General features: G+C 72.8%; 45 protein-coding genes and 3 pseudogenes (1 of these 48 running past the window's edge). 18 read left to right on the top strand and 30 right to left on the bottom strand.

The annotated features are described in order from the left end of the window. From ACWGH0_RS18615 to ACWGH0_RS18575, 9 genes are all read right to left on the bottom strand, one after another. Nucleotides 1–505, bottom strand: the 5' portion of a protein-coding gene (locus ACWGH0_RS18615) for a glutamate ABC transporter substrate-binding protein (protein WP_453405242.1). Its footprint begins 335 nt before the window's first position; only the first 505 of its 840 coding nucleotides appear in the window; it begins with the start codon at nt 503–505; the stop codon falls past the left edge of the window. 58 nt (nt 506–563) lie between these two features. Then, nucleotides 564–1346, bottom strand: coding sequence for an amino acid ABC transporter ATP-binding protein (locus ACWGH0_RS18610; protein ID WP_453405241.1), 783 nt, complete (start codon nt 1344–1346; stop codon nt 564–566). A gap of 101 nt (nt 1347–1447) precedes the next feature. Continuing rightward, entirely contained in the window at nt 1448–2053 is a 606-nt protein-coding gene (locus ACWGH0_RS18605; RefSeq protein ID WP_453405240.1) for a GTP-binding protein, read from the bottom strand. Further along, on the bottom strand, nt 2040–2405 hold the full coding sequence (locus tag ACWGH0_RS18600) for a DUF742 domain-containing protein (protein WP_453405239.1): 366 nt from the start codon (nt 2403–2405) through the stop codon (nt 2040–2042). The genes ACWGH0_RS18605 and ACWGH0_RS18600 overlap by 14 nt, the downstream gene beginning before the upstream one ends. Then, on the bottom strand, nt 2405–2809 hold the full coding sequence (locus ACWGH0_RS18595) for a roadblock/LC7 domain-containing protein (protein WP_453405238.1): 405 nt from the start codon (nt 2807–2809) through the stop codon (nt 2405–2407). The genes ACWGH0_RS18600 and ACWGH0_RS18595 overlap by 1 nt, the downstream gene beginning before the upstream one ends. Then, a complete protein-coding gene (locus ACWGH0_RS18590; protein WP_453405237.1) occupies nt 2806–5205 on the bottom strand; it encodes a sensor histidine kinase in 2400 nt (799 codons plus the stop codon). The genes ACWGH0_RS18595 and ACWGH0_RS18590 overlap by 4 nt, the downstream gene beginning before the upstream one ends. A 241-nt stretch (nt 5206–5446) precedes the next feature. Next, on the bottom strand, nt 5447–8248 hold the full coding sequence (locus tag ACWGH0_RS18585) for a LuxR C-terminal-related transcriptional regulator (protein ID WP_453405236.1): 2802 nt from the start codon (nt 8246–8248) through the stop codon (nt 5447–5449). A gap of 247 nt (nt 8249–8495) precedes the next feature. Further along, complete coding sequence (bdeA, locus tag ACWGH0_RS18580; protein WP_453405272.1) at nt 8496–9422, bottom strand: bis(hydroxyethyl) terephthalate hydrolase; 927 nt, start codon at nt 9420–9422, stop codon at nt 8496–8498. Between the two features lie 261 nt (nt 9423–9683). After that, nucleotides 9684–10913 (bottom strand): cytochrome P450 family protein, encoded by a 1230-nt coding sequence (locus tag ACWGH0_RS18575; protein WP_453405235.1) that lies wholly within the window; start codon nt 10911–10913, stop codon nt 9684–9686. A gap of 229 nt (nt 10914–11142) precedes the next feature. Between ACWGH0_RS18575 and ACWGH0_RS18570 the strand changes: the two genes are divergently transcribed. Together ACWGH0_RS18570 and ACWGH0_RS18565 are read left to right on the top strand one after the other, a co-directional pair. Then, nucleotides 11143–13872, top strand: coding sequence for a BTAD domain-containing putative transcriptional regulator (locus tag ACWGH0_RS18570; RefSeq protein WP_453405234.1), 2730 nt, complete (start codon nt 11143–11145; stop codon nt 13870–13872). 103 nt (nt 13873–13975) lie between these two features. After that, complete coding sequence (locus ACWGH0_RS18565; RefSeq protein WP_453405233.1) at nt 13976–14170, top strand: hypothetical protein; 195 nt, start codon at nt 13976–13978, stop codon at nt 14168–14170. Nucleotides 14171–14214: 44 nt separating this feature from the next. Here ACWGH0_RS18565 and ACWGH0_RS18560 read toward each other — a convergent pair whose 3' ends face one another. The 4 genes from ACWGH0_RS18560 to ACWGH0_RS18545 all read right to left on the bottom strand — a co-directional run bounded on the left by ACWGH0_RS18560 (nt 14215) and on the right by ACWGH0_RS18545 (nt 16821). Then, on the bottom strand, nt 14215–14628 hold the full coding sequence (locus ACWGH0_RS18560) for a response regulator (RefSeq protein ID WP_453405232.1): 414 nt from the start codon (nt 14626–14628) through the stop codon (nt 14215–14217). Then, complete coding sequence (locus tag ACWGH0_RS18555; protein ID WP_453405231.1) at nt 14625–15725, bottom strand: PAS domain-containing sensor histidine kinase; 1101 nt, start codon at nt 15723–15725, stop codon at nt 14625–14627. Before ACWGH0_RS18555 ends, ACWGH0_RS18560 begins: the two co-directional genes overlap by 4 nt. Continuing rightward, entirely contained in the window at nt 15722–16378 is a 657-nt protein-coding gene (locus ACWGH0_RS18550) for a response regulator transcription factor (protein WP_453405230.1), read from the bottom strand. The genes ACWGH0_RS18555 and ACWGH0_RS18550 overlap by 4 nt, the downstream gene beginning before the upstream one ends. Nucleotides 16379–16449: 71 nt before the next feature. Further along, a complete protein-coding gene (locus ACWGH0_RS18545) occupies nt 16450–16821 on the bottom strand; it encodes an STAS domain-containing protein (protein WP_453405229.1) in 372 nt (123 codons plus the stop codon). 309 nt (nt 16822–17130) lie between these two features. Between ACWGH0_RS18545 and ACWGH0_RS18540 the strand changes: the two are divergent. The 3 genes and pseudogenes from ACWGH0_RS18540 to ACWGH0_RS18530 form a co-directional block, all read left to right on the top strand. After that, a pseudogene (locus ACWGH0_RS18540) lies at nt 17131–17582 on the top strand (discoidin domain-containing protein); the annotation flags it as partial. Between the two features lie 30 nt (nt 17583–17612). Beyond that, nucleotides 17613–17866, top strand: a pseudogene (locus ACWGH0_RS18535) (sugar kinase); the annotation flags it as partial. Nucleotides 17867–18095: 229 nt separating this feature from the next. After that, entirely contained in the window at nt 18096–19115 is a 1020-nt protein-coding gene (locus tag ACWGH0_RS18530; protein WP_453405228.1) for a LacI family DNA-binding transcriptional regulator, read from the top strand. A gap of 33 nt (nt 19116–19148) precedes the next feature. Here ACWGH0_RS18530 and ACWGH0_RS18525 read toward each other — a convergent pair whose 3' ends face one another. From ACWGH0_RS18525 to ACWGH0_RS18515, 3 genes are all read right to left on the bottom strand, one after another. Then, nucleotides 19149–20030: a carbohydrate ABC transporter permease gene (locus tag ACWGH0_RS18525; protein ID WP_453405227.1), complete on the bottom strand. Its 882-nt coding sequence runs from the start codon at nt 20028–20030 to the stop codon at nt 19149–19151. Then, nucleotides 20027–21028, bottom strand: a complete 1002-nt coding sequence (locus ACWGH0_RS18520; protein WP_453405226.1) for a carbohydrate ABC transporter permease — start codon at nt 21026–21028, stop codon at nt 20027–20029. The genes ACWGH0_RS18525 and ACWGH0_RS18520 overlap by 4 nt, the downstream gene beginning before the upstream one ends. A gap of 81 nt (nt 21029–21109) precedes the next feature. After that, nucleotides 21110–22429 carry an ABC transporter substrate-binding protein gene (locus tag ACWGH0_RS18515; protein WP_453405225.1) on the bottom strand — a complete coding sequence of 440 codons (1320 nt, stop codon included), beginning with the start codon at nt 22427–22429 and terminating at the stop codon, nt 21110–21112. A 281-nt stretch (nt 22430–22710) separates the two neighbouring features. Between ACWGH0_RS18515 and ACWGH0_RS18510 the strand changes: the two genes are divergently transcribed. Together ACWGH0_RS18510 and ACWGH0_RS18505 are read left to right on the top strand one after the other, a co-directional pair. Continuing rightward, on the top strand, nt 22711–25113 hold the full coding sequence (locus ACWGH0_RS18510; protein ID WP_453405224.1) for a glycoside hydrolase family 2 protein: 2403 nt from the start codon (nt 22711–22713) through the stop codon (nt 25111–25113). Further along, nucleotides 25110–26138: a LacI family DNA-binding transcriptional regulator gene (locus ACWGH0_RS18505; RefSeq protein ID WP_453405223.1), complete on the top strand. Its 1029-nt coding sequence runs from the start codon at nt 25110–25112 to the stop codon at nt 26136–26138. The genes ACWGH0_RS18510 and ACWGH0_RS18505 overlap by 4 nt, the downstream gene beginning before the upstream one ends. 64 nt (nt 26139–26202) lie before the next feature. Here ACWGH0_RS18505 and ACWGH0_RS18500 read toward each other — a convergent pair whose 3' ends face one another. The 5 genes and pseudogenes from ACWGH0_RS18500 to ACWGH0_RS18480 form a co-directional block, all read right to left on the bottom strand. Then, nucleotides 26203–27183, bottom strand: coding sequence for an acetylxylan esterase (locus ACWGH0_RS18500; RefSeq protein WP_453405222.1), 981 nt, complete (start codon nt 27181–27183; stop codon nt 26203–26205). A 133-nt stretch (nt 27184–27316) separates the two neighbouring features. Next, nucleotides 27317–28945 carry a cellulase family glycosylhydrolase gene (locus ACWGH0_RS18495; RefSeq protein WP_453405221.1) on the bottom strand — a complete coding sequence of 543 codons (1629 nt, stop codon included), beginning with the start codon at nt 28943–28945 and terminating at the stop codon, nt 27317–27319. A 356-nt stretch (nt 28946–29301) separates the two neighbouring features. Further along, a complete protein-coding gene (gene manA / locus ACWGH0_RS18490; protein WP_453405220.1) occupies nt 29302–30522 on the bottom strand; it encodes a mannose-6-phosphate isomerase, class I in 1221 nt (406 codons plus the stop codon). Between the two features lie 446 nt (nt 30523–30968). Continuing rightward, nucleotides 30969–31920: pseudogene (locus tag ACWGH0_RS18485) on the bottom strand (ROK family protein). A gap of 354 nt (nt 31921–32274) precedes the next feature. Further along, nucleotides 32275–33363 (bottom strand): endonuclease/exonuclease/phosphatase family protein, encoded by a 1089-nt coding sequence (locus ACWGH0_RS18480; protein WP_453405219.1) that lies wholly within the window; start codon nt 33361–33363, stop codon nt 32275–32277. Between the two features lie 320 nt (nt 33364–33683). On the opposite strand from ACWGH0_RS18480, the gene ACWGH0_RS18475 reads away from it, so the two are divergent. After that, on the top strand, nt 33684–35072 hold the full coding sequence (locus tag ACWGH0_RS18475) for an MFS transporter (protein ID WP_453405218.1): 1389 nt from the start codon (nt 33684–33686) through the stop codon (nt 35070–35072). A 65-nt stretch (nt 35073–35137) separates the two neighbouring features. Here the strand turns inward: ACWGH0_RS18475 and ACWGH0_RS18470 are convergent, their stop codons facing one another. The 4 genes from ACWGH0_RS18470 to lnt are packed head-to-tail and all read right to left on the bottom strand — an operon-like array spanning nt 35138 to nt 40071. Beyond that, complete coding sequence (locus ACWGH0_RS18470) at nt 35138–37048, bottom strand: helix-turn-helix domain-containing protein (protein ID WP_453405217.1); 1911 nt, start codon at nt 37046–37048, stop codon at nt 35138–35140. Nucleotides 37049–37064: 16 nt separating this feature from the next. Next, a complete protein-coding gene (locus ACWGH0_RS18465; protein WP_453405216.1) occupies nt 37065–37862 on the bottom strand; it encodes a 3-hydroxybutyrate dehydrogenase in 798 nt (265 codons plus the stop codon). A 55-nt stretch (nt 37863–37917) separates the two neighbouring features. Next, complete coding sequence (locus ACWGH0_RS18460) at nt 37918–38397, bottom strand: NUDIX hydrolase (RefSeq protein ID WP_453405215.1); 480 nt, start codon at nt 38395–38397, stop codon at nt 37918–37920. A 57-nt stretch (nt 38398–38454) separates the two neighbouring features. Continuing rightward, nucleotides 38455–40071, bottom strand: coding sequence for an apolipoprotein N-acyltransferase (lnt, locus tag ACWGH0_RS18455; RefSeq protein WP_453405214.1), 1617 nt, complete (start codon nt 40069–40071; stop codon nt 38455–38457). Nucleotides 40072–40254: 183 nt separating this feature from the next. Between lnt and ACWGH0_RS18450 the strand changes: the two genes are divergently transcribed. Then, nucleotides 40255–41325: an O-antigen ligase family protein gene (locus ACWGH0_RS18450; protein WP_453405213.1), complete on the top strand. Its 1071-nt coding sequence runs from the start codon at nt 40255–40257 to the stop codon at nt 41323–41325. A gap of 248 nt (nt 41326–41573) precedes the next feature. Here ACWGH0_RS18450 and ACWGH0_RS18445 read toward each other — a convergent pair whose 3' ends face one another. Together ACWGH0_RS18445 and ACWGH0_RS18440 are read right to left on the bottom strand one after the other, a co-directional pair. Further along, nucleotides 41574–42143, bottom strand: a complete 570-nt coding sequence (locus tag ACWGH0_RS18445; RefSeq protein ID WP_453405212.1) for a hypothetical protein — start codon at nt 42141–42143, stop codon at nt 41574–41576. 69 nt (nt 42144–42212) lie between these two features. Beyond that, the gene (locus tag ACWGH0_RS18440) at nt 42213–42998 is read right to left on the bottom strand and encodes a glutamate racemase (RefSeq protein WP_453405211.1); all 786 of its coding nucleotides are present in this window, start codon (nt 42996–42998) and stop codon (nt 42213–42215) included. Between the two features lie 58 nt (nt 42999–43056). Here ACWGH0_RS18440 and ACWGH0_RS18435 point away from each other — a divergent pair, with 58 nt between their 5' ends. Then, complete coding sequence (locus tag ACWGH0_RS18435; RefSeq protein WP_453405210.1) at nt 43057–44250, top strand: glycosyltransferase; 1194 nt, start codon at nt 43057–43059, stop codon at nt 44248–44250. Between the two features lie 15 nt (nt 44251–44265). Here ACWGH0_RS18435 and ACWGH0_RS18430 read toward each other — a convergent pair whose 3' ends face one another. After that, on the bottom strand, nt 44266–45564 hold the full coding sequence (locus tag ACWGH0_RS18430) for a TerD family protein (protein ID WP_453405209.1): 1299 nt from the start codon (nt 45562–45564) through the stop codon (nt 44266–44268). 257 nt (nt 45565–45821) lie between these two features. Between ACWGH0_RS18430 and ACWGH0_RS18425 the strand changes: the two genes are divergently transcribed. From ACWGH0_RS18425 to ACWGH0_RS18410, 4 genes are all read left to right on the top strand, one after another. Next, entirely contained in the window at nt 45822–46286 is a 465-nt protein-coding gene (locus ACWGH0_RS18425; protein WP_453405208.1) for a DUF6643 family protein, read from the top strand. A gap of 42 nt (nt 46287–46328) precedes the next feature. Continuing rightward, nucleotides 46329–47159: an MOSC domain-containing protein gene (locus ACWGH0_RS18420; protein WP_453405207.1), complete on the top strand. Its 831-nt coding sequence runs from the start codon at nt 46329–46331 to the stop codon at nt 47157–47159. 119 nt (nt 47160–47278) lie between these two features. Continuing rightward, the gene (locus ACWGH0_RS18415; protein ID WP_453405206.1) at nt 47279–47884 is read left to right on the top strand and encodes an Rv1733c family protein; all 606 of its coding nucleotides are present in this window, start codon (nt 47279–47281) and stop codon (nt 47882–47884) included. A gap of 131 nt (nt 47885–48015) precedes the next feature. Further along, nucleotides 48016–50421, top strand: coding sequence for a right-handed parallel beta-helix repeat-containing protein (locus ACWGH0_RS18410; RefSeq protein ID WP_453405205.1), 2406 nt, complete (start codon nt 48016–48018; stop codon nt 50419–50421). On the opposite strand, the gene ACWGH0_RS18405 is transcribed toward ACWGH0_RS18410, so the two are convergent. Further along, nucleotides 50391–52775, bottom strand: coding sequence for a hypothetical protein (locus ACWGH0_RS18405; RefSeq protein WP_453405204.1), 2385 nt, complete (start codon nt 52773–52775; stop codon nt 50391–50393). The genes ACWGH0_RS18410 and ACWGH0_RS18405 overlap by 31 nt on opposite strands. A 208-nt stretch (nt 52776–52983) precedes the next feature. On the opposite strand from ACWGH0_RS18405, the gene ACWGH0_RS18400 reads away from it, so the two are divergent. Both ACWGH0_RS18400 and ACWGH0_RS18395 read left to right on the top strand, forming a co-directional pair. Further along, the gene (locus tag ACWGH0_RS18400; protein WP_453405203.1) at nt 52984–53931 is read left to right on the top strand and encodes a DeoR/GlpR family DNA-binding transcription regulator; all 948 of its coding nucleotides are present in this window, start codon (nt 52984–52986) and stop codon (nt 53929–53931) included. A 112-nt stretch (nt 53932–54043) separates the two neighbouring features. After that, nucleotides 54044–54523: an SRPBCC family protein gene (locus ACWGH0_RS18395; protein WP_453405202.1), complete on the top strand. Its 480-nt coding sequence runs from the start codon at nt 54044–54046 to the stop codon at nt 54521–54523. A gap of 27 nt (nt 54524–54550) precedes the next feature. On the opposite strand, the gene ACWGH0_RS18390 is transcribed toward ACWGH0_RS18395, so the two are convergent. Beyond that, a complete protein-coding gene (locus tag ACWGH0_RS18390; RefSeq protein WP_453405201.1) occupies nt 54551–55687 on the bottom strand; it encodes a PLP-dependent cysteine synthase family protein in 1137 nt (378 codons plus the stop codon). Between the two features lie 316 nt (nt 55688–56003). Between ACWGH0_RS18390 and ACWGH0_RS18385 the strand changes: the two genes are divergently transcribed. Further along, nucleotides 56004–56348: a hypothetical protein gene (locus ACWGH0_RS18385; protein WP_453405200.1), complete on the top strand. Its 345-nt coding sequence runs from the start codon at nt 56004–56006 to the stop codon at nt 56346–56348. 166 nt (nt 56349–56514) lie between these two features. Then, nucleotides 56515–57045 (top strand): ATP-binding protein, encoded by a 531-nt coding sequence (locus tag ACWGH0_RS18380; protein WP_453405199.1) that lies wholly within the window; start codon nt 56515–56517, stop codon nt 57043–57045. Nucleotides 57046–57101 lie beyond the last annotated feature (56 nt).

Genomic DNA, 57101 nt, shown 5'->3' with positions numbered 1-57101 from the left:
GCGCGAGCTTGGTCTTGACGTTCTGCGCGGAGGTGGACCCGGTGACCGAGCAGAGCTTCTTGTTGTTCAGGTCCTCGGGCTTCTTGATGGAGTCGTCGTCGGCGCGTACGAGGACGTCCTGGTGGGCCAGGAGGTAGGGACCGGCGAAGTCGACCTTCTTCTGCCGCTCCTCGTTGATCGAGTAGGTGGCCGCGATGAAGTCGACGTCGCCGCGCTCCAGGAGCGTCTCGCGGTCGGCGCTCTTGGCTTCCTTCCACTCGATGTCGCCGGGCTCGTGGCCCAGTTCCTTCGCGACGTAGGTCGCGACGTCGACGTCGAAGCCGGTGTACTTGCCGTCCGGGGTCTTCAGGCCGAGACCCGGCTGGTCGTACTTGATGCCGACGGTGATCTTGTCGCCGCCGCTGCCCGAGCCGCTCTCGTCGCCGTCGTCGGAACCGCAGCCCGCGGCGGTCAGGGACAGCGCGAGCGCCGTGGCGGCCGCGGCAGTGACCTTGAGCATCTTCATGGTGATCATCCCTGGGGATTCGGTGTGGGGGGAGTTCGTGGGATCCCGTGGGGCGGCCTCAGTGGTGAAGGATCTTCGACAGGAAGTCCTTGGCCCGGTCGCTGCGGGGGTTGGTGAAGAACTGGTCGGGGGTCGTCTCCTCGACGATCCGGCCGTCCGCCATGAAGACCACACGGTTGGCGGCCGACCGGGCGAAGCCCATCTCGTGGGTGACGACGACCATCGTCATGCCGTCGCGGGCGAGCTGCTGCATCACCTCCAGCACCTCGTTGATCATCTCGGGGTCGAGGGCCGAGGTCGGCTCGTCGAAGAGCATGACCTTCGGTTCCATGGCCAGCGCCCGCGCGATCGCCACCCGCTGCTGCTGGCCGCCGGAGAGCTGGGCGGGGTACTTGTCCGCCTGGGTGGTGACACCCACCCGTTCGAGGAGCGCGCGCGCCCGGTCCTCGGCTTCCTTCTTGTCCTTCTTGCGCACCTTGATCTGCCCCAGCGTCACGTTCTGGAGCACCGTCTTGTGGGCGAAGAGGTTGAACGACTGGAAGACCATGCCCACGTCGGCCCGCAGCGCGGCGAGCTCGCGTCCCTCGGCCGGCAGCGGTTTGCCGTCGACGGCGATCTCGCCGGAGTCGATGGCCTCCAGCCGGTTGATGGCACGGCACAGGGTGGACTTGCCCGACCCGGACGGCCCGATGACGACGACGACCTCGCCGCGGCGGATGGTCAGGTCGATGTCCTGGAGCACGTGCAACGCGCCGAAGTGCTTGTTGACGTTCTTCAGTACGACGAGGGCATCGTCCGTGCCCGGCGCCGTGTTTCCCTTGGTCACAGCTACTCCGCTCATCGGCTTCATCGTCCGTCCGTCCCGGGCCGGACGCACGCCGGGAGGGCCAAGCGGGAAGGGAGGCCCGCGCGGCCGGAGGAACGGAGCCGCCGATCGGCGCTCTAGAGCGCCGCGGCCTCCCGCGCCTTGGCGATGAGCAGGTCGAGGAGCGAGAGCAGCGCGTCGCGGACGTCGTCGCGGGAGCGGGCGTCGAGCATGAGGACGGGCGTGTCCGGGTCGCGCAGGTGCAGCGCCGCCCTGATCTCGTCGGCGGTGTACGGCTGCTCGCCGTGGAAACAGTTCGCGCCGACCACGAAAGGCAGCCCCCGGCTCTCGAAGAAGTCGACGGCGGGGAAGCTGCGGTCCAGACGCCGGGTGTCGACCAGGACGACGGCACCGAACGCCCCGTTCAGCAGGTCGTCCCACATGAACCAGAAACGTTCCTGACCCGGGGTGCCGAAGAGGTAGAGGACGACGCCGGCGTCGGTGAGGGTGATGCGCCCGAAGTCCATCGCCACGGTGGTGACCGTCTTGGACTCGATGCCGTCGAGGTCGTCGACGCCGACGCCCGCGGCCGTGAGGCGCTCCTCCGTACGCAGCGGTTCGATCTCGGAGACCGTCTCGACGAGCGTCGTCTTCCCCACGCCGAAGCCGCCCGCGACGAGGATCTTGACGGGGGCCGGCTCGGTCGCGGCCGCTTCCCGGGCAGGGGTGTCATAGGTGGGCAAGGCTGTCCCTGATTCTCATGAGCAGGTGGACGTTGCTGGTCTCGGCGCCCGCCAGGGGCGGCCGGTGGTGGATCAGACCGCGCTCCACCAGTTCCCCGAGCAGGACCGTCATGGGGGTGAGGCGCATGTGCATCCGGGCCGCGATCTCGGCGACGGCCCGGCCGTCGGGGGACGGGCACATGGTGAGGATGGCCTGCCATTCGGTGGGCAGGCCGCCGAGCGCGTCCCCGGCCACGGCCGCCGTGATCATCGTGTCCATGGTCAGGGCGGTGCGCGGAGCGGCTGTACGGCCGTCGGTCAGGGCGTACAGCCGCGTCCGGCGAGGGCCGCGCGGCTGTGGGTCGTCCGGCATTACGACGGCAGTGCCTGGGTGCGCTCGGGTGTGCCCAGCCATTCACCGAGGGCCTGTGCGGTGCGTACCGCCTCGCCGCCCAGCTCGCCCAGCCGCGCCTTGCGGGAGGTCACCACGATCAGCGTGCTGCCCTCGCCGCAGCCCACGATGCACAGGTAGCGGTCGTCCATCTCGACGAGCTGGCGGATCACCCCGCCGCCGCCGATCTCGCGGGATATCGCCTTCATCGTGGCCGCGATGCCCGAGGCGGCGGCGGCGATGCGCTCCGCCCGGTCGCGTTCCAGGAGGTAGGCGCTGAGCCTGATCCCGTCGTTGGACAGGAGTACGGCCCCCTCGATGCCCGCGATCCTGCTCAGGTTGTTGTCGAGGATGCTGTAGATCATGTCGTTCGGTGTGGTGGTCATGCCTGATCCTGTCCGAGCTCTGCTTCCACTTTCCGGGTCCCTTGTTCGTAGTCGGCCCAGGCGTCGGCCACCTCTTCGGGTGTCGCCGTGTCCTGTCCGGCCGGTGCCTGTGCCGTGTGCGGCTCACGGAGCTGCTCGGCGATGTGGGTGTGGGGTACGCGCTCGGGCAGGGCGGGGCGGGAGCCGTCGGCCTGCGCCAGGAGCGGGGTGACGGGCGCGCGTTCGGGGGCGGTCCCCGGCGCGCGCTCGGGCCGCTGCCGGTTCGGCAGCTCGGGCCTTCTCTCCGGCAGGGCCCGGGGCCCCTGACCGGCGGCGCGGGCGGACGCGGCGGGCGGCTCGGTGTCAGGGGCGGGCGGCTCGGCAGCCGGGGCGGGAACGGCCGCCGCGCCGGCGGGCGGCGCCGTCTCGCGCGCCGGTTCCCGCTCCGTCGGTACGAGCAGCTCACCGGGGATGATCACGACCGCCGACGTGCCGCCGTAGACCGAGCGGCGCAGCGTGACCGTGGCCGGGAGCTGGTCCGCGAGGTGGCCGACGACGAAGAGGCCGAGCCGGTGCGCGTTCTGCGCCAGGACGGCGTACGGCGGCGCCGAGTGCAGGCGCCGGTTCATCTCCTCGTAGCTGGCGGGCGTCACCCGGGGGCCCCGGTCCTCGATCTCGACCGACAGGCCGTCGGCGACCAGTTCGGCCCGGATGACCACCTTGGACCTCGGCGGGGAGAACCGGGTCGCGTTGTCCAGCAGTTCCGCAAGGAGGTGGCTGATCTGGCTGATCACGCGGGGTTCCACGCTGATCTCGTCCAGGGCCTGGCGTTCGATGCGCCGGAAGTCCTCCACCTCGGCGGCGGCCTCGCGCAGCAGGTCGGCGACGCGCATGGGCTCGGTGTGCGGGTCGGGGATCTCGCCGCCGGCCAGGATGAGCAGGTTCTCGATCTGCCGTCGCATACCCACCGTCAACTGGTCGGAGCGCATCAACTGGGCCAGCAGCGCCTCGTCGTGGCCGAACGTGTCCTGGAGGTCCTCGGTCAGGCTCAGCTGGCGGCTGACCAGGTTCCCGGTGCGCGAGGCGATGCCCGCGGCGAACATGCCGAAGCCGTGGCGCTCGTCCGAGAGCCGGCGGTGCCCGTCCACGGACACGGCGACCACACGGGCGAACGCGTCGCCGATGCGTCCCACTTCGTCCTGGGCGCCGGTGGGTCGGGGCAGTGCGTCGGCGTCGACGGGCTGGCCGCGCTGGAGCCGTGCCACGACGTCCGGCAGCGTCTCCTCGGCGACCGCCACCGTGCGTTCGTGCAGGCCGCGCAGGCGGCGCAGGACCGAGCGCGTGGTGAACACGACGACGCCCGCGACGATCAGCAGCGCCCCCGCGCTGCCACCGACCAGTCGGGCGACCTCGGTCTCCAGCTCGGCCGCCTTGGCGTCGGCGCGCGCCAGCACGCCGCGCGAGCGGGCGGAGTTGAGCGAGGCCAGCCGATCGCCCAGGGTGTCGTGCGCGGTCCGCCAGCCGGCGGCCTGAAGCGGCAGCTTCACGCCGGACGCGATGTCCTCGTGGTCGGACACCACGGCGTTCTCGACCCGGGTCTTCGCCTGCCACGCGCCGGAGCCGGTGATCTCCTCGTACGCCGCGCGGTCGGCGGCGGGCAGATAAGGGACGATCGACGAGTCGTACAGGTACCGGTGGGCGCCGACGGCGTTGACGTACGCGGCGAACCGCGAGGCCGTCAGTTCACCGGCCGGACCGGCCGACGCGAGGATCGTCTCCTCCAGCGCTACCAGCTCCGACGCGGCGAACATGGTGGCGACCAGTCGGCTCTCCTGGGTGAGCTCGGCGTCCTCGGTGTGGCTGAACTCCCGCTGGTACACGTCGATCGTCCGGCCGATCACGTCGGTGTAGTAGCCGATCGTGCGGTCGGCGCCGCCGCTGCGGGCGTCCGCGCGCTCGCGGTGCGCGTCCAGGTCCTCGAGGCTGTCGCTCACCCCGGCGAGATGGTGGTCCCGCTCTCCGGAGGTTCCGGGACCGGTGTTCGTCGCCCTGCGGAACGCCTCGGCGGCCCGGTCCGTCGCCGCGCGACGGGCGCGCAGGTCTTTTCCGGACACTTCGGAGCCCGCCCACCGCGCGGCCGTCAGCGTCCGCTCGTCCTGGAGCCCGACCATGAGCGCGTACGCGGGTGCGCCGATGCGCTCACCGGCCGCCACATCGCCGCGCAGGTGCCGCGACTGGTCCAGCAGCCGTTCGGCCGTCACGGCGACCTGGGCGCCCATCGCGACGGTGGGGACGACCGCCAGGCAGATGAGCAGGGTGCGCAGCCGGACGGTACGCCGGCGACGGCTCCGCGGCGCGCCGGACTCGGGCGGCGCGGGCGGTATACCGGATGCGTCTTCGGGTTCGGTGGGAGACATCGGTCCTCGGGGACGGAGGGGGAAGCGGGCAGACCGGGCGGCCGGTCCGGCGCGGGGAGGGGAGCGGAACACGGGGAGGCCGGAACGACGGGGTGAGACGTGGGGGATGCAGATCATAACCAGCCACACCGGCATATGGAGGGGTTGCTTCCATGATCACTACGTGGTAATCGCGGCGGGCCGCGTTGCGGGCCGGAAGCCATATCGGAGTTGAACCGATACGCGCCGCACACCGCCGTCCCTAGGACTGCGCCTTCCCGGCCCCGGCCCGGTCCACCAGCCGGGACAGTTCCAGCCGGGAGCGCACGCCCAGCTGCGCGAAGACGTTGCGCAGGTGGTGGTCCACGGTGCGGTGGCTCACGGACAGGCGCTGCGCCACCTCGCGGTTGGTCGCCCCCTCCGCCACGCAGTGCGCGATCCGCAGCTGCTGCGGCGTCAGGCAGGACAGTGCCCCGGCCGGTTCGCCGCCGGCCGTGTCCCCGGTGGCCCGCAGCTCCGCGCGCGTCTGGTCCACCCAGGCGAGGGCCTCGGAACGTTCGAAGGCCACCAGGGCGTCCCTCAGCCGCCCCCTCGCCTCACTGGGACGGCGCCGGCGCCGCAGCCACTTCCCGTACAGCAACTGGGTGCGGGCCCACTCGAAGTCGCCGTCGGCCATTTCGTGCAGGGCCAGCGCGTGGGCGTACAGGGCGTCGGCCCCGTCGGGGTCCGCAAGCAGCGCCCGGCAGCGGGCGAGCAGCGCGGGTGCCTGCGGATCGCCGCCGTGGGCGGCCCAGGCGGCGAACTCCTCGACCACGTCGCGCGCTTCGCAGGGCCGCCCGGCCAGCACGGCGGCCTCGACGAAGCAGGGGACGGCCAGCATGCGCAGGGCGAAGTGCCCCCGGCGGGGTCCCGCCCCGACCAGGGGGCCGAGCCGCGCGGCGGCGTCGGCGGCCCGGCCGCGTCCCAGGTCGGCGCGTGCCGAGGCCCATTCGGCCAGGGTGGCGGCCTGGACCAGGCCGTGCGGGCCGGCGGTCGCCATCGCGGCCCCCACGTGTCCGGCGACGGTCGCGGCGTCGCTCTCGACCGAGGCGACGAGGGCGAGGATCGCGTGCAGATGGGCGGCGGCGTTGCGCTGCCCGGCGCGGTGGGCGGCGCGCAGCCCCTCGCGGGCGTGCGCTCCGGCCCTGGCGTGCCTTCCGGCCCTCAACTCGGCGTACGCGAGGTGCTCCAGGAGCCGGGGCACGAGGGCGACGACGTCCCGGGCCCGGCCGAGGGCCAGGCCCCGCGCGTTGACGCGGCAGGCCGCCGCGATGTCGCCGAGGACGAGCGCGGCGGCCCCGGCCCGCAGCAGCCGCTGGGGTTCGTCGTCGTCCGCGGCCCGTTCCACCACCCGCCGCAGCGGGCCCCGTGCGTCGCCGGGGCGTGCGCGCAGGGCGGCGAGCATGCCGGCCCGGTAGTCCTCGTCGGCTCCTCCGCTGCCGCCGGTGGCGTCCGGCGCCGCGTGCGGGCACGCGGTCTGCCCGGCGGGGTGCGCCGGGGCCGCGGCCGGCGCCGGATCGTCGGCGCCGAGCGCGGCCAGGCATCCCGCCGCGTCACCGGCGGCCCAGGCCGCGTCCATGGCGGCGAGGCGGGCGGCGCCGGCGTGCCGTGCGTCGTACGGGGCGAGCAGGCCGGCGGCCACCAGCAGCGCCCCGTGGGCGTCGGCGGCGGGGCCGTCGCCCGTCGTCAGGAGGCCGGAGACAAGTTCGGCCCGGCCGCGTACGGCGTCGTGGACCCGGCCCGTGCGGGCGGCGGTCAGCAGTTCCCGCGCCCGGTGCGGGTGGCCCGCCAGCCTGGCCAGTTCGGCGGCTGCGGTCAGGCGCGCGGAACGCTCGCCGTCGTCCGCCGCGGCCAGTTCGGCGGCTGCGGCCAGGGCCGAGGAGCGCTGGAGGCCCGGCACCCTCGGGTCGGCCGCGGCCGCCGCCAGGCCGGCGGCGAGTCCCGGATCCGGGCCGTCGGCGGCCAGGGCGCGGTGCAGGAGGCGGGGCAGGGGTCGCCGGTCACCGGCGAGTGCGGTCGCGAGCAGGTGGTGGGCGGCCCGCCGCCGGGCCGCCGGGGCGCCGGCGTGGACGGCGCGGCGCAGCAGCGGGCTCTCGAAGCGGATCAGGTCGCCGTCGTCGCGCGCCACTCCCGCCCAGGCGTCGGCGTCCAGCGCCCGCCCGCCGATGCCGGCGGCGCCGGCCGCGCGCGCCACCAGCCCCGCGTCCGCTCCCCCGGCCCCGGGCGTCTGCTCCTGCGCGGCGGCGGCGAGCAGCAGGACGAACGCGGCGTCCGGTGCCAGCGCGGCCGGCCGGTCACCGGCCGTGCGCAGCAGGGTCTCGCCGTCGGCGAGCGGCCGGGGCAGCGGCGCGTGCCCGGAGAGCTGGGCCGGTGACAGACGGCCGGTCAGTGCCTTCAGCAGGGCCGGGTTGCCCTCCGACTCGTGCAGCAGCGCCTGCCGTACGGCCGGGTCCGTCCCCTCCCCCGCCAGTTCGTCCAGCAGCTGCGACGCGGCCTGTTCGGCGAGCGGGCCGAGGCGGACGACGGGCAGTCCCGCGAAGTCGGGGTCGTACGCCCGGTGCGCGGCCGTGGTCAGCAGCAGGCCGACGCCGCGCAGGGCCTCGGGGCGGCGGGCTGCGAAGCCGAGGGCGGCCCGCGACCGGTCGTCCCACAGGTGCGCGTCGTCGACGCAGACGAGCAGGGGCCGCCCGTCGGCGCGTGCGCGCAGCGCCTCCAGCAGGCCGCCCGGCGGCAGACCGGACCGCAGGATGCGGGAGGGCGCGGGGTCGTCCGGCCGGTCGCCGGCGGCGCACAGCAGCGCGTGCGCCCCGCTGTGGGGCAGTCGGCTCTCGGCGGGTACGGCCCGGGTGTGCAGCACCGGTCCTTCGAAGTCGGCCGCCGCGCGGCACAGCAGCGCGGTGCGGCCGAGTCCCGGCTCGGCGGCGAGCAGCACAGCGCCCCCGCGCCCCGAGCGCGCCCGGTCGGACAGGGCTGCCACGGCTGCCAGTTCGGTGCGCCGGCCGTACAGCCGGACGGCGGCGCTCACGGTCGTCCTCCGCTCACACCGTCACGTTACTTCCGCGTAAGCGCTTACGGAAGCCTCGCGTCCAGTACCGGACGGCCGCCCGCGCCACCCATCTGACCTGCAAAGACCATGAGTTGCGAGGCCGACACTGGGCACGCGCCCAGTGTCGGCGGGTGAAGTCTGTGCCCGCGCACACCCCCGGGGACAGCGGCGTGCCGGTGCCGGGCCGCGGGCAGGCGGTCGGCACCGGCACCGGTGCGGGTGAACGTCAGGAGGTGTGCGGGCAGTTGCCCCGGTACTCCTCGATGGTCAGGCTCGGGCGGGGCAGCGGGCACAGGAACTGCTCGTAGCGGGTGTCGTTGTCGATGAACCGCTTGAGCCAGGAGAGGCTGTATTTCGCAATGGTGGTGTTGGAGGTGTTGGGCGTGAAGTGCGACGCGCCGTTGAGTTCCAGGTACGCCTTGTCGAGCGTGGACGGCAGGCTCTCGTAGAAGGGCTCGGAGTGCGAGCCGACCGGCGCGACGGTGTCACCGTCGGCTCCCACGACCAGCGTCGGCGTCCGCAGCTCCGGCCACGTCTTGTCGGTGTTCCATCCGGTCAACGGGATGGCGGCCTGGAGGGAGGGCCGGCTCTTGGCCGCTTCCAGCGAGCCGCCGCCGCCCATGGAGTGGCCCATCACGCCGAGTCTGCTGCTGTCGATCCGGCCGCGCACGGTGCTGCGCTCAGTCAGGTAGTCCAGGGCGGACAGCAGTTGGCGGCCCCGGCTGTCGGGCTGGTCGTACCGCGTGAGGGTGTCGATGGTGAAGACGACGAAGCCCTGCGAGGCGAGCCTCGGCCCGAGCCAGGCGATGGACGACTGGTCGGCGGTGAAGCCGGGCGAGACGGCGATCGCGCCGAAGGTGCCGTCGCTGGTGGACGTCGGGTAGTAGACGGTTCCGCCGCCGAAGCCGGTGACGGCCAGGGAGGAGACGGTGGTCCGCGAGACCGCGTAGGGGCCGGTGGCCGCTTCGATGCTCGCGGTGGTGGGTGCCGGGCCGCGCTCGTACGGATTGTCCGCCGCCTGGGCGGTGGGGGTCATGGCGGTGCCGAGGCCGCCGACGGCCAGGAGCGCCGCGAGGCCGGCCACGAGCGACCGCACGCGGCCGCCCCGACGGCGGGCCGGGGCCACGAGGTGCGCACCGGCGTTGTTGTCCATGTGGTTCTGCTGCACGACTGAGTCGTCCTCTCGGTCGTGACGGGGCCGACGGGCTGTCCGGCCGCCGCACTCGTCGCCGAGGGCCGCGGCCGGCCGTACGCCCGGCGGACACCGCCGTTCGCTGGGAGGTGTCACTGTCGCGGTGCGCCCCGCGCGGGGGCATCGGTCAAATCACCTGTCTCCCCCTCCGCCGCCCGGCGTGCGGGCAGTCGGGGGCGGGAGGGAGGGCGCTCGGCCTCCTGCGGGCCGTGGGAGCCGGGCTCAGCCGGTGAGGCGGGCGGGGAGGCTGCGGTGGCCGTTGGAGATGAACGACTCCACCGGCAGCAGGTCCTCCGGCGGCACGGCGGGGGCCAGGGCGGGGAACCGCTCGAAGAGCGCGGGAAGCGCGATCTGCGCTTCGAGCCGGGCCAGGGGCGCGCCCAGGCAGAAGTGGACGCCGTGGCCGAACGCGAGGTGCTCCTTGTTCGGCCGGGTGACGTCGAACCGGCCGGCGTCCTCGCCGTGGTGGGCGGGGTCGCGCCCGGCGGCGGCGTAGGCGGCGAGGATCGCGTCGCCCCGTCCGATGGTCACGCCGCCGGCCTCGATGTCCTCCACCGCGTAACGCAGCGGCAGGCTCGCCACCGGCGCCTGGACGCGCAGCGTCTCCTCGATCACGTCGTTCCAGGTGGCCCCGCCGGTCCGGACGAGTTCGAGCTGCCCGGGGTCGGTCAGCAGGGCGTGGATCGCGTTGTCCAGCAGGTTGACCGTGGTCTCGTGCCCGGCGCTGATCACCAGCAGCAGGGTGTCGACCAGTTCGGCCTCGGTGAGCCGCTCGCCGTCCTCCTCGCGGGCGGCGATCAGGACGCTGGTCATGTCGTCGCCCGGGGTCTCGCGCTTGCGGGCGACGAGGTCGCACAGCACCCGGTGCATGCCCTGGAAGGTGGCCGCCGCCTCCTCGGGCGTGATGGCGGTGTTGAAGATGCTGTCCACCAGGCGGCGCAGTTCCTGGCGCGTACCTTCGTCGTCGACGCCGAACAGCTCGCAGATCACCTGGATGGGGATCGGGTAGCAGTACTCCTCACGCAGGTCCACCGCCTGCCCCGGCGGGGTGGCCGCCAGGTGGTCGAGGAGGTCGGCGGTGATGCGCTCGACACGGGGCCGCAGGGCCTCGGTGGCGCGCGGTGTGAACGCCGTGGAGACCAGTTTCCGCAGGCGCCTGTGGTCGCTTCCGTACGCGGTGAACATGTTGGTCACGGCGACCCAGGTGAACAGCGGCCAGTCCGACGTGATGTCCCCGTTGATCCACGCGGGCCAGTGCCGGCGGGGGTCCTTGGACACGCGGGGGTCGGTGAGCAGCTCCTTGAGTAACGCGTGGTCGCTCACCGCCCACGCTCCGACCCGGCCGGGGAGCTCCACCGGTGCCACCGGCCCCCGTTCCCGTATCCGGGCTCCCTCTCCGTGGATGTCGGCGCCGGCCGGGTCGATGACGACGGGACAGGTCTCGTGTTTCATCTGCTTGCTCCAGAAGGTTCGTTCACGGCGGCCGGCCGGTGGCCGGCGGGAAGTGCGGGCGGCCGAAGCCCGGTGGAATGGACCCTTCCACCCTGGTCGGGCCTACCCCGACGGCCAGTCCGATATCCGGATGGCGGCCGGGCAGTTCGCGCCGGCGTGCCGCGGCAGGCAGGCGGCGGGACGAAACTGTCCGGTAACCTGGCTCCTTCGCCCAAAAGGAGTTGTGCCAGTGGAGTTCCGGCTGCTCGGAGCGGTTTCCGTCGCCACCGAGGCCGGCGAACTGCCCCTCGGTCCCGCCAAGCGGCGCAGCCTCCTCGCCGCACTCCTGCTGCGGCCCAACTGCCCTGTACCGGTCGAGCAGTTGACCGACACCCTGTGGGACCACGAACCGCCGCCGCGCGCCCGCAGCGTCATCCAGGGCCATGTGTCGCGCCTGCGCGTACTGCTCTCCGGCGCGGACGCCGGCATGTACGGCGTCGAGCTGGTCACGCAGGGCACGGCGTACGTCCTGCGCATGCCGGAGACGCTGCTGGACGCCCACCGCTTCGAAGAGCTGGTGACACTGGCCCGGGGACAGCGCGCCCCGGGCGACGCCGCGGCGATGTACCAGGAGGCCCTGTCGCTGTGGCAGGGGCCCGCGCTGACCGGCGCGTATCCGAGCCCGCCGCTCCAGGCCGCCGCCCACGCGCTGGAGGAACTGCGGCTGGCCTCCGTCGAGTCGCTGGCGGCGGCGTACTCCCGGCTCGGCGAGCACGCGCGCGCCGCCGCGGTGCTGCGCGCCGAGGCCGGGAACCATCCGCTGCGCGAATCACTGTCCGCCGCGCTCATGCGGGCGCTGCGGCGCGCGGGCCGCCGCTCGGAGGCGCTCGACTGGTTCCACCGCACCCGGCGTCTGCTGGCGGACGAGCTGGGCGTCGACCCGGGCCGGGAGCTCGCCGACGCCTACGCGGTGGCGCTGCGCGGGGAGGACGACGAAGCGGAGGAGGCCGCGGCTCCGCCTTCCGCTCCCGCCGTGGTCCACGGGCCGGCCGCCGCCGCGCCCGCGCACACGGTCGACCTGCTGCCGCGCATGCCGCGCGGGTTCCACGGACGCGCCGCCGAACTCACCGCGCTGTCCCGGGCCGCGGCCGGCGAAGCGCCCGTCTGCCTGGTCACCGGTCCCGCCGGTGTGGGGAAGACGGCCCTCGTGGTGCACTGGGCCCACCGCAACCGCGCCGCGTTCGCCGGTGGCCTGCTCTACGCCGACCTGCGCGGCTTCAGCGACACGGGCGAACCGTCCCACCTCGAGGTGCTGCGCGAGTTCCTCCTGGCCCTCGGCATCGCGCCGCGCCGGGTGCCCGAGTCGACGACCGGGGCCGCCGCGCTGTTCCGGTCCCTCGCCGCCGACCGCCAGCTGCTCGTCGTGCTCGACAACGCCCGCGGCTCCGACCAGGTCAGAGAACTGCTGCCGGGCGGTGCGCGGTGCGTCACCGTGGTCACCAGCCGGTACCGGCTGCGCGGCCTGATCGCCTCCGACGCCGCCCGGCCGGTACCGGTGGACGTACTGGAACCGGAGGACGGCACGGCGCTGCTGGCCGCCGTGCTCGGCAAGGAGCGGGTGCTGGCGGAGACCGTGGCCGCCCGGCGCCTGGCCCAGCTGTGCGGGGGGCTCCCCCTGGCGCTGCGGGTGGCCGCCGCCCGGCTGGCGGACCAGCCCGACTGGTCGCTGAGCGCGATGTGCGGCGAACTGTCCGACGAGTCCCGCCGCCTGAGCCTGCTGGACGTGGAGGACACCGGCGTACGGGCGGCCCTCAGGCTCACCGTGCGCCGGCTGCCCGAGGAGGTCGCGCGGCACTTCGCGCACCTGGGGCGCCACCCGGGCACGCACGTCGACCGGTACACGGCGGCGGCCCTGGCGGGCACGGACCCGGTCGCCGCCGAGGCCGCGCTGGACAAGCTGACCGCCGCGCACCTCGTCACCAGGACCGCGCCGGACCGCTGGATCCTGCACGATCTCGTACGGCTGTACGCGCGCGGCCTGGAGGCCGGGCCCGAGGCCCTCGTCCGGGTGCTCGACCACAGTGTGGCGACCGCGCTCGCCGCGGCGGGCGCGGCCGAGCCCGGCGACGAGTCGTGCTTCGAGCTTCCCGCCGACTTCCGGCAGCCGAGCGCCGTCCGGCCGTTCGCGGACCGGGACGACGCCATGGCCTGGTACGCGGCCGAACGCGACGACCTGGCCCTCGCGGCGGCCGCCGCCGACGCCGCCGGACTGCACGGAAGGACCTGGCGCATCGTCCTCGCGCAGTGGCCGCAGGTGGTGTGGCGCGTCCTGGACGACTGGACGCCGCTGCTGGGGACGGCACTCGACGCGGCGCTGGCGGAGGCCGACGAGCGGGCCGAGTCGCGGGTGCGGGCGCTGCTGGGCTGGGTGCTGACCGAGGAGGGCCGCACCGACGAGGCGCTGGTGCACCTGGAGGCCGCGCCGGTGCTCGCCGCCCGTGCCGGTGACCGGCGCGGCGAGGCGACCGCGCTGGTCAACCTCTCGCTGGCCCAGGCGTCGCTCGGCTCCCCCGAGGAGGCGGCCGAAGGGTGCGTGCGGGCCGCCCGGCTGGCGCGCGAGGCCGGTTCCCCGCACACCGAGCGCCTCGCCCTGTACCACCTGGCGCGGCACCGGCTGGAGGCGCGGCAGTGGCAGTCGGCGCTCGACACCTCCGTCGCCGCGCTCGCCCTGGACGGCGGCTGCGACGCGTCGGCGGCGTCGCGGGTGCTGCTGCTCACGGTGGCCGGGGAGGCGCTGCTCGGGGCGGGCCGGGAATCCGAGGGCATCCGCCGCCTGGAGGTCGCGGCGCGCGAGGCGGAGTCGTCCGGCTACGACGAGGGGACGGTACGGGCGCTGGGCGCGCTGCTGCGGGTCTCGGCGGACGTGGGGCTGCGGGCCCGGTACGACACGGCGATGCTGCGCCTCATGGCCCGGACGTGAGCGGCGCTCCCCCGCCTGCGGCGCACGGCCCGGGCGGCACGGCGACGTACGTTCGAACGGTCCGTCGTCGTGACGTCCTGGCGGGCCGGCAGTTGAGCAGGGCATGAAGAAGCGCAGCATGCTCGCCGTCGCGTCCCTCGCCGTCGGAGCGGCCATCGCCGCCCTCAGCCCCGCGCCGCCGTCCGCCGACGGGTCGGCGGCCACGGACGGCGCGCTCAGCAGCGTCGACGTCGTCGACTCCACGGAGAACGGGGACGGCGGCGAAGACCGGGACAAGGGCGCTCCCGCGCGGGCGTAGTCCCGTTCGTACGGGTGCGTTCGCGTCAGTACGGGCGTCCGGGATCAGGAGTCTTCCGCCGAGGCCCTGCCCACCCGGCGCAGGGCCGCGAGGAACTCCCGGTTGGTGACGCCTTTGAGCACGTAGGCGCGGGCGCCCGCACGACGCATCTCCTCGACGGAGCCCTTGTCGTCGTACGCGGAGAACGCCACGACGCGGCTGCCCGGTGAGCATCGCGCGATCTCCCGGGCGACGTGGCAGCCGCCCCCGGGGAAGCGGACGTCCAGTACGACGACGTCCGGTTCGTGCCGGCGGGCCAGCCGGATCGCCGGCTCGGCGCTGACCGCCGTGCCCACGACCTCCAGGTCGGGCTGCGCCTGGACGACCTCGCCCAGGGCGTCGAGAAGCATCGCGTTGTCGTCGCACAGGAGCACGCGCAACGGCGCTCCCGCGGTGTCGTCGGACGCCGTCGCGGTCACGAAGGACCGCCCTTCGGCGTCGGGACCGGTTCGGGGTTCGGCACCCAGAACTCGACCGTCGTCCCCGCCCCTCGTTCGCTGTGCATGGACCACCAGCCTCCCGCCGTCTCGGCTCTCTCGCGCATCTCAATGACGCCGAAGTGCTCGTGCACGCCGTCCGTGGACATCGGCGCCCCTGTGCCGTCGTCCTCGACCCGGGTCAGGATGCCCGAGTCGGCCGACACCACGCGGAGCGCGACCGTGCTCGCCTGCGCGTGCTTGCGCACGTTCAGCAGCGCCTCCTGCACGATGCGGAACACCGTGATGGCCGTCTCGGGCGTGGGCTCGCGGTCCAGCCGGTGGTCGAACGACCAGCCGAGCCCCCAGGCGCCCACCACTTCCTCCAGGTGGTTGGAGAGCGCCTCGACGAGGCCGTGCCGGTCGATGCCCGGCGGATGCAGGCGGAACGTCAGGTTGCGCAGGCGGCTGATCGCCCCGCGCACCGACAGGTCGAGCCGCTCCAGTTCCCCGGCGCACGACTCCGGCACCCGCTCCGCGAGCAACTGGAGCCGCATGCCGACGGCCACCATGGCCTGGAGGGTGTCGTCGTGGACGTCCCACGCGATGCGGCGGCGTTCCGTCTCCTGTGCCTGGACCAGGTGGTCGAACAGGCGGCGGCGCTCGCTGAGGGCGTGCTGCGCTGCCCGCCGTTCGGACATGTCACGGGTGACCTTGCCGAACCCGCGCAGTTGCCCCTGGTCGTCCCACAGGGCGGTGATGACGACGTTCGCCCAGAACCGGGAGCCGTCCTTGCGGATGCGCCAGCCCTCGTCCTCCAGCCGGCCGTCGGCGACGGCGGTCTCCAGTTCCCACTGCGGCTTGCCCGCCGACTTGTCCTCGGTCGGGTAGAAGACCGAGAAGTGCCGGCCCAGGATCTCGTCGGCGCTGTAGCCCTTGATCCGCTCGGCCCCCGCGTTCCAGCTGATGATGTAGCCCTGCGGGTCGAGCATGAAGATGCCGTAGTCCAGCACCCCCTGGACCAGCAGGGTGAAGGCGGCCTCCGACAACGGCTCCGCCTGCTTGCGCGCGTACTCCTGCGGTTGCGGTTCGGGCCTCACTTCAAAAGCCCCTCACGGCGTGCGATCGTCACTGCCTCCAGCTGGGACCGCGCCCCCAGCTTCTCCAGCACCCGCTGCACATGGTTGCGTCCCGTGTTGAGGGCGACCCCCAGCCGGCCGCTGATCTCCGCCGTGGTGAAGCCCTCCCCCAGCAGGTCGAGCGTCTCGCGTTCCCGTGGGGTCAGCTTGGCGCCGGGGCCCGGTGTCCGGCCGGTGAGCCGCCCCAGCACGTCGCCCATCAGGTCCTTGCTGAACACCACCTCGCCCGCAGCGACACGGCGTACGGCGTCCTCCAGCTCGCTCAGGGCGCTGGCCTTGAGGATCAGCCCGGAGCCGCCCGCCTCCGCCACGCGGGCCGCCACCGAGGCGCCGCCCTCGCCCGCCAGGACCAGGACGCGCACATGCGGCACGAGCGCAGACAGACGGGGGATGGCGGCGACACCGTCACCGTCGGGCAGCCGCCGGTCCAGCACGACGACGTCCGGTGCGTACCGGCCGGCGTCGTCCAGGGCGGACGCCACCGTCGCCGACCGTCCCACGATCTCCAGACCCGGTGAACGTTCGAGGGCCAGGCATATCGCCTCGGCCACCATGTCGTGGTCCTCGACCAGCAGAATCCGAACCGGTCTGCTGCGCGGGAGCGTTGAAGACATCGAAGCATCCTTGGTGGTGGCGGACGGCACGATCATGCCAGAGGAGTCGCAGCGCGGGACGCTGCCGCCCGTCATTCCCGGCAGGCCGGAACCGTGCCCGCCCCTTCGGTGCCGCCGGTGCCGCCGGTGCCGCCGGTCAGGACCTCACCGGCCCCGATCATGGCGAGCAGCCGGGCCGGCTGGGCCCCGACGCCTTCCACCGCCAGGGCGACGCCCGCCACGAGGACGGAGAGCCGCGCGCGCAGCAGGGCGTTGGCGCCGGCGCAGTCGCAGAACGAGATGCCGGTCAGATCGAGGCACAGGCTTTTCGGCCGCTCCGCGAGACAGGCCGCCACCGCCTTGTGCAGGTACGGGGCGGTGTCCAGATCGAGTTCGCCGACGAGCGTCACCCGGGCGTCTCCCGGCCCGGAGACGGCGTACGACTCGAACGCGCGCAGGGTCACGGCGCCGCGCACCTCCCCGCGCCCGCAGGCCGCACCGCACACCACGGATTTCCGCCACGAGCCCCTCCCGCGGACGGGCACCCTGTGACCAGCTGTCGCATCCCAACCTCAAGATAGTGCGAGGACACCAGTGTTCATCTAGTGAATCTGCACTAGTTGGGCAAGTCAACGCGCACGTTGTCACTTTCGGCCGTGCTGGGGGGCGCCCGGCCGTGGCCCGGACGGCGGACACGAGGGCGGCGCTCCGCAGCGACGACGCCGGGAGGGCGCACCGCACTCACCGGGCCCGCGACCTCCGCCCTCGCGGACATGGCTCGATCGTGTTCATCCTTCGGCGTGAAACCCCCGGTCGCGTACGCCGGCCCACTGGTGCGGGCACGGCCTCGGCCACCCGTAGCGGTTCGGCACCAGGTTCAGTCCGCCCTGGACGTGCATGCGGCGGACGGAAGCGGCCTGGGACGCCAGGAGCACTACGGAACGCCCGCCACCGCCGCCGTCGACGGCGACACCGGCACCCGCTGGTCCAGCACCGCCTCCGACCCGCAGTGGATACGGATCGACCTCGGCGCGTCCGCGGCCGTCAGCCAGGTCGTGCTGCGCTGGGAGGCCGCGTACGCGAAGGCGTACCGCATCGGGCTCTCCGGCGACGGCACCACCTGGTCCACCGCGCGCACGACCACCGCGGGCAGCGGCGGCACGAGAGGCTGAACCTCTCCGGCACCGCCCTCCACGTGCGCGTGTACGGGACGGCCCGAGGCAGCGACCGCCACGCCTTCTTCTTCAAGCCGGACGGCTGGGCGGGACTCCAGCTCGGCAACCGGTTCCTGGAGTCGGTCCGCGCGCACGCCACCTCGTACGCGCCGGCCCGTCCGGCCGCCCGGGTCGGGATCCGTCTCGGCACCCTGGGCCCGGACGCCGTCACGGTGGAGCGGGCATCCTCCCGCTCGCCGAGTTCTTCGAGCGCGGCGGGCGCGGCCCGCGACCGGACCCGCAGGAGCCGCCGCCCGCCTGGCAGACGGCCCTTCAGGACCGCGCCGTGCAGTGAGCCGGGAGCGGCGGGCGAGGACGCGCGCTCGCGAAGTCGCCGCGCCCGCGGGCCCGGTGGAGCCTGCGGCAGCGGCCGCGCATCGGGCCCGCTCCCCGTGGGAGGGGAACCCGCCGTCGCGCCCGGCCCGCGGTACGGGTGACGCCCGGCGCCCGGCGGCCCGGCCGTCCGCCGGCCGGTAGAGTCACCCGCGAAAGGCGAGGACCTGAGCGGGCTGGAGGCGTGGCGAGTGAAGCGGCCGACGATGGCGGACATCGCGCGGCGCGCGGGCGTCTCCAAAGTGGCCGTCTCCTACGCCCTCAACGACCAGCCCGGTGTGTCCGACGCGACCAGGGCGAGCATCAAGGCCATCGCGGAAGAGCTCGGCTGGCGGCCCAACAGCGCGGCCAGGGTCCTCAGCGGGGCGCGGGCGCAGGCCGTCGGTCTGGTCGTGCGCCGGCCGGCCCGGACGCTGAGTGTCGAGCCGTTCTTCATGGAGTTCGTCAGCGGCATCGAGGGCGTGCTCTCCGCCCGGTCGTACGCGCTGATGCTTCAGATGGTCGAGACCCACGAGCAGGAGATCGCGGTGCACCGGCGCTGGTGGGGCGAGGGCCGGGTGGACGGGGTGTTCCTGGTCGACCTGCACTCGTCGGACACGCGCGTACCCGCCGTCGAGGAGATGGGACTGCCGGCCGTGGTCGTCGGCCCGCCGGAGACCTCGGGCTCCTCGCCCTCCGTGTGGTCCGACGACGGCGAGAGCGTGCGGGAGATCGTGCGCTACCTGGCCACGCTCGGCCATCGGCGCATCGCCCGGGTGGCCGGACCCGCCGAGCTGGCCCACACCGCCGCACGCGACGCCGTGATGCTCGACGCCTGCCGCGAGGCGGACCTGCCGGAGCCCGTCGTCGTCCACACCGACTACACCGGCGACGAGGGGGCGCGGGCGGCGCGCCGCCTGCTCATCGGCCCGCAGCGCCCCACCGCGATGGTCTTCGACAACGACATCATGGCGGTCGCGGCGCTCTCGGTGGCCCAGGAGCTCGGTCTCGGTATCCCGGGCGACCTGTCCCTGGTGGCCTGGGACGAGTCGCCGCTCACGCGGGTCGTACGCCCCGCCCTGTCCGCGGTGTCCCGCGACATCAGTGCCTACGGAGCCCGCGCGGCCGAGGCGCTGCTCTCCCTCGTCGCCGGTGAGCGCGTCACCGACGTGCTGGAGGGGTACGCCCGGCTCGTGCCCCGGGGCAGCACCGCACCGCCGCGTACCGCCTGACCCGTTCCCGCCGGAACGTCCGCCGGCCGCCGGCTACTTGGTAGCGCCTTGTGCGAACCCGTTGTAGATCCACCGCTGGAGGAGCAGGAAGACGATCAGGGTGGGGAGGATCACGAGGATCGCGCCGGCCGATATGGCCTCCCAGTGCGCTCCGAAGGGCCCCTTGAAGCGGAAGAGCGCGGTGGAGACGGTACTGAGCTCCTCCGAGTGCAGGTAGAGGAACGGGATGTAGAAGTCGTTGTAGGTGGTGATCCCCTTGATGATCACCACGGTGGCGACGGCCGGCTTGAGCAGCGGAAAGATGATCTTGCGGTAGATGGTGAAGGCGTTCGCGCCGTCGAGCCGGGCCGCCTCGTCCAGCGACGTCGGGATGGAGCGGATGAACTGCAGGAAGACGTAGACGGAGACGATGTCCGTCCCCATGTAGAGCAGGATCGGCGCCCAGCGGGTGTCCACGAGGCCGAAGCCGTTGATCAGTTGGAAGGTCGCGACCTGCGTGGTCACACCCGGCACGAGCGTCGCCACCAGGAACAGCACCATGACGAGTTTCTTGGCGCGGAACGCGAACCGGTCGATCGCGTAGGCCGTCATGGAGCCGATGATCACCGTGCCGCCGATCGAGAAGACCAGGATGAACGCGGTGTTGCCGAAGGCGGCAGGCAGGTGGCCGTCGGTGAAGGCGGTGACGTAGTTGTCGACGTTCAGCCAGTTGCCGGGCAGGGAGAGCGCGCTCCCGTCGGAGACCTCCTCGGACGTCTTGAGCGAGGTGAGGAGGACGACCGCCAGCGGCAGCAGGACCACCAGTGAGGCGCAGATCAGGGTCAGATAGGTCAGGGCGGTCCCGAGGGGGAGGCGGCGGCTCCGGACGGCGGGCGTGAAGCGGGCGGCCGGGGCGGCGTTCAGGTCCGGTGTCATACGAGGTCCACCTTGTCGTCGGGCACGAGGCGGCGCTGGATCCAGGTGATCAGCAGGATGATCGCGAGCAGCACCACGGCGGCGGCCGAGGCCAGGCCCGTCTTGTTGAACTGGAAGGCGAGCTTGACCGTCTGGATGACGAAGGTCGACGTGCCGGTCGCGCCGCCGGTCATGATGTAGGGGATCTCGAACACCGAGAGGGAGCCGGAGATCGCCAGGATGATGCTGAGACTGAGCACCGGTTTGATGCTCGGGGCGATGATGTGCCGGAACTGCTGCCACTTCCCGGCGCCGTCCAGTTGGGCCGCTTCGTAGAGTTCGCCGGGGATGGACTGGATCGCGCCGAGGAAGAGCACGAAGTTCAGTCCGGTGAAACGCCATACGGAGACGCCGGCGAGCGAGACGTTGGCCGAGGCGGGGTCACCGAGCCAGGCGTGGTCCGTCCGTACGCCGAGCCAGGACAGCACGGAGTCGAGCGTGCCGCCGTCCTGGAAGAAGTACAGGAACACGAAACCGATCGCGACGCCGTTGACCAGATAGGGGAAGAAGAGGATCCCCTTGAAGAAGTTGCGGAAGCGCAGGTTGAAGCTGAGAACGGCCGCGAAGTACAGCGCGACGGCTGTCTGGACGACGGAGGCGGCCAGGTAGTAGCCGCTGACGAGGAACACCCGGAAGAGCTCCGGACGGGTGAAGATCTGCACGTAGTTGTCGACGCCCGTGAAGTTCCGGTCGGGGCTGACGCCGTCCCAGTCGGTGAAGCTGTACGAGATCATGCTCGCCACCGGCACGTACGTGAACGTGATCAGCAGGGTCAGAGGCGCCGCGAGGAAGAGCCACGGTGTGGCCCGCCGCAGCGGGGAGTGACGCCAGGAGCGCCCCTGGGGCGTCCGGGCACCCGGATGCCGCGCCGCCCGGCGTCGCCTCCCGCGGACTTCTCGGAGTGGGCGCCGCGTGCCCGCGAAGGCGGCCCGGGGCGCGGTGTCGGTCGTCTCGGTCATGTCGGCCTTTCGTGTCCGCGGTTGCGGGAGGGCGTGGGGCCCCGGTCGGGTCGTACGCCGCCGGGGCCCGTGTCCGCGGGGTCAGGAGCCGGCGGTCTTCGCTGCCTCGTCCCACTTCTTGTCGAGTTCCGCGAAGTAGTCCTGGAGGCTGCCCTTCTGGGCTCCGCGCGCGATGTCGATCAGCTTCTGCCGGTAGTCGTGCTTGTTGAGGCCGATCTCCGCGGCGTTGTCGATCGCGTTGACCGGGCCGGTCGCGGCCTCGGACCGCTCCACGAAGGTGACATCGTTGTCAACGAAGTCCTTGAGCGTGGCCGGCATGGGCGCCGACTTCAGCGCCGGGACCGCCCCCTCCTTCTCCGAGTAGCCGGACTCCCCCGTGAACCAGTCGATCCAGGCGCGGGCCGCCGGCTTGTGCGCGGAGTGGATGCTGACGGCCTGCTGGTAGTCGGAGACGAGCGTCGCGCAGTACTTCCCGTCCTTCTGGGCCGGGAAGGGCATGAAACCGATGTCGTCCGGGGAAGCGCCCGCGTCCTTCGCCGCCGCCTGCATCTGGGTGATCGACCAGGAGCCCAGCATCATGGCGCCGATCTCGCCCTTGCCTAGGAGCCCCTTGGAGGTCTCCCAGTTGGTGGTGGTCGGGTCCTTCTCCGACAGCCCCCGCCGCACGATGTCGTGCAGGAGCGAGTCGACGGTGTGGAGTTCGCCGCCCTCCCGCCAGGGCGAGACCGCGCCCGCCAGCTCGTCGGTGGCCATCGCGTCACAGGTCACCGAGCCGACGTTGGAGGTCCACTGGACCAGCGGCCAGCCGTCCTTGAAGTTGGTGTAGTACGGAACGGCGTCCGTCTTCTCCTTGACCGCGCTCAGGGCGGCCGTGAACTCCCGGGGCGTCTTCGGCCACTCGGTGACGCCCGCCTTCTTCCACAGGGCCTTGTTGTAGACGAAGCCGTTGGCCGTCCCGAACTGGGCGATGCCGTACACCTTGCCGCCGACCTCGGTCTTGTCGCTGAACCGGTAAGTGCCGGCGAGCTCCGCCGTGGTCCCGAGCGGGGCGAAGAACTTGGGGTAGTCGTTCTTCGCGACCACCGCGGGGATCATCAGCACGTCACCGTACGCCTTGGTGTTCATGCGGATCTTGATCTCGCCCTCGTAGTCGGTGATGCCCTCGAAGGTCACCTTGACTTCGGGATGGGTCTTGTTGAACTCGGTGGCGTACCGCTTCATCGTCCCGTTCTGGACGAGGTCGGTCCGGTGGGTGAGGACCTTGATCTCACCGGAGACGGCACCCGGGTCGGCGGGGGCGGCCGCCGTCTCGCCGGAGGCGCCGCCTCCACCGCTGCATCCGGCCACGGTCAGCATCGTGGCGGTGAGAAGCACGCCCGCGAGCGTCTTCGTCTTACCCATGTGCCCAACTCCTTCAGGGTTACGGCCCAGGTCTACGGGAGGGATGTCGGCACTATGTCAGCCGGAAGTGAACCGGTAAAGTGCTCGTTTCCGGCGTGATGCCCAATCGTTACCGACACCCGGTGTCGGGGCGGAACTTCCTTGCAAACGCAGGGCCCTGCTGACCACATAGCGTCACTGAACCGAGCTTTACCGGTTCATGGACACGGTGAGGTGATCCGGCTAGGTTGTCCGCGTCGCACCCCGCACCCCGCCTCGTCAGGCGATAGGAGCCGCACATCATGAAGGACGTCACCCAGCTGTCCGACGGCTGGAGTCTGCGCCACGACGAGGCGCTGCTTCCGGCCCGCGTCCCCGGCTGCGTTCACACCGACCTGCTGGCCGCCGGGGTCATACCCGATCCGTTCCTCGGGCAGAACGAGACCGCTGTCGCCTGGGTCGGCAGACGGGCCTGGTCGTACGTCACCGACCTGGCCCTCGGCAGCACGCACGAGCGCACCGACCTGGTCTTCGACGGCCTGGACACGGCCGCCACCGTCACCGTCGCCGGCGAGGTCCTGGGTACGACGCGCAACATGCACCGCGGCCACCGCTTCGACGTCACGGGGCGCACGGGCGCCGTGGAGGTGCTCTTCGCCTCCGCGTACGACGAGGTGGCGGCGGTCCGCGCGCGGACCGGTGAGCGGCCGAACGTCTACCCCGAGCCCTTCCAGTACATCCGCAAGATGGCCGCCAACTTCGGCTGGGACTGGGGCCCGACGGTCGTGACCGCCGGGATCTGGCGTCCGGTGCGGCTGGAGCACTGGTCCACGGCCCGGCTCGCCCAGGTCCGCCCGCTGGTCACGGTCGACGGGGGGACGGGGCGCGTGGAGGTGCGGCTGCGGGTGGAGCGGACCGCGCGGGGCGGCGCACGTCCGCTCACCGCCCGTGCCACCGTACGGGGGTGCGCGGACGAGGTCTCCTTCACCGGCGACGAGGCGGTGCTGCGCCTGGAGATCGCCGATCCGCTGCTGTGGTGGCCGCGCGGCCACGGCGAACAGCCCCTGTACGAGCTGGACGTGACGCTGCTCGACGAGGGGGACGCACTCGACACCTGGCGGCGCCGGATCGGGTTCCGGACCGTCGAGATCGACCGGTCCGCCGACGAGCACGGCACCGGCTTCACCTTCGTCGTCAACGGGGTGCGCATCTTCGCCCGGGGCGTCAACTGGATCCCGGACGACGTCCTGCCGTCCCGCGTCACCCCGCAGCGGTACCGGGAGCGGCTGGTCCAGGCGGCGCAGGCCAACGTCGACCTGGTCCGGGTGTGGGGCGGCGGCATCTACGAGGACGACGCCTTCTACGACGCCTGCGACGAACTCGGCCTGATGGTCTGGCAGGACTTCCTCTTCGCCTGCGCCGCCTACCCGGAGGAGCAGCCGCTGCGCGGGGAGATCGAGGCGGAGGCGCGCGACAACGTTGTCCGGCTCATGCCCCACCCCAGCCTGGTGCTGTGGAACGGCAACAACGAGAACCTGTGGGGCTTCCGCGACTGGGACTGGGAGTCCGGCCTTGCGGGTGACTCCTGGGGCGAGGGGTACTACCTCGGCGTCCTGCCCCGGATCGTCGCGGAACTGGACCCGACCCGCCCCTACACGGCGGGCAGCCCCTGGTCGGGTTCCTGGGACCACCACCCCAACGACACCCGGCACGGCACGCACCACTCCTGGGAGGTGTGGAACCGCCAGGACTACGCCGAGTACCGGACGAGCGTGCCCCGCTTCGTGGCGGAGTTCGGCTGGCAGGCACCGCCCGCCCTGGCCACGCTGCGGCGCGCCCTGCCCGGCGAGGAACTCGCCCCGGACTCCCCCGGAATGCTGCACCACCAGAAGGCCGAGGACGGCAACGGGAAGCTGAACCGCGGCATCGCGCGGCACTTCGCCCTTCCGGAGGGCGACTTCGACCGCTGGCACTACCTGGCCCAGGTCGTGCAGGCCCGAGCCGTCGCGGCGGGCGTCGAGCACTGGCGGGCGCACTGGCCGGTGTGCGCCGGCACGGTCGTCTGGCAGCTCAACGACTGCTGGCCGGTCAGCTCGTGGGCCGCCGTCGACGGCGACGGCCGTCTCAAGCCGCTCCACCACGAACTGCGCCGGGTGTACGCCGACCGTCTGCTCACCCTGCTGCCGGGCGAGGACGGGCCGGTGCTGGTGGTCGACAACCAGTCCGCCGCCCCGTGGACCGCGGCCGTGACCTTGCGGCTGCTCGAAGCGGACGGCCGCGTGCTGCGGGAAGCCGTCGTCGAGGTGGCGGCCGGAGCGCGGTCGGTGGCCAGGGCGGTGCCGCCGCAGGAGCTTCGTCCCGCCCCCGGCTCGCCGAAGGAGTTCCTTGTCGCCGACGCGGACGGGCTGCGCGCGGTGCACTTCTCCGTACCGGACAAGGAGTTCGCCCACCCCCGGGCCCGGTACGACGTCCGCACCGAAGCCGTGACCGGGCGGCCCGGCGCGCTCGACATCGTCGTGACGGCGCACACCCTGGTCAGAGACCTCCTGTTGCAGGCAGACCGGCTCGGCGCCGGGGCGGTCGCGGACACTGGCCTGCGAACCCTGCTGCCCGGTGAGGAGGCCCGTATCCGGGTGACCGGCTGCGACGAGGGCGTGGACCCCGCGGCCGTCCGGGCCGCGCTGTTCAGTGTGGCCCCGGCGTGAGCCCCGCTGTCCCGCGCGTCACCATCAACGATGTCGCCGCACGCGCCGGCGTCTCCAAGGGCGCCGTCTCCATGGCGTTCAACAACCGGCCCGGGGTCTCCCGCACCACCCGGCAGCGGATCTTCGAGGTGGCCGACGAACTGGGCTGGACCCCGCACCAGACCGCGCGGAGCCTGTCCAGCCGGCGGACCGACATCGTCGGTCTGGCCATCTGCCGCCCGGCGAGGCTGCTCGGCCTCGAACCCTTCTACATGGAGTTCATCTCCGGCATCGAGAGCGTCCTCGCGGAGCGCTCGTGTTCGCTCCTGCTGCGCCTGGTACGCGATCTGCGCGAGGAGATCTCGCTGTACGAGGGGTGGTGGCGCGGCAAGATGGTCGGCGGCGCCATCCTGGTCGACTTCCACCAGGACGATCCCCGCGTCCCCGCGCTGCGGGCCGTCGGGCTGCCGGCGGTGGCGGTCGGGCATCCGTCGCTGACGGGCGGCTTCCCGTCCGTGTGGACGGACGACGCTACGGCGGTGGCCGAGGCCGTGCGCTACCTGGCGGCGCTCGGCCACCGGCGCGTCGCCCGCGTGGGCGGCCCGGCCGGTCTCGGGCACAGCGGCATCCGCGGGGCGGCGTTCGAGGCGGCGATGGCCGAACTGGGTCTCGACCCCCGCCGCCAGATCGCCACCGGCTTCGCCGGTGAGGAGGGCGCCCGGGCGACCCGCGGTCTGCTGCTCACGCCGGACCGGCCGACGGCGATCGTGTACGACAACGACATCATGGCCGTCGCAGGCGCGGCGGTCGCCGCCGAGATGGGGCTGAGCGTGCCGGACGACGTGTCCCTCGTCGCCTGGGACGACTCCCAGTTGTGCCGTCTGACGCATCCGCCGCTGTCGGCGATGAGCCACGACGTGCACCATTTCGGCGCGGAAGTCGCTCGCCGCCTGTTCGAGGTGATCGGCGGTTCGGCCGACGGGTCGCTCCAGGTGCCGACGCCGTCGCTGACGCCCCGCGGGTCCACGGGACCGCCGCGGCGTTAGCGCGTCCGGGGACGGGGCCGTGCCTCCCGGGGAGGCACGGCCCCGCGTCGTGCCGGTCACCGGGTCACGGGCCGACGGGCCCGAGGCCGCGCTCGCGCAGCCAGCGCAGGTGCTCCACGGCGGTGGCCCCCTGTCCCCCGCCGTGGTCGGCGAAGGGCCACTCCCTGATGTCCTTGTCCCCCGCGTACCGCTCGTAGGCGGCGTGGACGGTCGACGGCGGGCACACGGGGTCCATCAGCCCGGCACTGAAGAGGGCGGGGGCCGTGGCACGGCGTGCGAAGTGCACGCCGTCGAAGTACGCGAGCGTGTCGAACACCGCCTCCGGGGCGTGCCGGGTGTGGTGGCGCAGGTAGTCGACGAGCTCGGTGTACGGGCCCTCCGTCGCCGTCTCGGCCCCGCGCCGCATGTGACAGAGGAAGGGGACGTCGGGCAGCGCGGCGGCGACCGCCCGGCCGGCCAGGGCGGCGACGGCCAGGGCCAGTCCGCCGCCCTGGCTGGTGCCCTGGACGACGATCCGGGCGTCGTCGACGTGCGGCAGCAGGCGTGCCGCGTCCACGGCGCGGACGCAGTCGGTGATCAGGCGGCGGTAGTAGTGGTCGTGGGGGGCCTCGATGCCGCGGGTCATGAACCCGTGGACCCACTGGGTGCCGGTGGCTTCGTGCACGTCCGGGGTGTCGTGGCCCTGGCCGCGGCTGTCGACGACGAGGTGGGCGTAACCGGCCGACGCGTACAGCAGGTGGTCGGTGGGCAGTCCGCGTCCGGCGGTGTAGCCGACGTACGTGACGATCGTCGGCAGCGGCTGCTCGGCCTGCGAAGGGACGACGAGCCAGGCGGCGACGGGCTGCCCGCGCCAGCCCGGGAAGCGGACGTCGTACACGTCGACGGTGACCAGCAACCCGTCCGGGACGGGGGTCAGTTCCGGTTTTCCGCCGGCGCCCCGGGACAGCCGCAGGGTCTCGGTCCAGAAGTCGTCGAAGTCGGCCGGCTCCTGCGGGAGTCGGGCGCGCGTGGCGGGGTGGCCGGCGGGCAGGTCGGCGTACGGCATGGTGACGGGTCCTTCGTACGGGGCCGGTCGCGCAGGCGGTGGCGGACGCGGCCGGAGGGAGGTGGTCCGGGGGCGGCCTCCGCCCGGGGCCGGTGCGGCAAGGGCGGAGGCCGCCGGGTTTCGGCGGGCCGGGTCAGGCCTTGGTGCAGGCGGCGCCGTTCAGGGTGAAGGCGGCGGGGACGCCGTTGCCGCCGGTGGAGGATCCGCTGAGCCCGAAGCTCACCGTCCCGTTCGCCGGGATGGTGGCGGTCCACGTCTCGGGGGTCGCGCGGATTCGGTCGTCCTGCTGGACGACCTTGGCGTTCCACGCGGAGTTGAGCGTCTGACCGCCCGGGAAGGCGAAGTCGAGCTGCCAGCCCTTGATGTCCTGGGCGCCGGTGTTGCGGAGGGTGACGTTCGCGTTGAAGCCGCTCCCCCAGTCGTCCAGGCGGTACGAGACGGTGCAGTTCCCCGCGGCCGGGCCGCCGGTGGTGGTGACGGTGACCGTGGCGGACCGCGGGGAGCGGTTGCCCGCCGCGTCCCGTGCGTGGACGGCGAAGGTGTGGGCGGTGGCCGGGGCGAGACCGGTCAGCGTGGCACCGGTCGTGGTGCTGGTGGTGACGGGCGTCTCCCGGGTGCCGTCGACGCGTACGACGTCGTAGGCGACGACGCCGGTGTCGTCCGTGGCCGCGGGCCAGGTCAGCCGCACTCCGGTGGAGGTCACGTCCGAGGCCGTGGGCCTGCCCGGGGCGGTGGGCGCCTGGGTGTCGGCTCCGCCGCCGCTGCCGTACACGCTCGCTTCGCGGGAGGTCTGCTTGACGCCGTCGGGCCCGTCGAACAGCCGCTTGCCCCAGGTGGTCAGCCGGCTCGCGTCGAAGTCGGTGGCCATGTCGAGGTATTCGACGCCGCCGCCGTTGCCGCTCCAGGACCAGCCGAGGTAACCGAGGTTCAGCTGGCGGGCGGTCGCCATGATGGCGTCCTCGTCAGGGTTTCCGTCCGAGTGGGCGTCACCGAACTCCCCCACGACGACGGGCAGGCGCCGGGCGGTGAACCGGCTGAGATAGTCCTGGACCTCCGCGGGGGTGTCGTACACGCCGTACATGTGGATCGAGAAGACCGTGTTGCGCTGCGGGTCGGCCGCGAAGACGCTCGGCGCGTTGTCCCGCATGGTGAAGGACCAGTCCTGCCCCCAGTTGGGGGCGTCGGCCATGAGGGTGTGCTGGAATCCGGCGGCCCGCATCCGGGTGATGGCGTTCGTGGTGTCCGCGGTCCAGGCGGTGTAACCGGTGTTCCCGTGGGGCTCGTTGCCGAGGTTGATGACGACGTACTTCTCCTGCCCCTTGACCGCGCTCTGGACCTCGGTCCAGTAGTCGACCGCGTCGGACAGCGAGACCGCCCCGCTCTGTTCCCCGTAACCGGTGGTGTCGTGCGCCTCCAGGACGCAGACGAGCCGGTTGGCCTTGCACCGACCGACTACGGCGGCGACGTCGGCGGCGTCGTTCTTCGTCCAGCGGTCGCCCGTACTGAGCACGACGCGGACCGAGTTGGCTCCCAGCGCCTTGATGTCGGAGAGCGCCCGGCCGGTCGTGGCGGAGTACCAGGTGTGGGCGTGGTTCACGCCCCGGAGGACGAAGTCGTTGCCGTTCGCGTCGAGGAGCCGGCCCTCGCTCACGTGGAAACCGGTGGCGGCCGGCTCCGCCGCCCGGGCTTGGAGGGGCGGGGCCAGCACGGTGGCGACGACGGCCAGCAGCGCTCCCGCCGCGGCGGCCATTTTCCTGCTCATGGGTGCTCCCGATTCGGTCGCGCGCATGCCGTGGCCGTGAGGTCCGCGGCATACCGCTGTTCCTTGTGTGGAGGGTGTGTTGCGGCCGGCCCGACAGGGATCTCGGACAGCGTCGAGCGAGGTTCCCCGGCGCCTTCGGAGCTGTGCGCGTACGGCGCCCGGCCCGGCCGGTACCCCGCTGCCCGGTCCGGTTCTGCGGCTCGGGCCGGGACAGCGGTCGGAATGTCGTCGGGCCGGTCGCGCCATTCGCGCGATCCGGTTTCCACGACGGCCAATTCCGCGGCCGCCGGGCGACTGACGAAAGGCTAGGGCTGCACGGAGACCGAAAACAATAGCCGGAACAGAACCGGTTAAGTTTAGTCGGCGGCGCTGACTCCGTCGTATCGCCGACTGCCGTTCAGGCCGGCGGTGGCACGGAAAACGGTCCCGTCCCCCACCACGGTGACCCGCTCCCGGGCGGGCACGTAGGCGGCGCGGCCGGGTCCGATCCGCAGGGAGGTGCCGACCGAGGTGAGGTGGGCCTCGCCGTCCGTGCACAGAACGATCTGCGCAGAGCCGCTGTCGAGCGGTCGGGCGGCCGCCCGCGCACGGAGCCGTATCCGGGAGAGGCGGAAGTCGTCCACGGGCGCGGGATAGACGTGTTCCTCCCCTTCCACGCGGGGAGCGAGGACGCGGGTGGGGGGTGCGCCGAAGCGGACCACCTTCAGCAGTTCCTCCCGGTCGACGTGTTTGCTCGTCAGCCCGCAGCGCAGGACGTTGTCGGAGCTCGCCATGATCTCCACTCCGAGACCGGAGAGGTAGGCGTGCGGGACGCCCGCCCCGAGGAACAGCGCCTCCCCGGGAGCGAGCGTCACACGGCGGAGCATCAGAGCGGGCAGCAGGCCGGGGTCTCCGGGGTGAGCTCGCGCGATCGCCAGGTAGGCGGCGAAATCCGCCCGGTATGGGCTCTCTCGGTCGGCCTCGCGCGCCACCGCACCGGTGACGTCCGCGAGGAGACCGGTGTCCGGGGAGAGGAAGGCGATGAATACGTCCTTCAGGGCGGTGTCCTCCGCGCCGGTGCGCAGCGTGCGGACGAAGGGGTGGAGGCCGGGCACGCGCAACGCGTCCAGCAGGTGGGCGCACTGACGGGGCGTCCGGAAACCGCAGAGCCCGTCGAACGGCGTGAGGGCGACGATCATCTCCGGCTTGTGGTGCCTGTCCCGGTAGTTGCGGTGCAGGGCGTCCACCGGGACACCCATGGCGTTCTCCACGTCGAAGCCCGCCGCGGCCTGGGCGAGGTCCGGGTGGACCTGGAGGGAGAGGGGGGACTCCGCGGCGAGCAGCTTCAGCAGAAAGGGCAGCCGGGGCCCGAACCGGCGCAGGCTGGGCGCGCCGAGCTCGTTCGCCGGGTCGGCGGCGAGGAGGCGGTCGAGCGGCAGCTCGGTGCCGTCGCGCTCGACCCGCGAGGGCGCGGCGGGATGGGCGCCCATCCACAGCTCGGCCTGGGGCTCCCCGGTGGGCGCCAGTCCCATCAGGCGGGGCAGCGCGGTGGCGGAGCCCCAGGCATAGGGCTGGACGGTGTTGAGGAGGAGGTCCATGACGTCTGCGTTTCTGGGGGCAGGGGGCTTACGGGCGGGGAGTCGGCAGGGGTGATCGCCGGCGCCGGCCACGGAGGGGCCGGTGGCGTACGGACGGCGGTCGCCGGCGCTGGGCAACGCAGGGGCCGGCTGCGTACGGACGGCGGTTCGCCGGTGCCGGGCGACAGAGGGGCTGGCTGCGTACGGACGGTGGTTCGCCGGTGCCGGGCGACGGAGGGGATCGGCGCATAAGGACCGGTTCGGCGTTGCCGGGTGATGGGGTAGGCGGCGCTGACGGCAGGTCGCCGCTGCCGGGCAACGGAAGCTGGCGCATACGGACCGGTTCGGCGTTGCCAGGCCATGGGGTAGGCGGCACTGACGGCGGTTTGCCGTTGTCGGGCAACGGAAACGGCGGCACTGACGGCGGTTCGCCGTTGGTGACAAATGCAGGGCCTGCGGCCTACGACCTACGGACGGGCGGCCGGCAGGGCGACGGCATCCTCGCCCGCCCCGGTCAGACCGGCGGCAGCCGCGGCGGCGGCCGCGGCGCCGATCAGTCCGGAGTCCAGAGCGAGCCCCGCCGGCACGACCGGCACGTCGCGGGCGAAGTCGAGGACCGTGTAGTCGTCGAGGTGGCGGCGGAGCGGGCCGAACAGCGTCTCCCCAGCCTGGGCGACGCCGCCGCCGATGACCACGAGGTCGAGTTCGACCAGGTTGATCGTCGCGGCGATGGCCGCGGCCAGGGCCTTCGCGGCCCGGTCGTACGCGGCGAGCGCCCGCGGATCTCCCTGCCGCGCGGCGGCTTCGACGGCGGCCGCCGTCGGCGCCACACCGGCCGGTGGCGTCCACCCGGACTCCAGCGCGTGGGCGGCGATGGCCGTGCCGCTGGCGAACCGCTCCACGCAGCCGCGCGCCCCGCACGGGCACAGCGGCCCGTTCTGGTCCACGGTGATGTGGCCGATGTGCCCGGCATTCCCCGAAGTACCGGCGTGCAAGGCGCCGTTCAGGACGAGCCCGCCGCCCACGCCGGTGGAGACCACCATGCACAGGGCGTTGTCCACGCCCCGGGCGGCGCCCATCCAGTGCTCGGCCGCCGCCATCGCGACCGCGTCACCGACGAGCAGCGGCCTGATACCGGCCGGCACCCTCGGGTGGGCGCGGACGCGGTCCACGAGCGGAAACGAGCGCCAGGCCGGGATGTTGACCGGACTGACCGTACCGGTGACCGTGTCGACGGGACCGGCGCTGCCGATGCCCAGACAGGTGAGAGCGTCCCAGTCGCGGTGCTCCGCCAGTGAGTTCGTCCGCCGGGCCTTGGGCCGGGGTGGCGTACTGGCACCTGGCGACCAGGCGGCCGTCGGCGTCGATCAGCGCTCCGGCGATCTTCGTACCGCCGATGTCGAGTGCTCCGTACACCATCGCTTGGGACCCTTTCGTCACAGTGCGGCTGAGGAGGCGTGACCGACACTGTGCCGGGCGTTGACAACGTTGTCTAGTTAACCAGTTCAGTTAAGTGCGGGTTTAGCAAAAGCCGTGCGCATGCGCTCGCTACGCTATGGCTGTCGCCGCGCCTTCTACTGTGGGGCGCGGGAGCCCACCCGGAGTCGCTCACCGTGCAGTAGCCCTCTGCAGTGAGCTCGATGAAGCTGCTGGCCTCGCCATCGAGCATGGCGGCGACGATGTCGCCGCTCGGCAGGTACGACGATGACGGGGGTGGGGGCGCGCAGAGAGCGTTTCTCTTCCCCGGAGCCCTGCCGTGCCGCTGGGCTGCCTCTACAGGTCGAGTTCGGCGACGATGGCGGCGTGGTCGGAAGCCTGGTCGCCGGGTCCGGTCATGGTGTCGAACGGGGTGCCGAACTCGAAGATCCCACGCCGCTCCACCTCGACCTCGTCCACCCTGGCGAACAGCTCCGGCGAGAGCATCAGGTAGTCGATCTTGTCGTTGGGGTGCGTGCACTTCCCATGGGTGCCGGGAGGCCCCGCGTAACTGCCGTGCTCCATCGCGTCCTTCAGGCCGGTGGCCTCGAGGAACGCGAGCGGCGGGCTGCCCGGGGTGTCGTTGAGGTCCCCGGCGACTACCACATGGGCCGAGCGCTCAAGCGCGGCCTGGTAGAGCTGGGCGACGCGCTCGCCCTGGAGCTTGCGCTTGTCGCCGCCTCCGCCGCGCTTGCTCTTGAAGTGGTTTCCGAGGAGCCAGAGCGGTACGCCGTCGATGTCGATCTCGAATTCCGGGCAGTCCCGGCTGAAGATGTCCCGGGAATCCTTCTTGTCGAAGATGTGTGAGCGTACGGAGGTGATCGGGTGCCGGCTGAACAACCCCACGTCTATGCCGCGAATGTCGTTGCCGTCGATCAGCATGTTGAACGCATACGGTTCCGCTTCGAACTGACCCGCAAGCACCTGCTTGCTGAAGCGGTGCAGGGTGAGCCGGTCCTCGACTTCCACCGTCAGCAGTATGTCGGCGTTCACCTCGGCGATCACCCTGGCGGTGTTCCTGACGGCGTCCCAGCTGAGGTCGTCCTTGACCAGCTCGACCCAGCCGACCCAGGCGGACCGCCCCGTGACCTCGGCCCTGACCCCGATGTTCCTGCCCTCGCCCTTGAGCAGCCGGGCCCCTCCGCGCGGCTCGTTCACCAGGATCGTCTGGGTGGATATGTCCTGCGAGACATCGACGCTGTGCTTTTTGAGAAGGTCAATGATTTTTCTCTTGTCGTCATCCGTATACGTGTCGCGCTCCAGAACTTCCACAAGTTTCCTGAAGTCCTCAAGCACGGCGTCGCGTACAGGGTCGTTCCCGCTACCGAAGACGACGGGCCTCTGGAAGAGGTTTTCGCAGTTGAATGTGGCTATGCGGATACTCATGGCCCCTCCTCACACACCTCAAATTGTCCGGCAGGGCGCCATGGCTGTCGAACGGAGCAGGGGCCGCTCCCGGCCGAGTAGCCCCGGGAAGACGGCATGACCGATCCGCTGATGCAGGCGCTGTTCCACGAGCAACAACAGTCTGGAAGCGCGCCGAAGCCGCTTCACCCCTCACGGCCGTTCGCGAGTGCCTGTCATGGTGGCTGCGGGCACAGCCGCTTCCGGAACTATGGTGTCCCGCCACATGGGACGCCGACTTGCGTGTTTCTACGGTGTGGCGACACGGAAACGTCCCCGCCAACTGTCCGGAAGTGGTACTCATGGCCGCCCCTTCGACCGCTCCCCCAACGCCCAGTTCACTCAAGCGCATCGTCGCCGCCAGCCTCATCGGGACCACCATCGAGTGGTACGACTTCTTTCTGTACGGATCCGCCGCCGCGCTGGTCTTCAACCAGCTCTTCTTTCCCGAGTCCGACCCCCTCGTCGGAACGCTGCTCGCCTTCCTGACGTACGCGGTCGGCTTCGCCGCCAGGCCGCTCGGGGCGCTCGTCTTCGGGCACTACGGCGACCGGCTCGGCCGCAAGAAGCTGCTGGTGCTGAGCCTGCTGCTGATGGGCGGCGCCACGTTCGCGATTGGCCTGCTGCCGACGCACGCCACCATCGGCTTCGCCGCGCCCGTACTGCTCACCGTGCTGCGGCTCGTCCAGGGCTTCGCGCTCGGCGGCGAGTGGGGCGGGGCGGTTCTGCTGGTGTCCGAGCACGGGGACGCCGGGCGACGCGGTTTCTGGGCCTCCTGGCCGCAGACCGGCGCGCCCGCCGGGCAGTTGCTCGCGACCGGTGTGCTGTCGGCCCTGACCGCGCTGCTGTCGGACTCCGCGTTCGTGGCGTGGGGCTGGCGCATACCGTTCCTGCTGTCGGGTGTGCTGGTGCTCGTGGGCCTGTGGATTCGTCTCTCCGTCGACGAGTCACCCGTCTTCAAGGCCGCGTTGGCCCGGGCCGAGGCCCGCAAGAGCGTCTCCACCGTCGCGGAGAAGATGCCCCTTGTGGCCGTCCTGCGTCACCACTGGCGCGACGTGCTCGTCGCGATGGGCGCCCGTATGGCCGAGAACATCAGCTACTACGTCATCACCGCCTTCATCCTCGTCTACGCGACGACGGAGGTGGAGTTGAGCAAGCAGACGGCGCTCAACGCCGTGCTGATCGCGTCGGCCGTCCACTTTGCCGTGATCCCCGCGTGGGGCGCCCTCTCGGACCGGCTCGGGCGACGGCCGGTCTACCTGATGGGCGCGGTCGGCGTCGGTCTGTGGATGTTCCCGTTCTTCATGCTCATCGACACGGGGACCTTCGGGAACCTGCTGCTCGCCGTGACCGTCGGACTGGTCTTCCACGGGGCGATGTACGCGCCGCAGGCGGCCTTCTTCTCCGAGATGTTCGCGACCCGTGTGCGCTACTCCGGTGCTTCGATCGGCGCGCAGTTCTCGTCCGTCGCGGCCGGCGCCCCGGCGCCGCTGATCGCCACGGCCCTCCTCACGAGCTACGGCAGCGCGACTCCCATCGCCCTGTACGTGATCGCCGCCGCGCTCGTCACAGTGGTCGCCGTCGGCTGCGCGAAGGAGACCCGCAACCGCGACCTGGGGGACATCACGGCGGAGCCCGGCGCGGACGAGGACGCCGTCGTGCGGGCGGAAAGCGGCGCCCGTACCGGCTGAGTGGACGGACGCGGCAGAGCCGTTCCCGGGAACGTCGGCGGACGTTCCCGGGAACGGCTGTTTTCTCAGTGCCGCATCGCCGACGACAGTCCGTGCAGCCGCAGCGCGAGCTGCACCTCCAGGGCACGCTCCGGTGACTGCCAGTCGCCGCCCAGCAGCCTGCCGATGCGCTCCAGGCGCTGCGCCACCGTGTTGACGTGGACGTGCAGGGCGTCCTTCGTGCGGGCGGGGCTCATCCCGCACGCGAAGTACGCGTCCAGGGTGCGCACCAGGTCGGTCCCCCTGCGCCGGTCGTACGCGACGACCTCGCCGATCGTGCGCTGTACGAACGCATCGATGGCGCCCCCGGAACGGCCGTCGCGGCTGTCCGCGAGCAGCAGCCCCAGGAACCCGAAGTCCTCCGCCGCCGCTCCTTCCCCGGAACGGCCCAGCAGCCGGAGCGTGTCGACGCAGCGGCGTGCCTCCTCGTACGCCGCCGCCACCGTGCCGGGCCGTGCCGCGGGGGCGTCCACGGGCCCCGAGGCGCCGACCGTGACGGGCTCGCGCAGGGCGCCGCCCAGGTGCTTCGCCGTCCGGCGGGCGAGAGCGGCGGCGCTGTCGCCGCTGCCGAGCGGGAGCAGCAGCACCGTGCCGCCGTCGCGGGCCGCCGCCAGGCCGTGCCCGGTCGCCGCCAGGTGCGAAGCGGCGGACCACAGCCGCCCGCGGTCCACGCTCTCGTGCTCGACGGAGGCGGCCCGGGGAGCCTCGATGCGGGCGGCCAGCACCACGTGGGGCGCGTCGAGGTCGGCGCGCAGGCGGGCGGCGCGTTCACGCAGCAGGCGGGGGTCGCGGTCGGGGGCGTCGAGCAGGTCGTCGAGGAGTTCGCCACGCACGCGCTGTTCGGCCTCGCCGGCCGAGCGCCGGGCCAGCAGCAGCAGCGACGTCACCATGGCGGCGCGTTCGAGCGTGCGCTGGTCGACCGGGTCGAGCTCGGGCTGCCCGTGCAGGACGAGGGCGCCCAGGAGCTCGCCGCCGGCCGAGACGCTCACCACCCAGTCGTCGCCCCGGCGTACGGCGTGGCCCTCCGCGCCCTCGGGCTCGCCGCCGGTCTCCTTGAACTCGACCTTCCCGTGCAGCACTTCGGACACGGCGCTCGCCACGTCGTGGACGCCGCCGCCGCGCAGCACGAGTTCGGTCAGCCGGTCGTGCACCTCCGAAGCGCGCTCGATGACGCCGCTGCGGTCGCGGATGATCTCGTTGGCCTTCTCCAGTTCGGCGAGCGCGGACCGCGTCTCCGCGAGCAGGTTCGCGGTGTCGATCGCGACGGCCGCGTGTGCGGCGAACGAGCCGAGCAGGGCGATCTGTTCGCGCTCGAAGACGCGGGCCCTCCGGTCGGCGGCGAACAGGACGCCGATCACCTGGCTGCCGAGGGTCAGCGGTACGCCGAGGATCGCGACGAGCCCTTCGTCGCGTACGCCGGAGTCGATGGTCCAGGTGTGCTGGAAACGGGGGTCGTCGAAGTAGCTCTCGGTCGCGTAGGGGCGTGCGGTCTGGGCGACGAGCCCGCCGAGCCCTTCGCCCATGCCGAGCCGCAGTTGCTGGAACCTCGCCGACACCGACCCTTCGGTGACCCGCATGTAGGTGTCACCGGCCACCGGGTCGTTGAGGCTCAGGTACGCGACCTCCGTGCCGAGCAGCGACCGTGCCCGCTGCACGATCGCGGCCAGTACGGCGTCGAGGTCGCGCAGCCCGGCGAGGTCGTGGGCGGTCTCGTAGAGGGCGGACAGCTCGGCCTCGCGCCGCCGGCGCCCCTCCAGTTCGGCGCGTACCCGCAGGGCGTGCGTCTTGGCGGTTTCGAGGGCGGCGAGCGCCTCGGGGGGCGCGCCGTCCGCGCGGGCGACCAGCACGGGCCGCTCGTAGGCGTCGGCGGCCGCCCCGCGGGCGAGGAGTTCCAGGTACGGGACCTCGCTGCCGCTCTGCGGCTGATCGTGGGACATGGAGACACTCAACCAGCTAGTGAGCGGTCCAGCCGCCGTCGAGGGGCAGCGACGTTCCCGTGATGAACGACGCCTGGGGGCCGCACAGGTACGCGACCGCCTCGGCGACCTCGTCGGGCTCCAGGAGGCGCTTGAGTGCGGAGTCCTTGAGCAGTACGTCGGCGAGCACCCGTTCCTCCGGCAGCCCGTGGGCGGCGGCCTGGTCGGCGATCTGCCGTTCCACGAGCGGGGTGCGGACGTACCCGGGACTGACGCAGTTCGAGGTGACGCCGTGCTCCGCGCCTTCCAGGGCGACCGTCTTGGAGAGCCCTTCGAGCCCGTGCTTGGCGGCGACGTACGCCGACTTGTACGGGGAGGCGCGCAGCCCGTGCACGGAGGAGATGTTGACGACGCGCCCCCAGCCCTGCCCGTACATGTGCGGGAGCGCTCCCCGGATCAGCCGGAACGGCGCTTCGAGCATCACCGTGAGGACGGTGTGGAAGACGTCGGGAGGGAAGTCCTCCAGGGGGCGGACCAGTTGCAGGCCGGCGTTGTTCACCAGGATGTCCGTGCCCGCCGCGACCTGCTCGGCGGCGTCGAGGTCGGTGAGGTCGAGGGTCCGCGGCTCCACCGCGCCGGTGAGGCCCCGCGCCTGTTCGGTGAGGGCGGCGAGCCCTTCCGCGTCCCGGTCGACGGCTCTGACCTTGGCCCCCGCGGCCGCGAGCCGCAGCACGCAGGCGCGGCCGATGCCGCCGGCCGCGCCCGTGACGAGCGCGGTACGGCCGTCGAGGTCTGGTCCGGTTGCGTACGTGGGGTGTGTGGTCGGCGCGGTCATGCCTCCGACCCTAGGCAGCGCCCACCCGGGCACCGATGTGGTGACCACCCATACTTCACAGCCGCGTGGTGGGCTCGAACCATGTGGGTTCGTCGGTGAGGGCCTGCTTGATCCGCAGCAGGGAGAACTCGTGCAGTTCCGGGAGCGCGTCGACCGAGAACCAGGCCACGTCGAGGGACTCGTCGTCGTTGACCCGTGCCTCGCCGCCGACGGCACGGCACCGGAAGGTGATGTCCATGTACTGGCACCGGTCGCCGTTCGGGTACTCGACCGGCTTCAGCGCCTGTACGAGAACGACACGTTCCGCCACGCACCGGACGGCGGTCTCCTCGTACACCTCCCGTACGGCCGCCGCAGCGGGCTGCTCGCCGGGCTCCGGGATGCCGCCGATGACCGACCACTTGCCGGTGTCGGCCCGGCGGCCGAGGAGCACTCTGCCCGCGTCGTCGAAGACGAGGGCGCTGACACCCGGCAGGAAGAGCAGCTGGTGGCCTGCGGTGGCCCGGAGCTCGCGGATGAAATCGGGAGTCGCCATGGTCGGAACCCTAGCGGGAGCTGTGGGCACGGAACGCCCACCGGACCCGCCGCACGCTCATGCGGACGTTCCCCCGCGGGCCCGTACGCCGCGGAACACGGCCCAGCCGAGACCGGCACCGGCGAGCAGCACCAGTACGCCCTCGGGAAGGGCCCCGAGGCGCGTCGCGGGGGTCAGCGAGGAACGCAGCGGCACCTCGGCGACGAGCGCGTCCGGCGTGAACATCCGCGTCTGCCGCACGACCTCGCCGTCCGGCCGGATGACGGCGCTGACACCGCTGGTCACGGGAACGACGACGGCCCGGCTGTGCTCGACGGCCCGCACCCGCGACATGGCGAGCTGCTGGTACGTCATCTCGCTGCGGCCGAAGGTGGCGTTGTTGCTGGGGACGGAGATGAGCTGCGCCCCGCCCGTGACGGTGTCGCGCACCGCCCAGTCGAACGCCGCCTCGTAACAGGTGGCGAGTCCGACCTTCGTGCCCGCGAGGTCGAAGACCCCGACCTTGTCGCCCGGGCCGAAGTCCCTGCGCACCCGGTCGACGTCCGAGCTGAAGAGCCGTACGAAGGAACGCATCGGGATGTACTCGCCGAACGGCTGGACGTGCCGCTTGTCGTACGTCGCGACAGGGCCGCGTTCCGGGTCCCACTCGATGAGCGTGTTGCGCAGCTTTCCGGTGTCCGGCGTGAGGACCGCTCCCACGACCGTGGGGACGCCGATCGCGCGCACGGCCCGGTCGATCACCGCGCGGGCGTCGCTGTTGCGGTAGGGGTCGAGGTCGGAGGAGTTCTCCGGCCACAGGACGAAGTCGGGCCGGGGCGCCTTGCCGGCCTCCACGTCGGCGGCGAGTTCTTCGGTGCGCCGCGCGTGGTTGTCCAGCACGGCACGGCGCTGGTCGTTGAAGTCGAGGCCGAGCCGGGGCACATTGCCCTGGATCGCGGCGGCCGTCGCGGTGCCGTCCTGCGCGGAGTCGTCGACGAGGGGCAGCGCCGCGAGCGCGGCCGTCACCGGCACGACGACCGTCAGCGCGGCGAGGGCCGCGCCCCTGCGCGGCACTTCGCCCGTGAGGCGGTGGGCACGGAACTGCCGTACCAGCTCGCACAGACCGAAGCCGCACAGCACGACCGCGAACCCGAGCACCGGGGTGCCGCCGACGGCGGCGAGGGGCAGGAAGACGCTGTCGGCCTGCCCGAAGGCGATCTTGCCCCAGGGGAAGCCGCCGAACGGCACGCGCGCCCGCACCGCCTCGCCCAGGATCCATACGGCCGCGCCCCACACGGGCCACAGAGGCAGCCGGGTCACCGCCGCGATGCCGACGCAGCACACCGCGACGAACAGCGCTTCGGCGGTGGCCAGCGCCAACCAGGGCACCGGCCCCACCTCCTCGCCCGTCCAGCTCAGCAGCGGCAGCAGGAAGCCGAGCCCGGAGAGCAGACCGAGCCCGAAGGCGGCCCGCGCCCGCCGCCCGTACAGACACGCGGCGAGCAGCGCGAAGCCGGGCAGCACGAGCCACCACAACGGACGTGGCGGGAAGCTCGCGTACAGGAGCAGACCGGAGAGTACGGCGGCCACGGGGGCCACGAACCGGGTCAGCATGCTTCTCCCGCGTGACGGGGCGGGGAAGTGCGGGGCCGGCGGCTGCGCGGGCTGGTCGACGGCGGTGCGGGTGGCGCTCACGTGGCGGAGTCTACGGTGACCCGGCGCGGTACGGAGAGGGCGGTTCCGGCAGGAGAAGCAACGTTCCTGCGCAAACCGCGCACACAGCGCCGTGCCGCCCATTACCGTGTGCGCCAGTCCCCGGCGCCCGGCCGTCTCCTGCCGCGGCGGGCGGGGCCCGTCTCAGGTCGGGGGGTCGACGGGATGGCCGCACCGGCCGTACGGTCCGGCGCGCGTGAACGCGGTGCGTTCACCGATGCCGCCGGCGTCGTGGTCCTCGGCGGCTGCGCCGTCTGGTCACTGGTCGCCGCCGCCGGGCGGGAGGCGAGGCCCGAGGGCGTCCTGCTGGCGGTGCTCGTGGTGGCGGGAAGTTACGCGTGCGGCCGGATCTGCGGCTCACTGCTGCCGGTCGCGGCCGCCGCGGCCTGCGCGTGCGCCGCGCTCGCCCTGGTCGTCTTCCCGCGCCCGGGGCACGGCCTGACGAACGAGGTGGCGGGCGCCGCGACGGGACAGAGTTCCGGCAGTACGGGCGCGACGGCCGCGCTGCTGGCCCTCGCCTCCGGGGCGGCCTGCTGCGCGGCGTGGGCGGCGCGGCCGTATCCGCTGCGCCTCGCTCTGCGGCTGCTGGCGCTCACGGTCGCGGTCACGGGGCTGGTGCTCGGTTCCGTCGCGGGGTTCGCTGCCGCGCTCGGCGTACTGCTGTGTTCGCTGGCGGTGGCGCGGATGCGCCGCCGGGCGGTGGGACTGGCAGGGTGCGCCCTGGTCGCCGGGCTCGTGGTGGGCGGTTCGTGGGCGGTGGCGGAGGACGCGCTGCCGGACGGGCTGACGGTGTCGCTGGAGGGGCAGCTCACGGTGAACCGGGTGCTGCTGTGGCGCGACGCGGTCGCCCTCGCCGAGCGGAACCCGGTGCGCGGCGCGGGCCCCGACCGGTTCGGCAGACTCAGCCCCGCCGCGCAGCAGTCGCCGTACTCGGGGGCCAAGCCCCACTCGGCGCCCCTCCAGCTCGCGGCCGAGCAGGGCGTGGTGGGCGTCGTCCTGCTGGGCGGGGTCTTCGGCTGGCTGCTGTACGGGCTGTGGCGCTCCCCGCGCGGCACCCCGGTGGCCCTGACAGCGGCGGCGGCGCTCACCGCCGTCGCCGCACTGGCCGGCATCGGCAACGCGCTCAGCTTCACCTCTGTCACCGCGGGCGCGGGCCTGCTGGCGGGCCTGGCAACGGCACGACGCCTGGCGGACGAGGGCGGCGGCGGGGACGGCCCGCGAACGGACGAGCCCTAGAGCGGGGGTCAGCGGGCGGGGACGGTGCGGAGTGCGGCCGGCAGCGGCGGCGCGCCGAAGCCCACCGCGCGGCGCTCCCCCGGTGTCCGGCGAGGTCGTTCCCGGCCGGACGAAACGTAACCGTGGACTGTCTCAAGAGTGCGGGCCGCCCATCCCGTCGTCCGCCACGGCCACGTACGAGCACGCCTCTGCGTGGTGCGGGCCGCCGGCCCCTTCGTCCGCCACGGCCGTGTACAGGCCGACCCGGTTCAACGGTGCGGCCCGCCGATGCCGCCGCCCGTCGCCGCCGCGTGCAGACGGGCGCGGATCACGCGTACCGCCGTCTCGGCGTCGTCCACCGTCACCGTGAAGATCCGGCCGTCGCCGAGCCGCAGCACGACTCCCTCGCCCCTGCGGACGATCACGGCCATGCCCTTCCCGGGGCGCCAGCGGTACCCCCAGCCGCCCCAGTGGCACGGCGTCACCTTCGGCGCGAACTCGGCGCGCACCACGTGGGCGAGCGGAATGCGGCGACGGGGAAGGCCCATGTGACCGCAGCGGACCTCCAGCGCGTCGCTGTCGACCTTGACCGCCACATGGACGAAGGCGAGCGTCCCGAAGAGGATGAGCAGGCCGGCCGCCAGGCAGCCCACGACCGACATGAGAAGCGGGGCGAGGCCGGAGGTCCATGTCGAGTCGACGGCCAGCTTCACACCGAGCGCGAGGCATCCCGCGCCGACGGCCGCGAGCAGCCACTGTGCGCGGTTGGTCGCGCGTCCGGTCCAGATCACGGGGAGGGGCTCCGTGGTACGCCCCTCGCCGCGGGGGTGCTCCCTCATGCGTAGCAGCGTACGCACGTTCCGCGGTCGCGGCAGTGCCGGGCGGGGCGCGCCTCGGCCGTACGGAGGTCAGCGCGCGGCGTCGACCGTCTCCAGGAGGCGGCCCTCGGCGTACGCGAGCGCCGCGGCGGGCAGCGCGGAGTCCCGGCCGCTGAGCAGAACGGTGAGGGTGGCTCCCGGGGCGGCCGCCGGGGCCGGCGGGGCACCGATGCGGCGCAGCGCCTGGGCGGCCACGGCTTCGGCGGATCCGAGGAGGGCGACGCGCGGGAGCCCGGGCGGCTGGACCGCGGCGCGGATGCGCTCGACGACCAGCTCGTAATGGGTGCAGCCCAGGACGACGGTCCTTACATCGCGGGGGGTGAGGGCGGCGGCCGCGGCGATGGCCCGGTCGACGGCCTGCTCGTCGGCGTGCTGGACGGCGTCGGCGAGGCCGGGGCACGGCACCTCGGTGACGGCCGCACCGCCGGCGAACTCGCGGATGAGGGCGCGCTGGTAGGGGCTGCCCGTGGTGGCGGGTGTGGCCCAGATGGCGACGGAGCCGCCGCCGGCGGCGGCCGGCTTGATCGCGGGAACGGTGCCGATCACGGGAAGGCCGGGCTCCAGCTCCGCGCGGAGCGCGGGCAGCGCGTGGACGGAAGCGGTGTTGCAGGCGACGATCAGCGCGTCGGGCCGGTGCTCCGCCGCGGCCCGTGCCACGGCGAGCGCGCGCTCGGTCACATCGGCCGGCGTACGCGGCCCCCAGGGCATGCCGTCGGGGTCGGAGGAGAGGACCAGATCGGCGTCAGGCCGCAGTCGGCGCACCGCCGCGGCCGTCGGAAGCAGGCCGATTCCGGAGTCCATGAGCGCGATCTTCACCCGGTCACCATAGTCGACCGCCCCTCGGCGGCCCTCGGGGTGGGGCAGACTGCGGCGAATGAGTGCTGTTGCCTGGATTGCAGGCTTTTCGCTGGCCGCCTGGTTGTGGATGCTGCTGGGACAGGGGTTCTTCTGGCGTACGGACCAGCGGCTGCCGCGCCGCGAGGAGCCCGCCGTGTGGCCGGACGTCGCCGTGGTCGTACCGGCACGCGACGAGGCCGGGATGCTTCCGCTGAGCCTGCCGTCACTGCTCGCCCAGAACTATCCGGGGCGTGCGGAGATCGTCCTGGTGGACGACGGCAGTACGGACGGCACCGGCGCCCTGGCGCGGGAGCTGGGCCGCGCGCACGGAGGGCTGCCCCTGACGGTGGACTCGCCCGGCGATCCCGAGCACGGCTGGACGGGGAAGCTCTGGGCGCTGCGGCACGGCATGGCGCTGGCGCGCGCGAGAGGGCGGGAGGCGTACGGGCACGAGCCGGAGTACCTGCTCCTCACGGACGCGGACATCGCGCACGCGCCGGACAGCCTGCGGGAACTGGTGGCCTCGGCCCGTACCAACGGCCTCGACCTCGTCTCCCAGATGGCGCGGCTGCGGGTCGCCGGCGGGTGGGAGCGTCTGATCGTCCCGGCGTTCGTGTACTTCTTCGGACAGCTCTACCCGTTCCGGTGGGTCAACGCGGCGGGAGCGCGGACGGCGGCGGCCGCCGGAGGCTGCGTGCTGCTGCGGACGGAGGCCGCGGCACGCGCGCGCGTGCCCGACTCGATCCGCCAGGCGGTCATCGACGACGTGTCACTCGCCCGGGCGGTGCAGCGCTCCGGCGGCAGGATCTGGCTCGGGCTCGCCGACCGGGTGGACAGCGTGCGCCCGTATCCCCGGCTCACGGACCTGTGGCGGATGGTCTCGCGCAGCGCCTACGCGCAACTGCGGCACAGTCCGGCGCTGCTCACGGGAACGGTCGCGGGGCTCGCGCTCGTGTACCTCGCGCCCCCGCTCACTCTGTGCGCCGGTGTGCTGGCGGTTGACGCGGCAGCAGCCTGGGCGGGCGGCCTGGCATGGGCGGTAATGACCGCCACGTACCTTCCCGTGCTGCGCTACTACGGGCTGCCGCCGTGGTTCGCGCTCTCCCTGCCGTTCACCGCCGTCCTCTACCTGCTGATGACCGTCGACTCCGCCGTACAGCACTACCGGGGACGCGGCGCGGCCTGGAAGGGGCGTACGTACCCGCGTCCCGAAGCCGCGCCGGAGCACTGAGCCGCCGCCGCGCGGTCACTTCCTGCCGGGCGACCAGTTCATGCCCCACCCGTAGGCGTGGTCGATGGTGCGCTGCGGGCTGACACCGCGCTCCGGTACGAGGTAGCGCGCTTCGCGGCGCACGGTCAGATCGCCGCCGTCATTGGTGATGAGGGCCAGCGCCGCGACGGTGGAGGGCACGGTGCACTCGTCGAGCGAGAAGTCGATGGGCGCGCCGCTCTGCGGTGTGAGCGTGACCGTGGCGTGCAGGTCGGCGAAGGAACGGGCCCCCTCGTAGACGGCGACGAAGATGACGACGCGCCGGAGCTCGTCCCGGTGGTCGAGGTTGATGGTCAGGTTCTCGCCGGTGCTGACCGACCCGGTGCGGTCGTCGCCGTCGAGATGGATGTACGGCGGCTGCTGGAGCGAGCCGAAGGCGTTGCCGAGCGCCTGGACGACGCCCTTGCGGCCGTCGGACAGTTCGTAGAGGGCGCACAGGTCGAGGTCGAGGTCCCCGTGCATGGCGACGGCCCGGCCGAGCTTGGCCGCCCAGCCCGTGAACTGCTTGCGGACCTCCCAGTTGAGGTTCACGCGCATCAGGCCCGAGGTGCCCCCCTGTTTGGTGAGGGAGACGGCGGGCGCCTCCTTCGTGAGGGTGATCTTGGTGAGGCGTACGGGGGCCGGGGGCCGGGCGGGCGTGGCGGCCGGCGCGGCCACCACCGGGGCCGGCGGTGAGACCGTGACCGGCGCGGCGGCCGGGACCTCCGCGGTGCCACGCGGCCGCGCCCCGGGCTGCTGCGGCTCGTCGACGCTGATGCCGAAGTCCCTGGCAAGCCCTTCGAGTCCGGTCTCGTAGCCCTGGCCGACGGCCCGGAACTTCCAGGCGCCCTGTCGCCGGTAGAGCTCACCGAGGACGAAGGCCGTCTCGACGGTCGCGTCCCGGCTGTCGAACCGCGCGATCTCCGTGCCGTTCGCGGCGTCCAGCACGCGGACGTAAAGACCCGGCACCTGACCGAAGTTGCCGCCGTCCGCCGACGCCGCGACGACGACCGTCTCCACGGCCGCCTCCACCCGCGCGAGGTCGACCCCGAGCGTGTCCGTCACCGCGTCCCCGGAGGGTGTCTTGCCGTCGTGCCGCACCGCGCCGGACGCGTGCGCGGGCTGGTTGTAGAAGACGAAGTCCGCGTCGTCACGGACCTTTCCCGAAACGAGCAGGAGCGCGGAGGCGTCGACGTCCGGCACACCGGCGCCCGAACGCCATCCCAATTCGACGCGTACGGCCGGCGCCGGCACCGGCACATTGGTTCCTTTAAGCATGGACATGATCGCCCCCATCGCGACTGCGGGTGTCCGAGGATTTCCGTACCGCCAACCTATTCCCCGCGTTCCCCGGCCCTTCGACGACGGGCTCAAGATCACCCGGCGACCTCGGGTAACCCATGGCCAGGGCGCACATACACGATCTTTACATCGAGCGGCGACCGTTTTTGCCAAGTTCGCTCGGATTAGGGATCCGCAGCCACTCGCAACCCGTAAAACAACCCTCTTATCGGGCTCCCCAACCAGAACATCTTCGGCTTAACTTAGGTGCCATGACCTCCCCCCGCGCCACCTACGGCGGCGGTTACTACTCCGCCCCGTCCTTCCCGGACACCCCGATCTACGACTCCCTCGTCGCAGAGCGGGGCACGCCCCAGATCGCTCCCATCCGGGTACCTGCCGCGTACGACACCGGAAACAGCTATCTGCCGGCCCTCCCGGCGGCGCTTCCCGCACTTCCCGCCGCGCCCTCCTACTACTCCCCCGCCCCTTCCTACGGCTACCCGCAGCAGGCGCAGCCCCAGCCGGCGCCGCTCCAGCACGCGCCCGCGCCGTACATCCCGCAACAGGCCGCCGGCCCGCGCGGTTACCCGGGTCCCCAGCAGTACCAGCAGCAGCCGCGCCAGGCCGCCGCGACCGGGTACGAGGCCATGCGTCCGGCGGCGCCGCGTCCGGTGCAGGCCGCCACGCCGTACGACGACCCGTACAACCAGCACTACCAGAGCCGGGGGTACTGACCGGGCGTACGACTGTCGGACCCGGCTGGCAGGATTGGCCGCATGCCGAACTCGCTGCTGCACGCGGTCCACGTCTACCCGGTCAAGTCGGTGACCGGGTACGCCCCGGGCGAGGTGCGCGTCGAACCGTGGGGGCCGGCCGGAGACCGCAGATGGATGCTGGTCGACCCGGCCGGCAAGGTCGTCACACAACGCCCTCAGCCGCGTCTGGCACTGGCGCGCGCCGAGCCGCTGCCCGACGGCGGGATACGGCTGTCCGCTCCCGGCCGCGAGCCGCTGGTGGTGGCCGTTCCGGACCCCGGCCTGTCGGGCACGACGGGCGTGCAGCTCTGGAAGGACAAGGTGGAGGTCGTCGAGGCGGGCGCGGGGGCGCACGCCTGGTTCAGCGCGTACCTGGAAACCGAGGTGCGCCTGGTCCATCTCGACGACCCGTCGCACCGCCGTCCCGTCGCGCCGGCCCACGGGAAGCCCGGCGAGACGGTGAGCTTCGCCGACGCCTATCCGCTGCTGGTCACCAGCCTCTCGTCCCTGGACGCGCTCAACTCCCTGATCGCCCAGGGCGACCACGCCGACGAGGGTCCGCTCGCGATGAGCCGGTTCCGGCCGAACGCCGTCGTGGACGGCACCGCCCCGTGGGCGGAGGACGGCTGGAAGCGCGTCGCGATCGGCGAAGTGACCTTCCGGGTCACCGAGCCCTGCGCCCGCTGCGTCGTGACGACCACCGACCAGCGGACGGCCGAGCGGGGCAAGGAGCCGTTGCGCACACTCGCCCGGCACCGGCGGGCCGGCGACAAGCTGCTCTTCGGACAGAATCTGGTGCCCGAGGTGACCGGAACCGTCCGCGTCGGCGATCCGGTGAGAATCCTCGAATAGGCCCGCCCGCGAGGGGAACCCGCCGGGACGGCGGACCCGTTGGACGGACGAACGGGCGGACGTGGTCCGGGACGTCCGAGCGGGTCGGGCGTGGGGCGGGCCGGAAGGGGGTGCGAACGGTGCGGACGGCATGCGCGGTGTGGCGCCGGCGGCACAGCCCGCTGTGCCGCACGACCGATCTGGCCGAGGCATGGGTGACGTTCGCCGCCGTGCTGCTGATCGTGCTCGCCGCCCCGACCGCGGGGTGGCTCTGCGGCACGCTCACCCACGAGGCGCTGCGGGAGTCGGTACGCGCGCAGCAGGAGCAGCGCCACCGGACCACGGCCCACGTCGTGGACACCGCCACCGAACCGGTGCCGCTCTCCGCCCCCGAGGCGCCGTCGGAGCGCACGACGCACACCAGGGTCCTGGCCCGCTGGACGGCGTACGACGGCAGCCGGCGCACCGGTGTGGTGGCGACCACCGAGCCGGTCGCGCGGCCCGGCGACCGCTTCCGGATGTGGACGGACGACGAGGGCCGGCCCGTGGGCCGTCCCCTGGACGACGCGACCGCCTCCACCCATGCCGCCATCGCGGGCGTCGGGGCGGCGACCGCGGCGGCCGCGCTCTTCGAGGGCGGCAGGCGCCTGGTCGTACGGCGGCTCGTGCTGCGTCGGTACGCCCGGCTCGACCAGGAATGGGCCCAAACCGGTCCGGACTGGGGACGCACGGGCGCCGGGAGCTGACCTCCGCGCACAGGCGCCCGGGGCGGGCCCGCCCACTGCGGCTGACCGGTCAACTCGCCGCCCTCACCCGCGCTACGGTGGAGCGGCCAGTTCGTCAGCACGTCGGCACAAGGTGGGGGCACAGCAACGCCATGGCACAGGGCACGGTCCAGGTGACGCACACCGGCACATCGCGGTGGCGGCGCCGCACAGGCGAATACGCCTCCCTCGCCGCGGCCCTGGAGGCCGCGGGGGACGGCGACGTGCTCACCGTCGCCCCGGGTACGTACCGGGAGAACCTCGTCGTCGACCGCGCCGTGACCCTGCGCGGCCCCGAGGGGACGGTCGGCTCGGTTCGGATCGCCCCGGTGGACGGTGTGGCCCTGACCGTGCGCGCCTCCGCAGTGGTGCAGGACCTGCACATCGAGGGGCAGGACACGGCGTCCCCCGCCCTGCTCGTCGAGGACGGCGCCCCCGAGCTCGTCGACCTGCGGGTGGTGACGCGCTCCGCCGTCGGCATCGAGGTGCGGGGCGCCGCCCGCCCGACCGTGCGGCGCTGCACGGTCGACAACCCGGCCGGCGTCGGCATCGGCGTCATAGACGGCGGCGGCGGGGTGTTCGAGGAGTGCGAGGTGGTGGCGGCCGGGCAGTCGGGTGTTTCGGTGCGCGGCGGCGCCCGCCCCCGCCTGGACCGCTGCCGGGTCCACCACACCTCGGGCTCGGGCCTGTCGGTGACCGGCGAGGGCAGCGGCCTGGAGGCCGTCGGCTGCGAGGTGTACGAGGTCAAGGGCACCGGCGTACAGGTCGCCGCCCGCGGCTCGGCGCACCTCACCGACTGCACCGTCCACCGCACTTCGGCCGACGGCGTCACGCTCGACACCGACGCCGTACTGACACTGTCCGACTGCGACATCCACGACATTCCCGAGAACGCCGTCGACCTGCGCTCGCGCGCGGTCCTCACGATGACCCGTTCCACGGTGCGGCGGTTCGGCCGCAACGGGCTGTCCGTCTGGGACCCCGGTACGCGGGTGGACGCCAACCAGTGCGAGATCCACGACAGTACGGGCGACTATCCGGCGGTCTGGATCAGCGACGGCGCGACCGCCGTGCTGGAGGGCTGCCGGGTGCACGACGTCCCGGACGCGCTGTTCGTCCTCGACAGGGGGTCGCGCGTGGACGTGGTGGACAGCGACCTGTCCCAGGTGCGCAACACGGCGGTGTCCGTGAGCGACGGCGCGACCGCGCAGCTCGACGACTGCCGGATCCGGGAGGCGTCGACCGGTGCGTGGTTCCGCGACCACGGCAGCGGGGGCACGCTCTCCGGCTGCACCATCGACGGAGCCCAGACCGGTGTCATCGTCACTAAGGGCGCCGACCCGCGCATGGAGCGCTGCACGGTCACCTCGCCCGCCGAGGCGGGTTTCTACGTCTCGGCCGAGGGCCGCGGCACGTTCCACGGCTGCCGGGTCACGGGAAGCAGCGGTTACGGCTTCCACGTGATCGACGGCTGCCGTACGACGCTGACCCGCTGCCGCACCGAGCGCTGCGCGCGCGGCGGTTACGAGTTCGCCGAGGACGGGCCGCTCGTCGAGGACTGCACCAGCGACGAGAGCGGAGTCCGTGCTCCGGTCCCGGAGGCCGCCGCCGTCCTGACCGCCACGCAGACCACCGGGCTGCTCGGCGCGGTCCCCGGACAGCGGGCCACGGAGCCCGTGGCCGCCCCTGTGGCGGACGGGCAGCCCGTCCGCACGCCGAAGGCCGTGCTGGGCGAACTGGACGCTCTGGTGGGCCTGGAGAGCGTCAAGCGGGAGGTGCGCGCGCTCACCGACATGATCGAGATCGGCCGCCGCCGGCAGGAGGCCGGCCTCAAGGCCGCCTCGGTCCGCCGCCACCTGGTGTTCACGGGCTCCCCCGGAACCGGCAAGACGACGGTCGCGCGTCTGTACGGCGAGATCCTCGCCGCCCTCGCGGTGCTGGAGCGCGGCCATCTCGTCGAGGTGTCCCGGGTGGACCTGGTCGGCGAGCACATCGGCTCGACCGCCATCCGCACGCAGGAGGCGTTCGACCGGGCGCGCGGCGGTGTGCTGTTCATCGACGAGGCGTACGCCCTGTCCCCCGAGGACTCGGGGCGCGACTTCGGCAAGGAGGCGATCGACACCCTGGTGAAGCTGATGGAGGACCACCGGGACGCGGTCGTCGTCATCGTCGCCGGGTACACGGCGGAGATGGAGCGCTTCCTCAACGTCAACCCCGGTGTGGCTTCGCGCTTCTCCCGCACGATCACCTTCTCCGACTACGCCCCGGAGGAGCTGCTGCGGATCGTGGAACAGCAGGCCGAGGAGCACGAGTACCGGCTGGGCACGGGAACGGCCGAAGCGCTTCTCAAGTACTTCACCGCGCTCCCCAAGGGACCCGCGTTCGGCAACGGCCGTACCGCGCGCCAGACGTTCGAGTCCATGGTGGAGCGGCACGCCGGCCGGGTCGCCCAGCTCATGGAGATGGACACGGACGACCTGACTATCCTCTACCCCGAGGACCTGCCCGAACTTCCCTGACCGAGCGGTGCGTCGGGTCGCTGGCGGGGCACCGCGCACGGCGGCAGCCGGTCGAGGAGCGCGGTCCTCTCCCGGTCGAACGCGGGATCGGCCTGATAGTCGGAATGACCGAGCACGGGAGCGGGCAACGGCTGTTCCCGGGTGCGTCCGTAGGCGAGCGGGTCCTTGAGCGCTTCCGTGTCCACACCGGGCTCCTGTCCGCCCCGTACGCGCACGGGTCCGCCGATGGGGTCGGTACGGCGCCACAGGTTCCGCCAGCAGTGCACCTCGCGGCTCAGTGCCTCCAGGCAGCTCGTTCCGAAGAACGCCGGGAACCACCGCCCGTACAGACGCTCGAGGGGCGAGCCGTAGGTGAGAAGGGCGACGCGGCGCCGGGTGCGCGGCGGCAGCTGCCAGACGGCGGCCGCGGCGAGCACGCTGCCCTGCGAGTGACCGGAGATGACGAGCCGTCCGCCGGTGCGTTCGGTCCAGCTCGCCATCCGCCACGTCAGGTCGGGCACGGCGCGCTCGGCGTAACAGGGCGGTGCGAAGGGGTGGGCCGCGCGCGGCCAGAAGGTGCCGACATCCCAGAGGATGCCGATGGTGCGGCGGGCCGCGGGATCCCGGTAGGCCCGCCGGCCCCAGGTCACGAACAGTATGAAGCCGAAGCCGATCAGCCACGAGCCGAGCGCCTGAGCGGCCTGCGCGGCCGACGCGACGAAGTCGTGGGTCCCGGCTGCGGCCCTGCCCGGCACCTTCCCGGTCACCCAGGCGCCCACCAGTGCGGCGGCGCCGAGCAGCAGTGTGGCGGCCGAGGTGACACCGAGGAGCGCGGGGGCGCGGTCGGTGAGCGCGGCCATGGCACGGACACGGGCGATGCGGCGGGTGCGTACGAAGTCCGGCTCGGCGTCCGGGTACTCCGCCTCGACGGCGTCGCCCATGGCCCGCCGGGCACGCCAGGTGCGTACCGCGAGGAACGCTCCCAGCGCCAGCAGGAGCACGAGCAGGGGCGGGATGACGGAAGCCTGCCAGGTGAGCAGGACCGGCGGGCCCTTGATCTCGCCGCCGGGCTCGCCGGGCGTGCCTCCGCCGTCCAGCCAGTCGGCGACGCGCTGGGCGACGCCCCCGGTCATGACGCCGCCCAGGGCGCACGCGAGCATGGCGGTGGCGGGACCGCCGAGTCCGCGCATCGCCGTACGGGTGTCGGGGACCCGCCGGTACATCGTGAGCGCCACGACGGCGAGCGTCACGACGAGGACGCCCTGGCCGAGCACGAGGACACCGAAGGCCCGGTCGCCGGGCAGCCGGCCCTCGGAGACCCAGCCCGGCCGCGACCAGGCGGAGTACAGGATGGTCAGCGCCAGCAGGGCGAGCGCGGAGCCGGGCAGCAGGGTGGTGACGGCCTTGTCGAGCCGCACGTCGAGGCTGCTCTCGCTGCGGCCCCTGCGGCAGACCACCCAGACCACCAGGGCGGCGCCGGCGAGCAGCCCCGCTTCGAGGAGCCGGCCGACCGCTTCGAGCAGCGGCCCCGACGAGCCGCTGTCGTAGCGGGCCGCCGCCCCGGCGACGGCGGCGGCGACGGTCAGGAAGCCGGCGGCGGTGTGCGCGGCGCGCAGCCGGGCGACGAGGCGGCGGCCGTACCAGAACCCCGGCATGCCGAGGGCGGGGCGGGCGGTGGGCTCGTCCGGGTCGGGCTCCGCTCCGGCGGGCAGGGGCCGCTGGGACTCGTACGCGCTCCAGGTGCGGTTGGACAGGTACCAGAGCAGCCCGGTCACGGCGGCGGGCACGAGGGCGGCCAGGGCGAGGCGCCGGCCGGGCTGGGACCACCAGCCGCCGCGGTCGGTGGACAGGAAGCCGAGCCACGACTTGTCGCCGGAGCAGCGGGACGAGCCCGCGCACTGCCAGGCGGTGAGGTCGAGGGCGACCTCGCAGGCGGCGGCGACGAGCAGCACGGTGAGGCTCAGCGCGAGGAGCCGCACGAGTACGCCGTAGGTACGCACGGTTCTGGTGAGACCACGGGTCGTGGGCTGCATCCAGTGGGCCAGGTTGGCGACCATGAACGGCAGGAGGAGCAGCCACAGGGCGCGGGCTCCGTTGCCGGAGGTGAGGTTGCACCACACGTACGCCTCGGGAACCGGCCGGTCGCGGGTCGCGTCGCCGCCGGTCCCCTCGTCGCCGGAGCCCCCGAAGCCCCCGGTGCGGTCCGCGTCGACGTCGTCCGTGCGGCGGTAGACGGCGGCGGTCTCGTCGCCGGTGATCCGGACCGTACGGGGGTCTCCGAGCATGTCCTGGGGGGTGGTGCCGCCGACCCCGTGGACCAGGAGTTCGAGCGCGGGGCCGCCTTCGTCGTCGCGAGGCGGTGTGACACGGGGCACTTCTGTGGCTCGCTCTCGTGGTGGGAGGATCGGGAGGATCGTCTTCCGCGCACGGCGCGGCCGCTCAAGGATCCCGGATCATGGGCAGCCGTGGCACGGCTCCGGCCGAATCTCACGGAATCTCCCCGAGGTCCGGTCGCCGCGCACCCGTGCGAGGATGAGCAACCCCTCGATGCCCGTACCCCGAAACGAAGGGACAGGACCGCCCGTGACCGACAGTCAGAACCTGCTCGCGGAGCAGCGTCGTGCCTTGATCCTCGACGAGGTCAGGCGGCGCGGAGGCGTCCGGGTCCAAGAGCTGACCAGGAGGCTCAACGTCTCCGACATGACGGTCCGGCGGGACCTGGACGCGCTGGCGCGGCAGGGCGTCGTGGAGAAGGTGCACGGCGGCGCGGTGCCGGTGGTCGAGGCCAGTACGCACGAGCCCGGCTTCGAGGCGAAGTCGAACCTCGAACTGAGCGCCAAGGAGGACATCGCCCGGGCGGCGGCGGCGATGGCGGTGCCCGGCAGCGCGATCGCGCTGTCCGGCGGTACGACGACGTACGCGCTCGCCCAGCACCTGCTGGAGGTGCCGGACCTGACGGTGGTGACCAACTCGGTGCGGGTCGCCGACGTGTTCCACACCGCGCAGCGCGCGAGCGGGAAGGGGCCGCGTCCGGGGGCGGCCACCGTGGTGCTCACCGGCGGCGTGCGGACACCGTCGGACTCGCTGGTGGGTCCGGTCGCCGACCAGGCGATCCGCTCGCTCCACTTCGACGTGCTGTTCCTCGGGGTGCACGGCATCTCCCTTGAGGCGGGGCTTTCGACGCCCAACCTGGCCGAGGCCGAGACGAACCGGCGTCTGGTGCGGTCGGCGCGGCGGGTCGTGGTGGTCGCGGACCACACCAAATGGGGCACGGTGGGGCTGAGTTCCTTCGCCACGCTCGAAGAGGTCGACACCCTGGTGACGGACCGGGGGCTGTCGGCCGGTGCCCGCGCGGAGATGGCGGAGCACCTGCCGGGTCTCGTGGTCGCCGGCGAGGACGGGTCGGGTGAGGCGGGGGCGGGAGGCACCGGGGCCGGTGAGGCCGGGTCCGCAGACGCCGGGTCCGCAGACGCCGGGTCCGCAGACGGCGGGTCCGCAGACGGCGGGTCCGGCGAACCGGCAGACATCTGACGGGCCGCCCGTTACGGTGTGCGAGCCCGGTCCGTGAGCGGGCCCGGGGCCCTGTCCGCGAGCGCCCACGCGCCCGCTCGACACCTCCGGAACCCCTGGGAGTACAGGTCACATGCCACGCCGACTCCGCCCTGTGGAACTCGACTTCGTCGACACCGCTCCCGTCCGCCTGGTGTTCACGGCCGTGGCCGCCGCACCGCCGCCGGCCCTCTACCGGGCACTCGCCGAGGACGTCACCGGGTGGCCCGCCTGGTTCGGCGCCGTGACGCTGTGCCGGCCCACGGCGGGCGGCGCGGGACGCGAGGTGCGCCTCAGGGGCGGCATCCGCTTCCAGGAGACGGTCCTGGCGGCCGAACCCGCCGAGCGGTACGCGTACCGCGTGGACGTGACCAACGCTCCGGGTGTGCGCGCCCTGGCGGAGGAGTGGCTGCTCGCACCTGCCGCCACGGGCACGCGGGTGCGGTGGACGTTCGCGGCGGCCGGACCCGCCCCCCTGGGGCCGGCGCTGCGTCTGGCCCGCCCCGGTCTGGGACGGGCCTTCCGCGACGCGGTGCGCGCCCTCGACCGGCGGTTGGCGGCCACGCGCGCGTAACCGCCGCCTGCCGCACGCGCCGGCCGCTCAGCAGGGCCACTCGCCCGTCGCCAGGAACCGGTCGATCGCCGAGCTGTACGGAGCGATGTCCAGGCCCTGCTCGGCGAGCCAGGCGTCCGAGTAGTACTTGTCGAGGTAGCGGTCGCCCGGGTCGCAGAGCAGTGTGACGACGCTGCCCTTGCGTCCCTCCGCGACCATCTCCGCGACGATCTTCAGAGCGCTCCACAGCCCTGTTCCGGTGGAGCCCCCCGCCTTGCGGCCGATGGCCCGGTCCAGCGCCCGTACGGCCGCCACGCTCGCCGCGTCCGGGACCTTCATCATCCGGTCGATGGCGCCCGGAACGAAGCTCGGCTCCATGCGGGGCCTGCCGATGCCCTCGATGCGCGAACCGCAGTCGCTCGTCGCGCCCGCGTCTCCCCGGGTCCAGCCGTCGAAGAAACAGGAGTTCTCCGGGTCGGGTACGCAGATGCGCGTGTCGTGCTGCATGTAGTGGACGTAGCGGGCGATGGTCGCGGACGTGCCGCCCGTCCCGGCGGTGGCGACGATCCAGGCCGGTTCCGGGTACCGTTCCAGCCTCATCTGCTGGTAGACGGACTCGGCGATGTTGTTGTTGCCGCGCCAGTCGGTGGCGCGTTCCGCATAGGTGAACTGGTCCATGTAGTGGCCGCCCGTCCTGTCCGCGAGCGCGGCCGACTCCTCGTACATCTTCCGGGAGTCGTCGACGAAGTGGCACTGTCCGCCGTGGAACTGGATGAGCCGGATCTTCTCGGGGCTGGTGGTGCGTGGCATCACCGCGATGAAGGGCACGCCGATCAGCTTGGCGAAGTACGCCTCGGAGACGGCGGTCGACCCGCTGGACGCCTCGATGACGGGCTTGCCGGGCCTGATCCAGCCGTTGCACAGGCCGTACAGGAAGAGCGAGCGGGCGAGGCGGTGCTTGAGGCTGCCGGTCGGGTGCGTCGACTCGTCCTTGAGGTAGAGGTCGATGTCCCACGCGTCGGGCAGCGGGAAACGCAGCAGGTGCGTGTCCGCGGAGCGGTTGGCGTCCGCCTGCACCTTGCGGACGGCCTCTTTCAGCCAGGACCGGTACGCCGGATCGCTGCGGTCCACGTCGATCGTCGGCGTGGCGTCGCTGCCGGTACGTGCCTGGTCGGTGGTGCTCACGGGCCACTCCTCGTCGTAGCGCTCACGGGCGGCCGGTGCTGCCCGGGAACTCCGGTCCCCAGCTGCCACTGTAAGGCTCTCACCTGCACAAACGTTGACTTTGGGCATCCATAGGGATCGCTTGTGGGGTGCGCTGGTACGGACCTGCACGCGGCCCAGCGCGGGGTCACGCGGTCGTCGACGTGCTCTGGTGCGCGGGCCCCGCCTTGGGCAGACTGCGCACGAGGACATCCGCGCGAAAGGGACATCCGCGCGGAGGGCCGCGCGGAGGGACGTCCGCGCGGGGACGACACGTGCGCGAAGGGGGCGAAGTGGGATGGCGGAGCCCGAGTTCAGCGCCACGGGTGTACGGATAGAGCGCTGGCCCCGCTCACTGACGAGGGCCGGCCAGGTGCTGGTGCAGGACGGCAGGCTGGTCCTGCTGACGAGCGACGGCCGGTGGATCGACAGCGCGCCGCTGGACTCGGTGTCCGCGGCAAGGCCCTGGTTCGGCGGGGAGGACAGCACCGTCGCCACCGTCAACGGCACCCGGTACCGGCTCACCATGGGGCGGCGCGGCCAGGCCAAGGACGGTGAGGAGCCGGCCGGGCGGTTCCTCGAAACGGTCCGTACGGCGCAGGACGCGTACGGCCTTCCGGGCGTACGGGACGCGCGGGAGTGATGCGGCGCGAGTTGCGCGGCCGCACCACCTGGGTGACCCTGGTCTCACATCACTCAGGGTGCAACGGCGGTGACGCTGCGAACCAGCCCCGCCGGACCAAACAGCAGACAGCCACTGCTGGATCCGTTCTTCGTCTTCTTCCGGACCTATTCGGGGAGTCGCAGCCGTGATCAGCGAGCCAAGCAGGCACTGCACGGTGGAGCTCCAGGTTCTGCCGTCGCGGATCGGTCAGGTCCGCAGAATCATCTCGGCCCAACTGCGCTACTGGCATTTGGATCCCTTGATAGACCCGGCGGCGCTCGGCGTCACCGAATTGCTGACCAACGTCCACCGGCACGCAGAGCCGGACAAGATGTGCACCGTGGAGATCGAGCTGCTGCTCGATCGACTGACGGTGTCCGTCCACGACCACGATCCGCGTCTGCCCACCGTCCGTGCGGCCGGCGCGTCCGATACGAGCGGGCGCGGTCTCGCTCTCATCGAGGCGGTCAGCGAGAGCTGGGGCGTACGCCCTCAGGGCGACGCCGGGAAGGTCGTGTGGTTCACACTGCCCACGCCCGTCCCCGCCGTGACGTTGCCTCCGTACCCCGTGTACGGAGCGACGACCGACGGCCCGTTCCCGCACGCCGGGGACGATCACGAGGTCGTCCCGGCGGCGCACGCTCCGGCCGCCGCCCGGTCCGCTGCGGTGGGCTGAGCGGACGTCGGCTCCCCGTCGGCGGTGGGCCCGTTCCCCGGCACGTGCCGGGGAAC

This window comes from Streptomyces sp. NPDC054887 (assembly GCF_053610585.1).
Note: the sequence above shows the minus strand (reverse complement) of the source record. Positions and strands in the feature narration are given on the sequence as shown.

What these genes read in the sequence shown, in the direction of transcription:
- ACWGH0_RS18565 (WP_453405233.1), top strand. Translation starts at nt 13,976, where the DNA reads ATGAAGAAGCGCAGCATGCTCGCCGTCGCGTCCCTCGCCGTCGGAGCG.
- ACWGH0_RS18575 (WP_453405235.1), bottom strand. Translation starts at nt 10,913, where the DNA reads ATGAAACACGAGACCTGTCCCGTCGTCATCGACCCGGCCGGCGCCGAC.
- ACWGH0_RS18520 (WP_453405226.1), bottom strand. Translation starts at nt 21,028, where the DNA reads ATGACCGAGACGACCGACACCGCGCCCCGGGCCGCCTTCGCGGGCACG.
- ACWGH0_RS18500 (WP_453405222.1), bottom strand. Translation starts at nt 27,183, where the DNA reads ATGCCGTACGCCGACCTGCCCGCCGGCCACCCCGCCACGCGCGCCCGA.
- ACWGH0_RS18515 (WP_453405225.1), bottom strand. Translation starts at nt 22,429, where the DNA reads ATGGGTAAGACGAAGACGCTCGCGGGCGTGCTTCTCACCGCCACGATG.
- ACWGH0_RS18435 (WP_453405210.1), top strand. Translation starts at nt 43,057, where the DNA reads ATGAGTGCTGTTGCCTGGATTGCAGGCTTTTCGCTGGCCGCCTGGTTG.
- ACWGH0_RS18590 (WP_453405237.1), bottom strand. Translation starts at nt 5,205, where the DNA reads ATGTCTCCCACCGAACCCGAAGACGCATCCGGTATACCGCCCGCGCCG.
- ACWGH0_RS18470 (WP_453405217.1), bottom strand. Translation starts at nt 37,048, where the DNA reads ATGTCCCACGATCAGCCGCAGAGCGGCAGCGAGGTCCCGTACCTGGAA.
- ACWGH0_RS18525 (WP_453405227.1), bottom strand. Translation starts at nt 20,030, where the DNA reads ATGACACCGGACCTGAACGCCGCCCCGGCCGCCCGCTTCACGCCCGCC.
- ACWGH0_RS18425 (WP_453405208.1), top strand. Translation starts at nt 45,822, where the DNA reads ATGACCTCCCCCCGCGCCACCTACGGCGGCGGTTACTACTCCGCCCCG.
- ACWGH0_RS18385 (WP_453405200.1), top strand. Translation starts at nt 56,004, where the DNA reads ATGGCGGAGCCCGAGTTCAGCGCCACGGGTGTACGGATAGAGCGCTGG.
- ACWGH0_RS18450 (WP_453405213.1), top strand. Translation starts at nt 40,255, where the DNA reads ATGGCCGCACCGGCCGTACGGTCCGGCGCGCGTGAACGCGGTGCGTTC.
- ACWGH0_RS18465 (WP_453405216.1), bottom strand. Translation starts at nt 37,862, where the DNA reads ATGACCGCGCCGACCACACACCCCACGTACGCAACCGGACCAGACCTC.
- ACWGH0_RS18550 (WP_453405230.1), bottom strand. Translation starts at nt 16,378, where the DNA reads ATGTCTTCAACGCTCCCGCGCAGCAGACCGGTTCGGATTCTGCTGGTC.
- ACWGH0_RS18430 (WP_453405209.1), bottom strand. Translation starts at nt 45,564, where the DNA reads ATGGGGGCGATCATGTCCATGCTTAAAGGAACCAATGTGCCGGTGCCG.
- ACWGH0_RS18475 (WP_453405218.1), top strand. Translation starts at nt 33,684, where the DNA reads ATGGCCGCCCCTTCGACCGCTCCCCCAACGCCCAGTTCACTCAAGCGC.
- ACWGH0_RS18610 (WP_453405241.1), bottom strand. Translation starts at nt 1,346, where the DNA reads ATGAGCGGAGTAGCTGTGACCAAGGGAAACACGGCGCCGGGCACGGAC.
- manA (WP_453405220.1), bottom strand. Translation starts at nt 30,522, where the DNA reads ATGGACCTCCTCCTCAACACCGTCCAGCCCTATGCCTGGGGCTCCGCC.
- ACWGH0_RS18460 (WP_453405215.1), bottom strand. Translation starts at nt 38,397, where the DNA reads ATGGCGACTCCCGATTTCATCCGCGAGCTCCGGGCCACCGCAGGCCAC.
- ACWGH0_RS18480 (WP_453405219.1), bottom strand. Translation starts at nt 33,363, where the DNA reads ATGAGTATCCGCATAGCCACATTCAACTGCGAAAACCTCTTCCAGAGG.
- ACWGH0_RS18445 (WP_453405212.1), bottom strand. Translation starts at nt 42,143, where the DNA reads ATGAGGGAGCACCCCCGCGGCGAGGGGCGTACCACGGAGCCCCTCCCC.
- ACWGH0_RS18510 (WP_453405224.1), top strand. Translation starts at nt 22,711, where the DNA reads ATGAAGGACGTCACCCAGCTGTCCGACGGCTGGAGTCTGCGCCACGAC.
- ACWGH0_RS18410 (WP_453405205.1), top strand. Translation starts at nt 48,016, where the DNA reads ATGGCACAGGGCACGGTCCAGGTGACGCACACCGGCACATCGCGGTGG.
- ACWGH0_RS18395 (WP_453405202.1), top strand. Translation starts at nt 54,044, where the DNA reads ATGCCACGCCGACTCCGCCCTGTGGAACTCGACTTCGTCGACACCGCT.
- ACWGH0_RS18420 (WP_453405207.1), top strand. Translation starts at nt 46,329, where the DNA reads ATGCCGAACTCGCTGCTGCACGCGGTCCACGTCTACCCGGTCAAGTCG.
- bdeA (WP_453405272.1), bottom strand. Translation starts at nt 9,422, where the DNA reads ATGGACAACAACGCCGGTGCGCACCTCGTGGCCCCGGCCCGCCGTCGG.
- ACWGH0_RS18595 (WP_453405238.1), bottom strand. Translation starts at nt 2,809, where the DNA reads ATGACCACCACACCGAACGACATGATCTACAGCATCCTCGACAACAAC.
- ACWGH0_RS18600 (WP_453405239.1), bottom strand. Translation starts at nt 2,405, where the DNA reads ATGCCGGACGACCCACAGCCGCGCGGCCCTCGCCGGACGCGGCTGTAC.
- ACWGH0_RS18495 (WP_453405221.1), bottom strand. Translation starts at nt 28,945, where the DNA reads ATGAGCAGGAAAATGGCCGCCGCGGCGGGAGCGCTGCTGGCCGTCGTC.